Raw genomic sequence first — 54,924 nt, 5'->3', positions numbered from 1 at the left:
CGTGGGACGCCGCGATGAGCGAGGTCGGCGAGAAGCTCAACACCTACCGCGAGGAGTCGGGCCCGGACAGCGTGATGTGGCTCGGTAGCGCCCACCACAGCAACGAGGAGGCCTACGCCTTCCGGAAGCTGGCCGCGTTCTTCGGGACGACCAACGTCGACCACCAGGCCCGGATCTGCCACTCCACGACGGTCGCTGGGCTGGCGAACACGTGGGGGTACGGCGCGATGACCAACACCATCAACGACTACCGGAACTTCGACCTGGACATCATCATCGGGCAGAACCCCGCGGAGGCCCACCCGATAGCGATGCAGCACATCCTCGAGGGCCAGAAACGGGGGGGCAAGATCGTGGTCATCGAACCCCGGTTCACCAAGACCGCGGCCCACGCCGACCACTTCTACCGGCTCCGGCCCGGCACCGACACCGCGCTGATGATGGGGCTGCTGCGGTACCTCCGCGACCAGGGCGAACTCGACCGGCAGATGCTGAACGAGCGGGTCAACGGCTGGCCCGACGTGGAGGCGAAGCTCGACCGGTACGACCTCGAGACCGTCGCGGACATCACGTGGATCGACCCGGCCGACATCCGCGAGATCGGCGACCTGGTCATCGAGAACAAGCCCAGCGTCCAGATCGAGTGGGCGATGGGCGGCACCCAGCACAACAACGGCACCCAGCACATCCGGTCGTACGCGATGCTGAGCCTCGCCTCCGGGTCGGCGGCCCGGTCGGGCGGCGGCCTCCAGGTGATGCGGGGCCACTCGAACGTGCAGGGCGCGACCGACCTCGGGCCGAACAGCCACATCCTGCCGGGCTACTACTCGGTGAGCTCGCCCGCCTCCTGGGGGTACTGGTCGCAGGTCTGGGACAAGAGCCCGTGGACCAGCGGGAGCACCTCGTTCAAGGACCTGTACAACCGGTACGACACGATGTCCCGGCAGAAGTGGACCGAGCAGGCGGGCGAGGCCACCTCGACGTTCCAGTTCCAGGGCAGCGAGGTCGACAGCCGGTCGATGATGTTCCAGAAGGGGCTGACCGTCGCCCGGTGGTTCGAGGCCGCGCTCCCCCAGGAGGAGCGGCTGGGCGAGTCGGAGCTCTACCAGCCCAACCGGCTCCGGGCCGCGGTGTTCGACGGCCACTCCGCCAACTCCATCAGCGAGATGGGCAAGCAGAAGCGGGCGATGGAGAACCTCGACCTGCTTGTCATCGTCGACATGTTCCCGTCGCTGGCGTCGGTGATGGCCGAGCGCGACGACGGCGTCATCATCCTGCCGGCGTCCAGCCAGTACGAGCACCACGGCACCGTGACCAACTCCCACCGGTCGGTCCAGTGGCGCAACCCGGTCCGGCCGCCGAGCCACAACTCCAAGCCGGACATGCAGATCATCCAGGAGCTGGCGGCCGAGCTCGGTCACGGCGAGCACTTCGACTGGGGCGGCGGTCCGGAGCTGTTCAGCGGCAAGGCCACCTACGAGCAGTGCATGAAGGAGATCAACCTCGGGGTCCGGACCATCGGCTACCAGCAGGACCCCCAGCGGCTCCAGCGCCAGTACGAGTACGACTACGCGTTCAGCACCGAGGACCTCGAGGCCAAGTCCGGCCCGGTCGAGGGGGAGTACTGGCAGCTGCCGTGGCCGTGCTGGGGCCGGGGCCATCCGGGGACGCCCATCATCTGGCGCGACGACCTCGACCCGCGGGAGGGCGGGCAGGACTTCCGCGCTCGGTGGGGCACGACGGCGCCGACCCAGCAGGAGTGGAACGAGATGGTGAACGCGGGCGACGTGCCCGACGACAAGGAGTACCCGTTCCAGAACACGGTCCAGCAGCAGGGCCAGGAGGGGCTGAACATGCTCCGGGCGCCGTACAACCCCGACTGGTGGGACGGCCAGAACCCCATCCGGGGCGTCCCGCAGTACCCCGGGTTCTCGACGGTGTGGCCCCAGGACATCCAGAATCCGGACAAGCTCTCGGTGCCGTACGAGTTCGCGCTCCGGGAGGACAAGTCGGTTCTCGACACCGCGAGGCGGCTCCAGCAGATGCGCCAGAACGGCACCGTCATGCCGCCGGGCGCGGCGTCCGGCATCGATCCGGCGGACTACCAGCAGTACGACTTCAAGCAGCCCGACGCCCCGACGGGACGCGGCCGGGCCCGGGCGGTGGCGTGGAACTTCCTCGACACCGTGCCGGTCCACCGCGAACCCATCGAGAGCCCGCGGCCGGACCTGGTCGAGCAGTGGCCCGCGAACGGCGCCCAGACCAACTTCTTCCGGCTCGACCAGGACAACGCCGCGCTCCAGCAGACCGCGACGACCGCGGCCAACGAGCAGGGGATGGACACCATCATGACGACCGGCCGGCAGGTCGAGCACCAGGGCGGGGGCTCGGAGTCGCGCTCGAACGTCTTCCTCGCCGACCTCCAGCCCCACATGTACGCCGAGATCCACCCGAAGAAGGCCCGGACCATCGGCCAGGACCAGCAGGGGGTATCGGCGGGCGTCGAGGGCGGTGACATGGTCATCGTCCAGACCACCGACAGGGGGTCGGTGCTCGTGAAGGCGCGTGTGACCCACCGGCCGAACCCGCGGGAGATCTTCCTGCCGTTCCACTGGGGCGGCGTCTTCCACGGCAAGAGCCTGGAGGACGAGTACCCCGACGGGATGGCCCCGTTCGCCATCGGCGACAGCGCGAACATCGTCACCTCGCGGGGGTACGACGTCGAGACCCAGATGCAGGAGACCAAGCCGGCGATGGTGCTGGTCAAGAAGGCGACCGAACAGGAGCTCAGGAACCTCAACATGTGGGAGGACGGCCAGATGGTCGGCTTCGACGCCGAGTTCCCGCAGGACCGCGAGGGCGTCGGCACGCAGAAGAACTTCGACGTGCGCGACGGGGAGACCACGCTGTGAGGTGACCAAGGATGTCCAAACAACAATCTCAGAACCAGCAGGGGTCGAGCAGAGAGGTCATGCGGACCGGCGTGAAGGGGACCGGCGAGGGGACGCGCATCTTCCCGGACGTCGAGGCCTGCATCGACTGCGGCGGCTGCGTCGTCGCGTGCAAGCGCACGTGGGACGTGCCCCGAGACGAGCAACGTATCAGCATCGCGACCATGATGGAGGGCCAGGAGGCCGCCGAGGGGCTCAACGCCAACAGCGGCCAGGCGCTCCAGCAGGGCCAGAAGCCCGGCGAGACGTCGATCCCGATGCAGTGCTACCACTGCGAGAACGCGCCGTGCGTGTCGGTCTGTCCCACCGACTCGCTGATCAAGACGGACGACGGCTTCGTCGACGTGCGCGACAGCCTCTGCGTCGGCTGCCAGTACTGCCTGTCGGCCTGTCCGTTCGGCGCGCCCCAGTTCCCAGAGGCCGACGACGGGAGCGCCCGGTTCGTCGGCAACGGCGACGTGATGGACAAGTGCACGATGTGTGAGGAGCGCCAGTCCGAGACCGGCAAGGGCCCGGCCTGCGCCGAGGAGTGCTCGACCGACGCCATCCTGGTGGGGAGCGCCGACCAGATCGCCGACGAACTGGAGCGGCGCGGGTCGGCCCCGTTCTTCAACGACGTGGCGATGGAGATCATCTTCGGCGACGACGCCGAGGTGTTCGGCGGATGAGCGACCGCGACGCCGGGCGGTCGGCCAGCCGGGGCGAGACCGCCGACGAGTCGGCGCGCGACGTGCCCGACGACGGCGACACGGCTCGGTCCGACCCCGAGACCGCCCGGTCCGACGCCGCGATCGGCCGGACCGCGCCGGACGACCCGCCGGGCCGCGACCCGGATGAGGGCGGCGACGGCGACGACGGCGCGGGCCTCACGGGCGCCGCCGCGGTCGTCGTCGCGGCGGTAATCGGCCTGGGCGTCACCGCGCTGACGTACCTCTGGGTCGACGGCTTCTTCGGCGGGGAGGTCTTCTACGAGCGACTGTTCCGGGTCGCGCCCACGGTCTCTGGCGGGGGCGTCGGCAGCGACTGGGTGTTCGGCAACACCGTGCCGGTGCTCGACGCGGCCATCGCCATCGTCCACGCCGCCGACGTCATCATGGGGGTGTTCATCCTCGGGATGGTGTTCGTCCACTGGGCGATATTCCGGCGGCTCGCCCAGCGCATGCGCCCGCCGACGGGCCGGGAGGCCGGCGACGCCGTCGCGACCGACGGCGGGCGCGGCGCCTCCGGGACGGACGCCGGAGACCCACCGGGTGACGGCGGCGAGAGAAACGCAGTCTCTCGGACGTCGGAAGCCGAGCGAAACGAGTCGTCCGGACGCGAGCGGGGAGGTGACGGTCGATGACCAACCTCGACCACGGCAAGTTCACCCGGACGACCACGGTGTTCCACTCGCTGCTGGCGCTCGACGTGTTCGCGCTGTTCTTCACGGGCTACTCGGTGATGTTCAACGACGAGCTCTGGTGGCTGGTCACGCTGATGGGCGGCAACGTGGGCGTGCTCGCGGTCCACCGGCTCGCCGGCCTGGGGCTCGTGGCGCTCGTGGCGTTCTGGATCGTGCTGACTATCATCACGCCCGGCGGACGCCGGGGCGTTCGCGCGGCCATGCCCTCGAAGGCGGACGTCGACGCCGCCGTCCAGGACGTGCAGTTCGCGCTGGGACGGGCAGACGAGCGCCACCCCAACGCCCGCCAGTTCGCGGGCTACTCCGCCGACGAGGTACCCCTGCTGAGCTACGTGGGGAAGGGCGTCGTCTGGATCTTCGCGATAGAGCTGGTCCTGCTCATGGTCTCGGGGCTGCTCGTCTGGAACAAGGTCGGCCTGATGGAGTACCTCGCGACCAGGACCGCCGCGATAGCGTTCGTCACGTTCCACGGCCTGCTCGGGGTCATCATGCTGATGGGCGTGATGTTCCACATCTTCGAGCACGGCTTCCACCCGGCGTTCTACCCGGTCGAGCTCAAGGCGTTCGTCCCGACCGACCTCGCGCCCGGCGACCACGGCGAGCGCGAGAGCGGGGATCACGAAGGAACGGGCATCGAGCTGCTGACTCTCTCCGAGAGCTGGAACTGGGCCGCGAACGTGATGGGCGCGTTCGTCGTCGTCGGCATCGCAAGCGTCCTGCTCGGCAGCATCTTCGACGAGGGGTACCCGGTACCACGCGAGATCGCCATCGGCGGCGGGCCGACCGACGCGCTGCTGACGGTCGGCATCAACGTCGGCGTCCTGGTGCTGTTCGTCGGCCTCGTCCTCTCGATGTACGGCAACGTCCTCCGGAAGCGCTACGAGGCGCAGGTCCGCGAGGAGCGCCGCGAGCGCCCGGTAGCCGACGGGAGCGGGAAGACCGGCGACGACTAGCGCGGCTCAGGCGTCGTCCTTCCCGTCGAACGCGGGGACGCACTTCCCGTATCCCTCCTCGTACGCCCGGTCCTCGAGCGACCGTATCTTCTCGTTCTCGGCGTCGGTGTACGCGGCAACGTCGTCGGGATGGTCGGACGCGGTTTCGCGCTTTGCCCGCTCGTACTCGGCCCGCGCGTCGGGGTTGTCCCGGAGCAACTCCCGGAACACCAGGTGGTCGCGCCAGGTTTCGGCCGCCCGCGGGCGGAGGTGGATGACGACCGGTTCGACCTCGGTGCGCGAGAGGACCGGCCAGTCGGGGTCGTCGCGCCGACGGTCGTACCCCCACTCGACCAGCGCGTCGGCGGCGTCGCGGGCCGCGCCGTAGTCCTGGTAGACCGCGAGGACGTCCACCACGGGCTCGGCCGCGAGGTCCTCGACCGCGGTGCTGCCGACGTGGAAGACGCCCAGCAGCCCCTCGCCGGAGGCGGTTCGGATGCGGTCGCGCTCGGTCGCGAATCGCTCGCGCCACGCGGGGTCGTGGTCGACGAGGCGGACTCGGACACACTCCGCGTAGTTGCGACGGACGTGAGTGTCTTGCCCCCGACCGCGCAGCGCCCGCTCCGTGGCGCGATTCCCACCGGCCGCCGAACGCCCAGAGCATCCGGAACGACCTCACCCGACCAGCTCGGCGCTCTCGGCCGAGAGCTCGACCGTCACGTCCTGCCGGGTCTGCTGGCTGATCTGGTCGAGGTTGCGGGTCAGCACCTCCAGGATGTCGGCGGGCTCGGGGTAGACCAGCATGTTCTGCTGGTCGTCCTCCATCACGAGCTGTGTGTCCGTGAGGGTGATGCGGTCGTTCTCGATGCCGGCGACGACCGCGGGCAGGACCTCCTCGCCGCCGGGGTCGCCCTCCGCGACGCGGGTGACGTACAGCGAGTCGAGCCCGATGAGGTCCTTGTACTCCCGGATCTGCTCGGCCAGCGCGACCATGTCCTCCGTGATGGCCGTCTTCTCGGGATTGCCGTGGGTCCCCTCGTAGCAGTGCTTGCACACCCGCAACTCCATGCGCATACGTCACATGCGGCGCCGTCGCTAATGACGGTTGCGCCTGTAGGGGCTGCGTGGCACCCCGAAGGGTCGCGTTACTGACGGCATCCGGCCAAAACGGGCGAAATCCTTACTATCGCGGCGGTCGAAATCCATGTGATATGTCAGCACTGCTCGACACCGTCTACAGCGCGGTGATTCTGCTGGTCGCCGTCGGCGGCATCGGGTTCGTCTTCTACGCGACGGGCGGCTACGGTTCGGGGGACGGCGACGGGAGCGCGGGGTGGACGCGGTGGGCACTCGGTCTCGTCGTCGCGGCGTTCCTCGCCGTGATGGTCGGCGGACTGGTCACGTAGCGACGCCGCGCGGTTCGACCGGCCGCGGAACCATCATTCGTCGAACAACGCCGTAAACCCGAGCGACAGCCTTCGAAACGCCTGTTCTCGCGCTCCGATATCGACTCGCTCGGTCGTCTCGCTCGCCCCAATTGTATATAGCTAAATGGGATTTACACGGCGGAGATTCGACGTCGAACAACCCAACCCAAACAGATATGTCTCGAAGCTGTCGTCAGAATCCTCCGAAAATCGCGGTCCTGCTGACGGGCCGACTCGGCGCCCGCCACTTTCACCCCGAACCGGACGGCGAATCGAGAGCGATTCGCCAGCGGGCGGCCACCCCGCCGCCGAGACGGCGCCACTTTCACTTTCACCGCGAGTATGGCCGAGCGTTAAACCCGTCTCCAATTTATCTGGAACCGGAGAGGTACGATGACGGCAGGACCCCACACGCCACGGCTTCAGACGGGACTGACGGTGCTCGACCGACCGGCGCGGCGCTCGCCAGCGCTCCACCGGCTCGCGCTCGCCGAACTCGCCGAGCGCGACGGCGCGGTCTACTGGCTCGACGCCCGCAACGAGGCCTCGACCTACGCGCTCTACGACCTCGCGCCGAGTCGCGCTCGCTTGAGCGACGTCCGGGTCGCCCGCGCGTTCACCGCCTACCAGCACCACGAGCTGGTCCGGGAGGTGGCCCGCACCGCCGGGGACGCCGGTCTGGTTGTCGCGCCGTGCGTCGCCTCGCTGTACCGCGACGACGACGTGCCCGAGTGGGAGGCCGCCGACCTGCTCGAGTCGTCGCTCGCGGTCCTGTCCGGCCTCGCCGAGAGCTTCGACGCGCCGGTGCTGACGACCGCGGACCGCGACGCAAGCGGGCCGTACGCCGACCTGCTGGCCGACCGCGCCGACGCCGAGATCGAGTGCACCCGGACCGACGCGGGGCTGAAGTACGTCGCCGACGACTTCGAGACGACCGTCTACTTCGACGAGGGCTTCTGGCAGACTACCATCCCGTACTGGGTCGAACTGCTCGGTGCGGTCGTCGAGGACGACCCCGCGGTCGCGGCCGAAGCCGTGAGACTCGCCGACCGCGTCGGGGTGTGAAGATGGGTCGGACCAACCCCACCTTCCGGGACTTCCTCGACCGCTACGAGGACGACTGGACGGCGTACCGCCGGGGGCTGCGACGCCGGCACAAGCCCCACTTCGACCGCCTGTTCGAGCGCGCCCGCCGGCACGCCGACGCCGCGTCGTACATGAACGCGACCGACCCCGAGATCGCGTTCCTCGTGTCGGTGGTGCTCGCCCAGGAGGTCGAACTCCGCGAACTGCGCGATAGAGTCGACGAGTAGCATGGCGTTCAAGATCGACGTGACCGACGAGGCGGTCGTCGAGTGGTCGCGCACTCCCGACGGGGGCCTCCGGACCCGGCGGACGACCGACTACCGGCCGACGATGTACGTCTCGGGTCCCGACGGGCCGCTCGCCGACCTGCGGGCGGCGCTCGACGACGACCCGAAGGTCGCCCGCACCGAGTCGGAGGACTGGTACACGCGGCTCGACGCCGCCAGGCGAGACGCGGCGAACGGCCGGACGAAGTCCGACGATTCGGACGAACGCGAGACCGTCGTCCGCGTCGACCTCGGCCGTCCGAGCGAGGTTTCGACGCTGGCGCGGGAAATTCGGGGCGTTCACGAGCGGGGCGCCTACCCGCCGGGCACGTTCCGGCTGTTCAACGTCGACCTCTCGCCGCAGTTCCGGTACTGCGTCGAGACCGGGACCGACCCCGCGACCCCTGAGTCGGTCGACCTGTCGACGCTGTCGCTGCGCATCGACCGCAAACGGCTCGCCGACGGCGACCTCTCGAAGCTCGAGATCGACGGCGAGCCGCTCCGGGCGACCCCGGACGTGTTGCTCGAGATACTCGACGGGCGACTGGCCGAGACCGACCCCGACGTCCTGATCGTCAACCGCGGCGAACTGGTACCGCTACTCTACGAGGCCGCCGCGGAGTGCGGCCGCGAGAACTTCGAACTCGGCCGGACCCGCGAGGGCCGGTCGGGCCACCGGAAGCTCGCGGGCGAGAGCACCTACGAGAGCTACGGGCGGGTGGGCCACTCGCCCGCCCGGTACGATCTGCCGGGCCGGGCGCTCGTCGACACCTCGAACAGCTTCCTCTGGGGCCACGGCGGGCTCGACGGCCTGCGGTACCTGACCCGCCGGTCGGGCAAGCCCCTCCAGGAGGTAGGATGGGCCAGCATCGGCAACGTGCTGACCGCCGTCCAGATCCGGGAGGCGCTCGACCGCGGCGTGCTGATCCCCTGGAACAAGTGGCGGCCCGAGTCGTTCAAGGACGTGAGCACCCTCCACGCCGCCGACCGCGGCGGGTTCACCTTCGCGCCCGAGGTCGGGTTCCACGAGGGCGTCCGGGAGGTCGACTTCGCGTCGCTGTACCCCCGCATCATCTGCGAGTACAACGTCTCACCCGACACGGTGCTCTGTGACTGCCACGCCGACCGCGCGGACGTGCCCGAACTCGGCTACAACGTCTGCGACGAGACGGGGTTCCTCGTCGACGTGCTCGAACCACTGCTCGACGACCGGGCCGCGATGAAGGAGACGATCCGGGCGAGCGAGCGAGCAGGCGGCGACGCCGACGACGATCCGACGCCGGACGAGGCGGCGCGAGCGCGCCGGGTCTCCAGCGTCATCAAGTGGATCCTGGTGTCGTGCTTCGGCTACCAAGGGTACCGCAACGCCAAGTTCGGCCGCATCGAGTGCCACGAGGCCATCAACGCCGTGGCCCGCGACGTCCTCCTGCGAGCCAAGGAGACCTTCGAGGCCGGGGGCTGGGAGGTCGTCCACGGCATCGTCGACAGCCTCTGGGTCGTCCCCGCCGACGACCGGGAGTCCGCGGACCTCTCGACGCTGACCGGCCGGGTCAGCGACGAGGTCGACATCCCGCTCGAACACGAGGCGACGTACGACTGGCTCTGCTTCGTCCCGCGGCGCGACTCCCGGGCCGGCGCGCTCAACCGCTACTTCGGGAAGGTCGCGCCCGAGGCCGACTGCGGCGACGGTGCCGGCGAGGGCGACGGGAAGGCCGGTGACGGCGCGAACGGCGACGGCGATGCCGACCCCGAGTACAAGCTCCGGGGCATCGAGGCCCGCCAGCGCAGCACCCCCGCGTTCGTCGAGCGGGTCCAGCGCGACCTGCTCGACGCTCTCGACCGCCACCGCGAACCGGCGCCGGTCTGCGACGTGCTGAAGCGCCGGCTCCGCGACCTCCGCGCCGGCGAGGTCGCGCCCGACGACCTCCTGATAACCCGGCGAGCGTCCAAGCGCCGGGAGTCGTACGACCGCCGGACCCGGACCGTCGCCGCGCTGACCCGGGCCGAGGACGCCGGTCTCGACCCCCAGCCCGGCCAGTCGCTGGACTTCCTGGTGGTCGACGACGACGCCTCGCGCGAGCGCGAGCGCGTGCGACTCGACTTCGAGGTGGACGGGACCGAGGAGTACGACGCCGAGTTCTACGCCGACCGGCTGCTCCGGGCGGCCGAGAGCGTGCTCGCACCGCTCGGGTGGGACGAGACCCGCATCCGCCGCTACCTCCGGGACGTCGAGGAGATCCGGCTGTCGGCGTTCGGCGGATAGCCCGATAATTTCCGGGGCGGGATACGTTTATTGCGCTCGCGTCACAGCTAGAATTGAATGAGGATGAGGCTAGGCGAACGTTCAATCAGTCCGGTGGTCGGGGTCGGGCTGCTGGTCGTCATCGTCGTGGCACTCGCTGTGGTCTTCATGGCGGCCGTCAGCGGCGTCCGGCTCTCTCCGGCCGCGCCGCAGGCCGCGACGGCCATCCGTTTCGAGGCGACGCTCGACGACGCGACGGGGCAGACGACCCAGCACATGCTCCTCCGCCACGAGGGCGGGGACGCCATCGACCCCGGGGACCTGAAGGTCGTCGTCCGCGCCGGCGACCGGCGGGTCGTCGACCCCGACGTCCTCGGCGGGGGCACGCTGTCGGGCGGCGCCGCGGTCACGTACAACCTCACCGACGCGGACCTCTGTTCGGGCACGGCCGACGAGGCGACCGTCGACGTCTACCACGAACCGAGCGGCAAACCCCTGGCCGAGCAGACCATCCGCATCGAGCGCAACGCCTCGTTCGACGTGGTGGACAACGCGGTGAAGTCGAACACGCCGTACGAGGCGACCGTGACGATTCCCGGCAGCGGGTACGCGACGCTGGAGGGGTCCTACTACCTCTACTGGCCCATCGAGTCGCGAATCGTCGTCTCCGGTCCGAGCACGTCGCGCTCGCTGACGCCGTTCCCCGACGGCGACCCCGACGACGCGCTCACCGACACGACGGTCGACGACATCAACAACCCCGTCCACTCGTTCCCGATGACCTACGAAACGGACCGCATCCCGTCGGACGCGAGCGTGACGGTCGAGATGAAGTCCTACGTCTTCGGCGGCGACCACTCGAAGATACAGGGAGAGGGCACCTATCGGTCGTACGACGGGAGCCAGTACGAAGAGGCCCACGTCCCGCTCGACAACCCCAAGCGCGTCATCGACAGCAGCGATCCTGACGAGGACAACGTCGAGATACTCCGGGACGGCGACGCGGTCCCCTCGTGGGGAACCTCGAGCCCGCACCAGGACTCGCTGAAGGACCTCCTCCAGAGTAGGATCGACGACGGCGGGAACCTCGTGCTCGAGGACGACGAGTTCGTGGCCGTCTTCGAACTCAACGAACCCGCAGACAGCGGCGACTTCAACGACGTGGTGGCCGTCATCGAACTCGACCCGAGTCCGACGTACAAGCAGACCGACCGGGGCCAGAAACTCGTCTGCGGGAACTGACGCCGGGCCGAGCCGACGCGAGAACGGCTGACTCGCTGATTCTCTGGATTATTCCTCTCGGAAATCCGGACGCTTCGGACTGGCCGTTAGATATAGCAGGATGAGATTTACGAGGCCGAAATCTGACGCGAGTGTTCGGAACTGGCGAGTCGAAATAGTCGAGAGAGACGCGGACGTGCCGCGGAGAACCCGGCTACAGCACCGAGTAGACGTGCTCCTCGTAGACCTCCCTGACCCGGTCGCCCCAGTTGTGGGTGTAGGTGTCGATGATGTCCTCGGCCACGTCGCCGCGCAGGTACTTCACGATGCCCCTGTCGCCGGTCCTGTCCCGGAGGTGGGTGGTGAAGAAGTGCCGGAAGTAGTGTGGTGTCACGTTCTCCTCGGCGCCGCCGCCCCGGCGGTACCAGCCTGCTTCTCGGGCGTGGGTCTCGACGGCGTTGCGGACCATCTGGGGCGTGAGCCGCCGGCCCCACTCCCGGCTGGTGCTGACGAACAGCGGCTCTGCGTCCGAGATCGCGTCGGGCCGGACCGCGAGCCACCGGGTCAGGACGGTCGCGAGCTCCTCGTCGACCGGGACGACGGTCGCCCGCTTGCGCTTGTTCGCGGCCGAGCGCACCTCGCCGTTGACCGAGTCGCCCCGGCCCACGTCGCTGGCGACGAACAGCGAGTCGCCGCGACCGTCGAGTTGCGGTCGCGTGCCGAGCCGGTACGCCTCCGCGGGATCGCCCGAGAGCCGGAGGTCCCGCAGATCCAGGTTGCAGAGTTCGCCCACGCGCATCCCGGTCTTGAGCAGGGTGACGACCGCGGCCCGTTCCAGCGGGTGAGTGATACCGGCCACGAACTCCCGCATCTGCGGGATCGATATCTCCCGGCGGGTGGGGTCCTTGTCGACGGTCTCGTTCATCTCCTCGACGACCAGCGCCATCGGGTTGGCGTCGAACGCGCCGACCTGGGTCATGTACTCGTAGAACCGGTGGAGGTAGGAGGCGTAGGTGGCGACGGTGCTCTCGGCGAGGTCGCCCCGGAGGCTGTGGACCCACGCCATGCACTCGCGCTGGGTGGCCTCGCCGACCGCGAGCGACGCGCCGCCGGGGTTCCGGTCGGGGTCGCCGACGAACGACTCGAACTCCCGGAGGACCCGTTCGTAGTACTCCCGGGTGCGCTCGCTCTTGCCGTGGAACCGGAGATCCTCGAGGAAGTAGCCAACGGGGTCGTCGGGGTCGGCGTCGCCCGCGGTCCGGCTACTCGCCATCGCCCACCACCGTGTAGCCGCCCCGGCGGCCGCTGTACTGGACCCGGTTGTCGTTCTGGAGCCGCTGGAGGGTCTCCTCGAGTCGGTCCTCGAAGTCGCCGGCCAGCTCCTCGACCAGTTGGTCCCACGACAGATATTCGCCGGAATCCAGAAGGTCGAGGAGGCGGGTTTCGAGACCGTCACCCCCAGGGGAGGACCCCTCAGATTCCCCCTCCGCGCGATTCTCCGACGACACCGTTTCCGATTCGAGCCCGAACCCGCGTCTCCCGGCCTGTACCATTGTTCTGACGAACTCGCTCTGGCTCATGTCCAGTTCGTCAGCGTGTCGCTTCCACTCGTCTTTTTGATAAGTCGGCACGAACGTCTTCACGACCGCCCGGTCGGTGTCGGCGTCGTCGCTCATCGGTCGTTGTTCCCGTCTCACCCCCGGTACATCAAGTTGTCCCATCGGGGCAAATAAGAGACCTTATCTCCTGTAGTAGTGCCATAATGCCGCCGAAAGTCAGTACTATCCAGCGAGATATTCCGGTTCAACGGCCCGTTAAGAGAGATGAATAACTATCGAGGGAAGGTACCACACAGAGAGATTACGTATCTGCCGCACGTGGAGGTGCGTCAGTCGAACAGTCGGAACTCGGTCAGCGCGAACGGCCTTCTCTCGGGATACCGGCGCCGTCAGGTGGCGGTGGGATGCCAATCCGTTCCAGTTGCTTCTGATTCAACACCGCCGGCGCGTATTCGAGACGCGTCTGGGCTATCGCATCTTTCGGTCGGAGCCTGTTGTCGTGGGCGGCCCGGTGAGAAGATAGACGGGAGAGGCCGTCAGTCGCCGCAGCACCCGTCGAGCACGTTGAGGGCGGCCCGGAACAGAGACGGAGTACGGAGTCGCTTAGCGCATCTCGTGGCGCCGAGAACCGGCGGGGCTCTCCGTCACGGCCTAGCGATTCCGGTCGTACCGGAGACAGTTTCCGAGTTCGGCGACGAAGACCGCAACTGCCACGGCAGCCGTGGTCCCAGGAGGACGCGTACCGCGGACCGCTACTCTCCCGGGCCGATGGACGAGGCCGGCGTTTCCGCCGGCCGATAGGCCACCTCGGAAGCTTCAATCGATGTCTAAATGTAGATCTGGTAATGCTATTGGTGGTTCTGTCCGAGAACGCCGTTCGACGCCACCTCCATAAATCATATCCCGATATATCCATGGGCTGGTGCAGCGGTCGTCGGACGGCCCGTGATGGGGCCGATTGCGAAATCCCCCGCCAGCCGGCCGTCTGCTCGCTATTCGTCGAGTTCGACGAAGACGCCGTGATTCCCGTACAGGTCCTCGAAGTGGACGTGAGTGCCCGACTCGTCGGCCTCCGGTTCGCCGGTGAACTCGACGCCGCGCTCGCGGAGCGTCTCGTACGTCCGGCGGACGTCGTCGGTGTAGAACACGAAGCTCAGGTAGCCGCCGGTCTGGTTCCCGACGAGCTCGCGCCGGTCGTCGTCGGCTTCCATGAGCCACAGCGCGACCGACTCCCGGCCCGGCGTGCCGACGTGGAGGGCGCGGAACCCGTTCTCGAGTTCCCTGTCGGCGATGGCCTCGAGACCGAGCGTGTCGGTGTAGTACTCGAGCGCCTCGTCGTAGTCCTCTACGAGCACGGTCATCCGGCCGAGCGTCGGGGTCATAGTCTTCGGGAGGACCGCGGTCGGAATGAACGTTCCGCTGCTGAGGAGTGACCGCCGGGGACGATAACACCGCGCTCGCACGAAGCGGACAGTTGGCGGTAGATGCGCCGACGCCCGGTCCTCGAAGCAGTCGAACCGGTACGACCCCGGTCAGTAGATCGCCATCTCGGTCTCGGCCCGCGCGAACAGGTCCTTCACCCGCTCGGCCGCCGCGCCGCTCTCCTCGTAGTTCTCCATCAGCACCGTCTCGCTCGGGAACAGTTCCTCGCCGACGACGAGACCGTGGTCCCGGGCGGTCGACCCGGTCACCGTGAGGTAGACGCCCGCGCCGGTTTCGGCGATGGCGGCCTCCTCCTCCTCGTCCTCGTCGGGGTACGTGAACGCCAGGGTCTCGGCGTTGCGCGTGCCGAGCACCGCCTCGACGAGGCGCTCGTACCGGGGCGAGATGCAGAGCTCGCCCTCGTAGTTCCGCAGGAACTCCCGGGAGGGACTTGCCTCCTGAGGGAGCGTCTGGGGCGTCGCCATCAGCGTGTGGTACACCGTGTCGCCCATCCCGGCGACGACCCGGACGTCGGTGTCGTGAGGGTCGATGCGGGCGTTCACGTCGGCGATGCGGGTCAGCGGGTCGGGCCGCAGCTCGACGACCTCCTCCAGCACCAGGTCGGCGCTGTCGAACCCGAGCGCGAAGTCGTGCTTCCGGAGCGCGCGGAACGGCTCCTCGCGACCGACCAGCCGGAGATCGGCTCCGCCCGCCGAGACGGTGACGCTGTCGAAGACGATCCGCCGGGGCTTGCCGGCCCGGTCGTCCCGCAGGAGCGTGAAGTCGGGCCGCGCCGGGTCGCTCAGGTCGCTGTAGTCGGCGAGGCGTTCGTAGACGTCGCGGTCGGGGGTCTGATCGCCCTTGGTGACGGCCTTCTCGTAGCGCAGCGTCGAGACGATCTCGTCGGCGACGCCCTCGGCGTCGGCCTCCGCGGCGACGCGCTGGAGAACCACCTCGAGCGGCCGACCCTTCCGGGGCACCGCGATCGGAATCGTGTCGGTCATTGCTCGTCCAAAGGTGAACCGAGAGTAAACGCGTTACGTTCGCGGTATTCGGTCGTGCGGGACGATATCGTACCCTTCCCCGCGACCCCCGACCGGCGATTCACTCGCCGTCGACGCCGGCGAACTCGAAGCGAGCGCCGCCCTCGGCGCTTTCCGTGACGCGGATCTCCCAGTCGTGGGCCTCGGCGATGCGCCGGACGATGGGGAGGCCGAACCCGGTCCCGTCGGGTCGGGTCGAGTAGCCGCCCTCGAAGACGCGCTCGCGGTCCTCCGGCGGGATGCCCGGCCCGTCGTCTGCGACGAAGAAGCCGGCGTCGAACGCGCCCACGACGACGGTTCCGCCGCCGTATTCGGCGGCGTCCTGGCGAGCTTGCGAACGAGGGCTCGTCGAGCCGTGCTCGACGGCGTCATCGACCGACGACTGATTGCCAGTGAAACCGTGCTCCACCGCGTCCTCGTGAGCCTGCGAACGAGGGCTCGTCGAGCCGTGCTCGACGGCGTCATCGGCCGACGGCCGATTGTCCGTGGAACCGTGTTCCACGGAGTTGCGGAACAGGTTCTCGAACAGCGCGCGGAGGCGTCGGCCGTCCGAGACGACGCTGCGGTCGGTCTCGATTCTCAGGTCCATCGCCGGCGTCTCGACGGTGGCCCACGCCTCCTCGGCGACCGAGCCGAGGTCGACCGGGGTCGGGTCGTCGACCGTGTCGCCGCGCCGCGAGAGCGCCAGTACCTCGTCGACGAGCCGCTCCATGCGGTCGTGGGCGTCCTCGACCGCCTGGAAGTGGCGCTCCTCGCCCGACTTCCGGGCGAGTTCGAGGTGGCCCTGCGCGACGTTCATCGGGTTCCGGAGGTCGTGGCTGACGATGCTGGCGAACTCGTCGAGCCTGTTGCGCTGCTCGGCGAGCTCGTCGGTGCGCTGCTGGAGCCGGCTGTAGTAGAGCCCGAGCAGGCCGCCCGCGAGCGCGCCGACCGCGACCTTCGTGAGCACGATGGACGCGGGCTGGAGCATCCGGCGACCCTCGACGGTCTGGAGCAGCGACGTCCACCCCGCGAGCAGGCCCATCGCCGCGCCGCCCGCGAGGCTCCAGCAGCAGACCACGCCCACGAGGTCGGCCGGAACCTCCGCCGTCCGGAGCCAGACGCCGAGGGCGACGACGAACAGCGCGAGCCCGATGGGGACGCCGAACCGGACGACCTCCGAGGCGGTCAGCCGGCCGTCGACGGCGACGTAGCTCACCGAGGCGGCCAGCAGTCCGCCGCCGAGACCGACGACCGACCACCGTCCGAGCGGGACCGCGCGACGGGTCGCTACCGATACGTCCGACGGCGAAAACATGATCGTGGGAGGGGATTAGTTCGCGAACACGTCGTTGATGCGCTCGCGCCACTCCTGGATGCCCTCGAGCTCGTCGTGGATCTCGGCCACGTCGCTCTCGACGCTCTCGACCCGGGCGGTCAGGTTCTCCTCGAGCGCGTCGAGGTCGGTCGCCAGCGCCTCGACGTCCTCGGAGACGCCCTCGATGGCCTCGGTCACGTCTTCGACGTCACCGAGTTCGTCCCGGACCGCCTCGAGCTCCTCGCGGACCGCCTCGACGTCGTCGCCGACCGTCTCGACGTCGGAGCGCACCTCCGTCACGTCGCTCGTGTTCGCGCCGACGAGGTCTTCGAGTTCGTTGAGCTGCGTTTCCAGGGCCTCGACGTCCTCGCCGAAGTCGTCGATCTCGTCGAGCTCGGATTCGAGCGCCTCGACGTCGTCGCGGACGGCCGCCAGCGCGTCGACGTCCTCCCGGAGCGACTCCAGTTCCTCGACGTCCTCGCGCAGGGCCTCGATCTTGTCGACCTCGTCGCGCAGCGCATCGACCTCCTCGACCTCGTCCCGGAGGGAGTCGAGGTCCTCGAGCTCGGCCTCGATGTCGCCGAGATCCTCGCGGAAGTCGGTCTTGAACTCGCGCACGTCGTCGCGGAGGTTGCTCTCGACCTCGCGGAGCTCGCCGCGCAGGTCGTCGAACTCGGCGACGTCGGCCTCGATGTCCGCGAGGTCGGCCTCGAGGTCGTCGACGCGCTCGTCGGTCGCGCCGGTCTCGGTCCGGAGCGCCTGGACCTCGTCCTCGAACGCCTCGATGTCGGCTCGCACCGCCGAGATATCGTCCTCGAACTCGCCGAAGACGTCCTCGGCGACTCCGTTCTCGTCGATGAACTCCTCTAACGCCTCGGTGTAGGCCGAGAGGTCCTCGACACGCGACTGGAGGTGGCGGATGCGGACGTTGGTGCTCTCGGGCATCTCGACGTCGAGTTCGCGCTGGATGGCGCGCATGTCGTCGTCGTCGACCTCGCCGGCCCGGATCTCGTCGGCGAGCGCGGCCGCGACGCTCCCGGGCCGCGGCGGGGACGCCTCGGGCTCCGCGGTGGTGGTCTCCTCGGCGGCCTCGGATGGTGGCGTCGCGTCGGGAGCCTCGCCGTCCTCGTCCGCGGACTCCGCCGGGTCGTCGGTCTCGGCGACCTCGTCGACCGCGACGTCGTCATCGTCGGACCTGTCCGCCGCGTCGGTTTCCAACGTCTCCTCGTCCGGCTCGTCGGTCACCTCGGCGCCGTCGGCCGAGTCGTCCACTTCGGCCTCGTCGAGGGACTCCTCCCCGGGTTCGAGGAAGCTGTCGTCGTCGGCCAGCGGCTCGTCCTCGGTCTCGCCGGCCGAGTCGTCCGCGCCGCCGAGCAGGTCGTCGCCCTCCGTGAGCGGGTCGCCGTCCTCGTCGCCGCCGGCCAGTGGGTCCTCGGCGTCGGCGTCGACCGCCAGGGGATCGACTTCGTCGTCGTCCCCGCCCGCGAGCGGCTCGTCCACGTCGTCCGCCGCAAGCGTGTCGGCGTCCTCCTCGCCCAGTCCGAGGCCCTCCTCGCCCGCCACCACGTCCCGGACGAGCTGGCTGTCCTCCTCGGAGACGATGTCGGTGATGGTGTTGCCGTCGGGGCCCGCGACCTGGCCGTCCGTGCCACCGCTTCCCGCGGCGGCATCCGAGTCGTCCCCGGCGTCGGTCGTACCGGAGTCGACGGTGACGGGCGCTACCTCCTCGATGGTGGGCGTCCCGAGGAACGACGACGGGTCGTCGTCCTCGCCGAGTCGCACGCCGTAGACGGTGACGAGCTCCTCGTCGGGGTCGAGGTCGCGCTCGAACTCCACGCGGTGGTCCTTGTATGCCGTCCAGTTGTCGTTCTCGTAGTCGGGGTGGAAGCCGACGTTGTCCATCGGGAACTCCTCCGGGATCTCGTCGGCGAGTCGGAGGGTCGCGCGCTCCTCCCGCTCGCACCGGATCACGAACTTGATGGCGGGGACCGCGAACTCCTCGCCCTCGAACGATTTCTCCACGACGACGCCGCTGTCGGTCGTCGTCACCACCTCGGTCATGCTATCACTCATACGGTTCACATCCCAGAACGGCCATATAAATCACACGCCCGCACGCGGCGAAACAGCCTCGGTTCCGGCCGGCGTCCGCCGGGACCCACCTATTTGGACGTCCCGGGCGTACCCCCGACCATGCTGCTCGCAGGAACGTACGACGGCGTGTACCGCGCCGAGGGGTCGGAGTTCGACTCGGCTGAGCGGGTGCTCGACGCCGGTCGCGTGATGCGCGTGCGCCGGTTCGACGGCTGGGAGGGCGCGTTCGCCACGACGAAGACGGGTCTCTACCGCTCGACCGACGGCGGCAGCTCCTGGACGGACCTGGGCGTCCCGCGCGAGGAGGTTTACTCGGTCCTCGGCGGTCCCGAAGGTGAACGCCTCTACGCCGGCACGCACCCGGCGCACCTGTACGTCTCCGAGGACGAGGGAGAGAGCTGGCAGGAGCTGACCGGCCTCCAGGACCTCCCGTCGCGCGACCAGTGGCACACGCCGCGCCACCGCGACGAGGCCCACGTCCGGAGCCTCGGCGCCCATCCCGACGCGCCCGAGCGCGTGGTAGCTGGCATCGAGGTCGGGGGCGTCCACGTCAGCGACGACCGCGGCGAGACGTGGATTGAGCGCCGAGACGGCGTCCGCGCGAGCGAAGAGAGTGCGGGCTCGTCACGAGCGGTGCGAAGTGACGGCGTCCACGACGACGTCCACCACGTCCTCGTGCGCGGCCCCGACCATTACGTCGCCTCCTGCGGCGGCGGGCTCTACCGAACCGACGACGCGGGCGAGTCGTGGACCCGCCTCGACGAGGACGTCGACCACACGTACTTCCGCGAGGCCTTCGCGCACGAGGGCACCCTCTACGCCGCGGCGGCCCGGTCGTCACCCGGGACGTGGCGGGGCGAGCGCGGCGCGGACGCGGCGCTGTTCGAGTCGACGGACGACGGGGAGACCCTCGAAGCGGCCACCTATCCGGGCGAGCCCGAGGAGGTCGTGCTGGCGTGGACCGCCGACGCCGACGGCCGGGTGGTCGCGGGCACGAACGACGGCGGCGTGGTCCTCCGAACCGCTGACGGATGGGTCGAGGGCGGCCGGATGCCCGAGGGCGTGGCCGCGCTCTGCTGGGTGTAGCGACTGTTCGGTGGCCCTCTCGCTGGCTCAGCTCTTTCGAGGTAGTCGGACTGGCGGTCTCGGACGTCGATGTCCATCGGAGTGGGCTCCAACGGTGGCCGGGACTCGGTTTCGACGCCGGACGACCGCGCGAGGCGTCCGGTCGGGATTCGTCCCGGTCTCGTATTTGAATCTTCGCGCGACGGAACCGAGAATCGAAGGGAAACCGGGCTCAGACGTCCACGCGGTCGCCGATCTCGACGACGTCGAGTCGCTCGGGGTAGTCGTAGCTCCGGGCGTGGTCGTGGAGCACCGTCGGGTCGACGGTCATTCCCTTCCACATGTCCCAGTGGCTCGGCAGCAGGCGGTCGAGCCGGAGATTGCGGGCCGCCTCGACGATCTGGTTCTCGTCGCTGTACCACCGCGTGGGCTCGGGGACGCCGGTTACCTTGTCGCGGATGTTGCCGACCGCGCCGAACGCCAGCACGCCGAGGTCGATGTCGTACTCCGCGCCGACGCGCTCGAACTCCTCGCTCGGCTTGGTGTCGCCCCCGTGGAAGAAGGTCCGGTCGCCGTACTCGACGACGTAGCTGACCGGATGGTCCGCGTCGGGGTCGTGGGCGGGTTCGACGTGGATCGTGAACGCGCCGACCTCGAACGAGTCGCCCTCGCCGACTTCGGCGAACTGGTCGTCGTCGACGTCCCACTCGTCGGTCCAGTTCGCCTCGCGGGCGACCGAGAGGCTGGCGTCCGGCGCGTGGAAGGTCGCGCCGGTGTTCGCCAGGATGGGAGCCTGGCTCGGGCCGTGGACGTGGTCGACGTGCTCGTGGGTCGCCAGGACCGCGTCGGCGGCCTCCACGTCCGCCGGGTCGAAGGGGACGGGTATCATCCGGACCGTGCGGGGCGGGTCGCCGGTCCCGAGGTACGGGTCGATGAGGACCGTCGTCTCCTCGGCCTTCAGGACGAAGCCGTTGCAGCCGAGGTACCAGACCGCGATGCCGTCGGGGTCGGCGTCCGCGACCGCGCGCGGCAGCCAGTCTCCCCAGTCGCTGTGGACGGACATGTGGCCAACTCGGCCGAGAAAGGAGGTAAGTGTTGTTCTTCGGGCCGACTACAGGCTGCGGAGCCTGATGTGGTCGCGCTCGATCTCGGCGATGCGGTCGGGTTCGACCGCGTAGGCGTCGTCGTCGTGGCCCTCCCAGCCGAGCCGGGTTTTCACGCGCTCGGCGATGCCGGGGTTCGGGTCCACGTACATCAGATTGCTGTCCTCGTCGACCTCGGTCACGACGCCGATCTTCTCGTCGTTGTCGTCGAGCACGTCCTTGCCGACGTCGTCGTCGTCCAGCGTCAGGGCCTCGTCGTCGACCACCGTCTCGTCGGCGGTCTCGGTCGGCTCGTCGCCCATCGTCGTTCCGGTCTCCACCGCGGTCGTCTCGTCGGTGGTGACGGTCTCGTCGTCGGTCTCGGGCGTCGCCGTGGCCGTCTCGTCGGTGGTCGCGGTGGCGGTATCGTCCCTCTCGGCCGCCTCCTCCTCCGTGACCGTATCGTCCCTCGCGGTCGCCTCCTCGAGGGTCCCCGTCGTCGTCTCGGTTTCCGCGCCGGTCGTGACCCCGCCGACGTCGGTCTCGTCGCGGTCTATCCGGACTCCCTCGACGTCCGTGCGCTCGCCCTCCACGATCTCGGTGGTGGCGTCGGAGCCGACGAGCATCGTCTCGATCAGCGACGACGAGACGGTCTCGCTGCTGACGAGTTCCTCGTCGACGAACTCGAAGGTGAGTCGCTTGCGATCCACAACCTCGTCGCGCACCAGTCGGCGCTCGTAGAGCTCCGACACGATGGTCTCGTCCTCGGTGAACTCGCTCTCGATGTGCTGACCCTCGATGACCTCCCCGGTCTCGACGTCGCCGCCGAGGATGTCGCTCTCGAGGATGGTCCGCTGGACGCCTTCGATGTCGACGCTGCTCTCCAGCGTGTCGGACTCGACGGTCTCGGTCCCCTCGACGTCGTGGTCGACCAGTCGCGTCTCCACCGTCTTGCGCTCGATGATCTCGCGGGTGGCCTCCCTGGTCTCGTCCACGTCGACCGTGACGACCTCGCGCTCGGTCACGTCAATCTCCTCGACGTCCTCGTCCCACGCGGTCGTCTCGCTGTCCTCGACGATGGCGACCGACTCCCTCTGCTCGGCCTCGCCGAGGTGCATGCCGACGACCTCCCGTCGGATGACTTCGGTGTCGATGACCTCGTCGCGGACGATCTCGCTGTCCACGACCTCGCTCTCGAAGGTCTCGGTCTCCCTGACCGTCCGCTCGACGACCCGGGTCTCGGTGATCTCGGTCTCGACCGTCTCGCCCTCCATCAGCGCCTGCTCGACCTCCTCGTCGTCGAGGGCCGCCCGCTCGATGGCCTCGGTCCGGTCGAGTATCTCGAACTCGCTCTCCCGGTCGCCCGCGTCGGGGTGGCGAACGAGCACCATCTCGTTCTCGCTCAGGTGCTCGTGGAACTCGTCCCACGTCGTCTCCTCGTAGTCCTCGGTGGTCTCGTCGCCGTGGTGGACGTACAGTTCCCGTTCGCCGGACTCGCCCGTCCGGTAGGCGGGCGAGGCGTCGGTGTCCTCCACCCACGATTGGATCGTCTCTCGGTCAGTCGTGATGTTCGTCTCCCCGCTTCGGTCGACGTCTGTGTCTCTAGTTGTATCGTCTGCCATATCTCCCACCGTGAACAGAATCAACTCGTAGGGACTTAGGCGTCGTTGCCAGATTTCGTAGGGAAGTCGCCTAACGGTCCGTTCCCATTCGATAACCCAGGCTTACGACGACGTGAGAAACGAGAAAAGGGATGGCGGCGTCAGTCCTCGCAGCAGCCACTCGCCTGGTCGCCGAAGTCGACGGCCAGCGGGTCGGAGATGGCCTTGTTGATGGTCTCCATCTTGGTCTCGAGGGCCTCCTGGGCCTGGAGGTACTCCTCCATGACCGGCATCGAGTGGAGCTCCTGCTGGGCCTGCCGGACCTTCTGGACGTCCTCCTGGGTGGCCTCGCCGGTCTGTCGCGCGAGCATGAACTCCTGGCGGAGCTGCTCGAACTCCTTGACCTTCTCCTGGGCCTCGTCGTCCTGCTCGACGGCCGCCTTGGTCTCCTCGAACCGCCGGTACTCCGGCGTCTCGGCGATGGCCTCGCCGAGTTCGCCCGCGAGCTCTTCGACGTGGGAGAGTTCGGTCGCCTCGCCGTCGACGTCGGTTTCGACGCTCATGCGCCGACGTTTGGGACTGGGACGGTTTAGACCTGCCGGATGGTCGCGCGATTGCAGAGAAGTTGTGAACCGTGGCAGCAGAAACGAACGGGGCACCGAGTCCTCGAAAGCCCTCGCGCGCTCCGTTCGCGCGTTACGGAAGACGTTCCCGCTCGTCGTCGTCCGAGAGAGCATCGCTCTCTCGGGATCACGAAAATATTCGATTTTCGAACGACTTCGCTCCTGCGCGGGCTGCGACTTCCGGCGTATCGTTCGCTTCGCTCACTCGCTCCAGTGCTTGCGTCGCCGTGCTTCCCGGAGTGCGCTCGCCCTTTCCGTCCGCCAGGTGGTGACTGATTGGTCTGTTTCAGCGCGTCGGCTGTTCCGCTTTCCAGCGAACATCCGCACGACCCACCCCAGAACACCGCCCTTAAACGTCCTCACCGACAAAGCCACTCCAATGAGCCAGGACACCGAGTACAGCGAGGGAGACCTCCGAAACACCGGGATGGCGCTGAAGCACGACCGGGAGTGGGACTACGAGCTCGACCGCATCGTCGAGGCGGTCGAGGAGCGCGACGCCACCAAGGTCGGGCTCCAGTTCCCCGAGGGGCTGAAGCGCCGCGGGCCGAAGGTCGCCGACGACATCCGGGAACTGGTCCCCGACGACGTGACCGTGATGCTGTCGGGCCAGCCCTGCTACGGCGCCTGCGACCTCGACACCTTCCTGATGAAGCGCACCGACGTGTTCGTCCACTTCGGCCACTCGCCGATGAAGAACACGGATAAGGTCATCTACGTCCCCCTCTTCTCGAACGTCGACGTCTTTCCCATCATGGAGGAGTCCCTGGCGGAGCTCGACGACCCCGCCGAGAACCCCGACGTCGGCCTCGTCACGACCGCCCAGCACATGAACCGCTTCGAGGAGATGAAGGCGTGGCTCGGCGAGCGCGGCTACGAGGTCCACACCCGCCGGGGCGACGACCGACTCACCCACGAGGGCCAGGTGCTCGGCTGCAACTACGCCAGCGCCGACATCGACGCCGACCAGGTGCTGTACGTCGGCGGCGGGAAGTTCCACCCGCTCGGGTTGGCGATGGAGCACCCCGACAAGAACGTCGTCATCGCCGACCCCGTCAACAACGTCGTCACCGTCGCCGACACCGAGAAGTTCCTCAAGCAGCGCTACGCCTCGGTCCACAAGGCGATGGACGCCGAGAAGTGGGGCGTCATCTTCTGCACGAAGATCGGTCAGGGCCGCTGGGAGCAGGCCCAGGACATCCTCGACGACAACGACGACGCCTACCTCATCACGATGGACGAGGTGACCCCCGACCGCCTCCGGAACTTCGACATGGACGCGTTCGTCAACACCGGCTGCCCGCGCATCACGACCGACGACGGGCCGCAGTTCCACAAGCCGATGCTCACGCCCGGCGAGTACGAGATCGCCGTGGGCAACAAGCCGCTGGACGAGCTCTCGTTCGACACCTTCCACGGGACCTGGTAGTCGATCGGCCCCGGCGGTCACTCCGGCGGGTCGCCCACCCACGCCGTCTCGATTCTGAAATTCTCGCCGTCGTAGCTGACGTACCGCGGTTCTCTGACGCCGAACGGTGGGTACGTCGTCGTCTCGGCCCGGTACACCACCCGCCGGACCCCCGACTCGAAGTGCGCCAGCGCGTTCCGGAGCGGCGTGTCGCGGACGACCTGCTCGGCGATCATCCGGCGGGGCTCGGTCGACGGGTCGTCGACGCGCGTGACGGTGTAGGTCGCGAGGTAGGACTCGTCGTCCGGTTCGTCGCGGACGACCACCTCGTCCCCGTCGCGCTCGACCGAGTCGATTCCCGTCGGCGTCAGCTCCAGCGGGTCGCCCGACAGGTCGACCCGGGCGGAGAGCCCCACCGCGTCCTGATAGCCGTCCTCCTCGAACCACCCGTCGGTACCGAACGCGTAGGTTCCGGCCCCGAGTCCGACCACGGTGACCTCCTCCGTCCCCTCCGCGCGGGGTATCGGTCGGTCGAGGTCGGCGTTGTCCGCGGTGAGCCGCCACGTGTGGGCGTCGCCCGGTCCGAGCATCATCAGCGGCTCCGGCCACATCCGCGGGGCGACGTGGAACCACTCGCCGTCCACGCGCTTCCAGAGCCTCCACGCGTAGAAGTTGACGCTGAAAGTCGCGTCGGTGCCGTTGGTCAGCGTGAACGAGAACTCCGCGCGGGGGAGGGACCCGGACTGCTCGGCGGGCGCGATGGCGAGCGGGGGGTCGTCGGCCGCCGGCGCGTAGACGTAACGTCGCACGTCCGCGTCGAACGGCGGACCGCCCTGGGGGTCGGTCGCCCCGACGTCCGGGGGTTCGGTCCCGGTCGCGGTTCCGTCCGCGGCGCTCGTCGCCCGCTGTTCCGTCGTGGTGGTCCGGGTCGTGGTCCCGGTCGTCCGGTCGCCCGCGTCGGCGCCCAGACACCCTCCGAGACCGGCGCTCCCGAGGAGGGCGAGCAGTCGGCGGCGGTCCATACCCGCCGATTGCGCCGTCTCCGGCAAGTATCTTCAGGTGGGTGAAACGGGCGTTTCACCGATTATATTACTACTGAGCATTCACAAACCTTTTTGTATGAGTAACGGGTATGTGGTGGTAACGATGAGCGCCACCCGTTCCGCCGACGTCCGCACCGCCATCGAACGCTGTCGCGTCGAGGACCTCACGCCGGTCAGCCTCGACGCCGACGCCATCCCCTCCACCGCGCCCGACGATCTCCGGGAACTCAAGCGCGAACTCGACGCCGACGACCTGGTCCCCGCCACCGTCGTCGTCGACGCCTGCTTCGGCGAGAACTGCTCGTTCGCCACCCAGGAGGAGGCCGACCGGGTCCGGGAGTACGTCCGGGCCGCGGCGTTCCTCGGCGCCGGCAAGGTGACCGTCGAGTTCGACAGCGTCGGCGACGAGTCGAAGGTCCGGCCCGCCCTGGCCGCGGTCGCCGAGCGCGCCCGCCGCGAGGGGGTCGCGCTGGACGTCGCCGGTCCCATCACGCTCGAGAACTGACGACGCCCTCCCTCTGACTCGAATCCAAACGCTCTCGTTCTCCGACCGCCTCTCCTCTCGCATGGACAAGGCCGCGCTGGAGCGCCGCCTCTCTCGGGTCACGGGCTTCGGGGACCCGCGGGTCGAACTCGAACAGTACCCGACGCCCGCGGACCTCGCGGCCCACCTCGTCCACCTCGCCGACGTGCAGGGCGACCTCGCCGGGAAGACGGTCGCGGACCTCGGCACGGGCACCGGAATGCTCGCGCTCGGCGCGGCCTGCCGGAGTCCCGCGCGCGTCGTCGCGCTCGACCGCGACGCCGCGGCCCTCGCGCGGGCCCGAGAGAACGAGCGGACGGTTCTGCCCGAGGCCGCGACGCCGGTCGAGTGGATACTGGCCGACGCGACGCGAGCGCCGCTCTGTCTCTCCTCGGAGCAGTCTGCGGCTGTCGGCAGGCAGACGGCGCGCGCCGACGCGACCGTCCTGATGAACCCGCCGTTCGGCGCCCAGACCGGCAACGAGCACGCCGACCGCGCGTTCCTGGCGACGGCGCGCGCGGTGTCGTCGGTCTCCTACTCGGTTCACAATGCGGGGAGCCGGGAGTTCGTGGAGGCGTTCGCCGCCGACGAGGGCGGCGAGGTGACCCACGCGTTCCGGGCCGAACTCGAACTCCCCCGGCAGTTCGCCCACCAGACCAGCGAGCGCGAGGTCGTCGACGCCGAGGTGTTCCGCATCCGGTGGGCGTAGGTGCGCAAGGCTTTCGTCGTCGCGTTCGTGTCGGCGAGCATGGACGGGGAGACGCGGATACGCTTCGTCGGGGTCGGCCTCCAGGTGACGCTGCTCGGCGGGTTCGCGGCAGGTCAGTTCGGCGACGCCGGACTGTTGCTCGTGATGCTCGGGACGATAATCACGGGGTGGGGCGTGACCTGACCATTCTCGGGAGTACCGCAATGCTGTGGCAAGTCAGGACCCGAATCAGGGATGATATCGCTCGAGTAGACCGGGAGATGTGATGCGGCGACGCGCCACGACTCCCGGCTAGTTGTACGTCTCGCGACTCGCCACCTGGATTCTGGTCCCGTCGTACGTCGCGAACAGCCGCGGCCCGTTCCGCACGAACCGGATGCCGTCGAGGGTCACCGACTCGCCCTTCGGAGGAATCGGCGCGGAGGCGACCGTCGAGTTGTTCCGGGCGACGTGGAGCGCGAACGCGCCCTCGTTCGGGACCATGGCGACCGTGCGGTTGGCGAGCGTCGGCGCGGCGACCGCCGTCTCCGAGGCGAACGCGTGTGTCCACGACTCGGCGTCCGGGCCCCGGAGCCAGACCTGATAGGCCGTACCGCCGCCGTCGACCGACCAGCCCGCCCGCCGGACCCGGACGACCTCCGACCAGCCGACGCCGCCGACCTTGACCCCGGTCCGACCGGCGAACGCCAGCCGGCCCTTCGGAACCGCCTGGGTCCAGATTTCGCGGTCGTCGTTGACCACGATGACGCCGCTCGTGGTCACGTCGGTGGTCTCGCCGAACATCTCGACGTCGATGGCCGAGACCTTCTGGTTCCGGACGTGCTCGGCGTAGGTGACGTTGTACCCCCGGACCTCGACGCTCGGACCGTGCCCGGGCGCGCTCCCGTCGTCGACCGCGGTGAGGTTGACCGGGATGGCCACGCCGACCATCACCGCGAGCGGGAGCAGCAGCGCGAGCAGGCCGACCTGCTGGCGGGAGACGTCGCCGAACAGCGGCCGGCGGTCGGCGGTCGCCGCGACGGTGGTCACGGCCGCCAGCGCAACGACGAAGAGAACGCCGAGACCCCGGTAGAGGACGTAGGCGCTCTCGCCGCGGTACCACCAGAGCGCCCAGAGGGTCATCGAGAACCCGAGGACGACCGTGCCGGTCCAGAGCCGGAGCGCCCCGACCCGCCGCCGACGGCGGTAGAGCACCGCGACCCCGAGCAGCACGCCGAGCAGCAGGCCCAGCACGTGGCCCTGGACCGCGATGCCGGACCACCACGGCGGCCCGAAACTCCGGGAGGCCTCGCCCACGACCACGGGGTCGCGCAGCGCGCGGTAGGCGGTCCGGATACCGCCCTGGGCCGCGACCGCGACCACGGTCAGCAGCGGGTACCGCACCAGCGCGAAGCCGACGAACGCGAACGCGACGCCCGAGAAGCCGATGATGGGGCCCCACGCGAACACGCTGGTCCCCAGCCCGACCAGCGCCACGCCCGCCGGGAAGATGACGAACGCGCGGATCCACGGGTTCGACGTCTTCGAGAAGAACGGGTTCTCGCCGCGTCGCGTCGGGAAGTGTCCGAAGAAGTACTCCGCGAGCGGAGCCACCGCGATGGTCGTGGTCAGGTTGCCGACGAGGTGGCCCGGCCCGGTGTGGGAGAACGGCGCGAGCAGCCACCCGACCGGGTAGAGGTACGACCACGACGAGAACGGGACGGTCAGCGGCCCGCGCCAGTGGTTCCAGCCCTGTTGAACGAACAGGTACACCGCCAGGACGCCCAGAACCGAGACGAGCGTGCCCCACGGAACCCCGAGCAGGAACCGCGACCGAAGCCGGCGGCCCCACCGGGCGTCGGGGCCGTCGAGCCGCCGGGCCAGCGCGAGCGACGCGACCACGGCGAGCGGGATGGCGACCTGCACTGGGTCGGGCAACCACGCGGGCGACTGGACCATACTCGTGTCTTTGGCCAGCGCGTTATAAATGGGTGGCAGAACTCGCTCCGCCGCAATCGGCGGTCCCCGCCGGAATCAGGGGCTCCCGGCGTCGTGTGTCTCGTCCAGAACTATCCGTTCGTAGGCCTCCGGGCTGTCGAGTAACCAGTCGAGCGCGGCCCGGAAGTTGCAGGCGTCGAGCCGCGCGACGACCTCCTGCGGGTCCGAGAGGTCGGTCCCCATCTGACGCAGCGTCGCGAGCTCGCTGTACACCTGCCGCGGCATCTCGGCCTCCTCGGCGTCCCCCATGTTCCCAGAAACGTCCGTCACGCACTTCGGGTCTTCGGGGTCACTTCGGACGGGTCTACATGTGAGTCTACATACAACCCGAACGACGGCGCCGGCGATTCGCCGCGCGCGCCCGGCCTGCCGGCCGAATCCCCGTTCCGTAATGTTGAAACGCACGAAACCAGAACTGAGAGGTATGGAACTACGGGTCATCGAGAAGTCCGAGGACGAACTCTCCATCGAGATCGCCGGCGAGGACCACACCTTCATGAACGTGCTGAAGGGCACCCTGCTCGAGCAGGAGACCGTCGCGGCCGCGACGTACGACGTGAACCCCGAGCAGTCCGGCGGCCAGACCGAACCGGTGCTCACGATCAAGACCGAGGGCGGCGCCGACCCCCTCGACACCCTGGAGGACGCCGCCGGCGACATCCGGGACAAGACCGCCTCGTTCCGCGACGCCTACGAGACCGCGGTCTGACCCCGTCGCGTCCGGACTCGGCCGGTCGCGAGACGTGCAACTCCGTCGACCGCCGACGGAATCTGTTCTCTACTTGCTGGCGCCCGGCATCCTCGCGTCCCGCCTTCTCGCGTCCATTTTCGTCGGTGTGGCGACGGGCCCCGCCCGCTCGCAGCAGTGAGACGACCGCTCGCAACCTCAGTTCAGTCCCTTCAACTCCGTTCATCACCCGCCAGGGAGGGGCCTGTCGGAAAGGAGTCGGAGCGCACCTGCTGGACGGGAATAATCGCGGCCTAATCGTCGTAATCGGGCACGGAATCTCGGAACGGTCGCGTCCGTTTATTGGTCCAGTCGGGCAACTCTCGGCCGTCATGAGAACGCGCGCAGTAGTCGTAGCCACGCTCGTACTGCTCGGCGGCGCCTCCTCGGCGCTCGCCGCGGCGCCGAACGGACACGCCAGTGCCGACGCCGCGACCGCCGCGGCCGACGTCGCCGTCCAGGAGGACACCCAACTGACCTACGATAACCTGACCATCCAGCAGTTGCAGCTGACCAACGCCACCGTCGGGCAGGTCGTGCTCAACGAGACGTCGCTGAGCGCCGGCGACCTGACCGGCGCGGAGACGACCGCGGCCGGGACGACCCAGGGCGACTCGCTGGGCACCGCCACGGCGTCGAACCTGACGGTCGTCAACGCCACGCTGCAGAACGTGACGCTCCGCGACGTCACCATCCGGAACCAGACCGTCGCCGAACAGCTGTTCGGCGGCGAGACGCCGCCCGAGACCGCGAACGCCTCGGTCCAGAACGCCACGCTCTCGGAGATCGACATCGACTCGCTCGTCGTGAACGCGGCCAGCGTCGGTGACGTCGAGGTCAACAGCGTGCGGACGTCGCTGTCGCCCGGCGGCGCGGCCGACCCGCAGGTCGAGGGCCAGCCGACGGTCGAGGTCGGTAACATGTCGGTCGGCAGCGCCGTCCTCGACAGCGTCGAGGCAGACGGCGTCAGCGTCGAGAACGCCTCCATCGGCATCGGCGTCCTCGGCGGCGGCCTCGGCGGCCAGGAGACCACGACCGCGGCCGGCAACGAGTCGAGCGCGCTCCGCGCGCCCGACCTGTAAGGGAACCGTCGACCGCGAGAAAATCGTCGACCGGGGGCGCGACTCCGCGCTCCCGTCGGACCCCGAACCGGCTCGTTTTTCGACCGTACTCGCCGACAGCGAAGCACCGCCAGGTGGAGAGCCGAGCGAAGCGAACTATCGCTCAGAGACGGACCGGCACGTCGCGGTCGTCGAGGTACTCCTTGATGTCGCGGATGGAGTACTCGCCGAAGTGGAAGATCGAGGCCGCCAGACCGGCGTCCGCGCCCGCCTCGGTGAACACCTCGTACATGTCCTCCGGGCCGCCGCACCCCGAGGAGGCGATGACCGGGGTGTCGACCGCGTCGCAGACCGCCTTCGTCAGCGGGATGTCGTAGCCGTCCTTCGTGCCGTCCTTGTCGATGGAGTTGACGAACAGTTCGCCGGCGCCGCGGGCCTCGGCCTCCGCAGCCCACTCGACGACGTCGAGGCCGGTCCCCTCGCGGCCGCCCTTGACGGTGCACTCGAACCAGCAGGACTCGCCGTCGACGTCGACGTAGTGCTCGCCGCGCTCGTCGAACCGGCGCCTGGCGTCGACCGAGATGACGATGCACTGGCTGCCGAAGGCGTCGGCGCCACGCGTGATGAGGTCGGGGTTCGCGATGGCGCCGGAGTTGATCGAGACCTTGTCGGCGCCCGCCCGGAGCGTCTCCTTGATGTCGTCGGTCGTCCGGATGCCGCCGCCCACCGTGAGCGGGATGAATATCTCGTCGGCCACGTCCTCGACCACGCCGAGCATGGTCTCGCGGCCGTCGGCGCTCGCGGTGATGTCGAGGAAGACGAACTCGTCGGCGCCCGACTCGTTGTACGCCCGGGCCATCTCGACCGGGTCGCCGGTGTACTCGAGGTCTTCGAAGTTGACGCCGGTGTACACCGCGGGGTTCCCGTCCTCGTCCAAGTCCACGTCGATGCACGGGATGATGCGCTTAGTGAGAGTCATCTAGATACGCGAAGCTCAGGGCGTGAACCGTTAAAAGGGGTCCGGACTCCCGGGACGTCGCGGAACGGCGACCGGTGACGGGGACGACGAACGGAAGGCGGTCGCCGGCGGTCGGCTACGCGCGGGGACGCTCGGCGCGGCGGTCTCCGGTTCCGTCGCTCTCGTCGACGTCGATACCGTTCTCGCCGGCTTCGCATCCCTCACCCTCGCCGAATTCGACGCCCTCGCCGTCCGCCTCGTAGACCGCGACCCGCCCGTCGCTGTCGACCTCGACCCGGTAGTCTTCCACGTCGAAGGTCACGTCGAGGGTCGCGTCGCGGGCCTCCGCGTGGGCGAACAGGCTCTCGAGCGAGTCGGTTTCGACCGACAGGTACAGCGGGCGCACCGCGGTCCGCGGAGCGTTCTCGGTCGCAGCGAGCGCCTCGACGATGGCGAGCTGAAGAGAGCGTCCGTCGGAGAAGTCGTGCGTCGTCCGGTAAAGCGGTTCGGGCCGAGACTGCGCAGTCGGGTCGGTCATCGCCGGAAGTAGTCCGGGCAGACGGTTGAAGGTGGACGCGGCATTCTGGAGGTTTTAAGACGGCGCCGTTCAGCGCAGCAGCGTCGACTCGACCAGATTTCGGATCCCGCGTCGGAGCCGCCCGCTCACGGCCGACGGCGAGACGCCGAGCAGGTCGCCCAGGTCGCCGACCGACGCGTCTCGGGGATTCTCGAAGTAGCCGTGCTCGTAGGCGGCGACCAGCGTGTCGCGCTGGACCGGCGTCAGGCCGAACTCCGAGCCGTCGTCGTCGTCGGCGCGGTAGAGCCGGACGACCGCGAAGTCGACGCCCCGGTCGGCGCAGTGGTCGCGGAACCGCTGGAGCGCCGCCAGTTCGGGGACCTCCAGCGTGGCGAGCCAGCCGCCGTCGGGGTCCGAGTCTCTAGCGCGGAGTATCCGCATGCCGAGGTTGGCCGCCTCGGGCAACACCAGGTGGTCGGCGGAGGCCAGCAGCATCCGGTAGATGCGGAAGTCATCGCCCTCAACGGTCACGACGCTCTCGCCGACCGTCGGGTCCTCGGCGACGGCGGCGTCGAACGCGTCGAAGTCGCCGCCGGACACCTTGAAGAACAGGTAGTACGACTCCGGGCCGGCGATCGTCTGGTACTCCAGTTCGGTGGTCATCTCCGGGACCGCCCGGATGGTCCGGGTCAGCACGAGCTCGGGGTGAGTGAGCCGAATCTCGGCGATGACCCTGCCGTCGGTCATTGGTCGTACTCCGGCGCGAGCGTACAAGGACGCTTTGATTCATGGGATATCTAACACTTATCGCGCCATCCAAACTTTGACTACTGCGCGCGCCGAACTCCCGGAACCGCATGACCTGCAAGATGGTGATCCTGGCGTCCCGGGCCGACGGCACGACCCACGAGGAGTGCATCGAGTACATGCGCGAGGAGCACGCGCCGCTGGTGAACGACCTGCCGAATCTGCGGCGGTACACCTCCTCGGTCCCGACCGACCCGGAGAAGGCCGGCTACGACTACGTGGCGCAGCTTTGGTTCGACGACCCCGGCGCGATGAACGAGTCGTTCGAGTCCGAGCCGGGCGCCGAGGTCCAGGAGGACGCCGCGTCGTTCCTCGACATGGACGCGACGAAGATGATTCCGGCGGTGGACGAGACGGTCCACTACGAGGACGAGTAGTTCTTCGAAGGGGAGTTGGTTTTACTTCGAAAAACTGTGGTGGCGCGACTACGAGAGCGAACAGCCGAGTCGGTGGGATAACGTTTCAGAAAGCCCCCGCGGGCTCGCGAGCCCGCGGCCCCTTTCATCCACCCAGACCGCGATTCGCGGAGGCGAGCGCGTCTTAGTCTGCTGTATCACCGAGCGAGAGCCTCGAACCTCCCTAGCTCCTCGTTCGCTTCGCTCACTCGTCCCTCGCAGGACGATGGCGCGACACCAGGTCGCGCCAGCGTGCGCGGGCCTCAGAAACCCACCGTCACAGAACTATTCTTCGGGCCGATTAGGACACGTCCGACCCTCACTCCAGTTCGTACACTCGGGCCTCCCAGGGTCGCAGTTCGAACGACCGGGGCGCCTCGGCGTCGACCGCATAGTTGTGGAGGACGCAGTCGGCGTCGTCGTACGAGACGCTCTCCGGTAGCGTGAACGTCGGCGTCCCCTCCGAGAGATTCAGGACCGTCAGCAGGCGGTCGTCGGCGAGCGTCCGGAGGTAGGCGAAGACGTCCGGGTCGTCGGGCAGGAGGAGCTCGAAGTCGCCGTAGACGGCGACCGGCGTCGACTGCCGGAACTCGATGAGTTCCCGGTAGTAGTGCCAGATCGAGTCCTCCCGCGCCGTCGCTTCGGCGACGTTCACTGCGTCGTAGTTCGGGTTGACCGGCATCCAGGGCTCGCCCTCGGTGAAGCCCGCGTGCTCGCCGTCGGACCACTGCATCGGCGTCCGGGCGTTGTCCCGGCCGCGGTGGCTCACGACCTCGAGGATGTCGTCCATCTCCCACCCCTGTTCGCGCTTCCGCTCGACGAAGTTCCGGGCGCTGACGTCCCGGACCTGCGACTCCCGCTCGAACGGGAAGTTCGTCATGCCGATCTCGTCGCCCTGGTAGACGTACGGCGTCCCCCGGAGGGTGAAGAGTAGCGTGGCCAGCAGCTTGGCCGACTCGATGCGGTAGAGGCCGTCGTCGCCGAACCGCGAGACCATCCGGGGCCAGTCGTGGTTGCCGAGGTAGACGCTGTTCCAGCCCTCGCCGTACAGGCCGGTCTGCCACTTCGCGACGACCTGCTTGAACTCCGCGAGGTCCAGGTCGCCGACGCTCCACCGGTCGCCGCTCTCGCCGTGGTCGAGGCTGACGTGCTCGAAGTGGAAGATCATGTCCAGCCCGTCGCCGTCCGGGACGAGGTACTGCCGGGCCTCCTCGACGGTCGCGCCGGGCATCTCGCCGACCGTCATCACGTCCCTGCCTTCCAGCACCTCCTCGTACATCTCGGCGACGAACTCGTGGGCGCGGGGTCCGGTCATGAAGTGCTCGGCGCCGGTCCACCCCGAGTCGGGGTCGCCGTCGGGCAGCCCCTCGGCCTTCGAGATGAGGTCGATGACGTCCATCCGGAAGCCGTCGATGCCCCTGTCGAGCCACCACTCCATCATGTCGTAGACCCGGGCGCGGACCTCGGGGTTGTCCCAGTTGAGGTCGGGCTGCTTCTCGTCGAAGAGGTGGAGGTAGTACGCCTCCGTCCGCTCGTCGTAGGTCCAGGCCGATCCGCCGAACGCCGACTCCCAGTTGTTGGGCGGCTCCCCCTTGCCGCCTGGGCCGTCGCCCCGGCCCTCGCGCCAGATGTAGAAGTCGCGGTAGTCGCCGTCGGTCGACTCGCGCGACCGCCGGAACCACTCGTGTTCGTCGGAGGTGTGGTTGACCACCAGGTCCATGATGAGCCGGATGTCCCGGTCGTGGAAACCCTCCAGCAGCCGGTCGTAGTCGTCCATCGTGCCGAACTCGTCCATGATGGCCCGGTAGTCCCGGATGTCGTAGCCGTTGTCCGCGTTCGGCGAGTCGTAGACCGGGTTGAGCCACACCACGTCCACGCCGAGAGCGACGAGGTAGTCCAGTTTCTCCTCGACGCCCCGCAAGTCGCCGACGCCGTCGCCGTCGGCGTCGAAGAAGCTCCGCGGGTAGATCTGGTAGACGACCGACTCCTTCCACCACTCGCGGTCGGCGTCGACGGCGCTCCAGTCGACCCCGTCGGTGTTCCGGCCGTCGTCTTCGGGGTCTCGACCCCCGTCTCCGAGGACACGGCTCGCGTCCGCCGCATCGCTACTCTCGTCTGCTGACGTGCTGACTTCCTCCCCCATCGGGTCCGTGGTTCGGGTCCCGGCGGTTTAGGTTTGGTTGCGCTTAAGTGGGAGGCCCCGGAACCACCTAGTATGACCGAGCACGACGAAGACGACCGCGTTGACGCCGACGACAGCGAGAACCTCGAGGTCGACCACGACGACTACGCCGAGATGGACGACCACACCGACGACATCCACGGCCACGAGGCCGAGGAGATGGACCGCGTGACCTCGCCGATGCAGGAGTTCAGCTCCTCGCAAGTCGGCGTCGGCTTCGCGGTCCTCGCGATCGGACTGGCGATCGCGTTCGCGGTCCCGCTCGTGCTGTCCTGACCGACGCGGAATCCGTTCCGAGCACTGCAGACCGAGCGAAGAGTATAATTTTCCGCAGGCGCCTCTGAACTGCCGCTTCAGTCGAGCTCGCGCGCCAGCACGTCCCGCAGCGTCGCGATCTCCGCGGCGTCGTAGCGCATCGACTCCCCACCCGCGGTCAGGTCGAGCGCGCCCGACTCGTCCGCAGTACCGAGTTCCGACACCGGCGCGACGCCGTCGAAGGTCGCCCGGACCGCGTCGGGGTCGGTCGTCTCGACGACCGCACGGCCGGGCGTCTCGGCGAACAGCGCCTCGCCGCTCTCGACCGTCACGTCGGCCCCAGCCTCCTCGGTGATTACCTCGGCGAGCGCGACCGCGAGACCGCCGTGGCTCACGTCGTGGACCGCGAGGGTCGCCTCCTCGTCCGCGACGCCGGCGAGCGCCTCCACGACCTCGCGGGGGTTCTCGGGCAGCGCGGGGAAGCGGTCGGTCCCGCCGGCCTGCGCCAGAAACTCCGAGCCGCCGAGTCGATTCCCGCCGTCGTGGCCGACGACGAGCAGGGTTCCCTCGCCCGCGAGCGCGGCGGGCGGTGCGTCGTACCCCTCCTTGGTCCCGGTCATCGCCAGCGTGGGCGTCGGCGGAATCGGCCCCGAGGGGGAGTCGTTGTACAGCGAGACGTTGCCGCCGACTACCGGCGCGCCGAGTTCTCGGCACATGTCGGCCAGCCCGTCGACGATGCCTTCGAAGCCCCCGTACACGTCCGGCTTCTCGGGGTTGCCGCCGTTCAGGCAGTCGACCGCCGCCAGCGGCGTCGCGCCCTTCGCGGCGAGATTGGTCGCGTTCTCCAGCGCGACCGCCCGGGCGCCGTCGTACGGGGCGGCCGTCGTCCAGTTGGGTTCCGCGCCCGAGGAGATGGCGAGGCCGGTGTTCGCTTCGCGGAGCGCCAGCACCGCGGCGTCGTCGCCCGGCCCCGTGGCGGTCCGTACCTGGACCTCGTGGTCGTACTGCCGGTAAATCCAGCGCTTGCTCGCGGTGTTCGGGTGCCCGACGACCGACTCGAAGGCGTCGGGGAGGTCGACGTCCGGCAGGTCCCGTCCCGGCTGAGACGGTTCCTCGGCGGCCAGGTCGTTCATCGGCGCGCCGTCGCCGAGGAACTCGGCGTCGACGTCGACGACGGTCTCGCCCTCGAAGGTGCAGACGTAGTTGCCCTCCGTGACCTCGCCGATGACCGAGCAGCCCAGATCGTACTTCTCGGCCACCTGCCGGACGGCGTCGACGTTCTCGGCCCGGACCTCGTAGCACATCCGCTCCTGGGACTCGGCGAGCAGGATCTCCAGGGCGTTCATGTTCGGCTCGCGCTGGTGGACGTCCTCCAGCCGGATGTCGGCCCCGAGACCGCCCTTCGCGACCATCTCGCTGGACGCGCCGCCGAGGCCGGCCGCGCCGAGGTCCCGCGCGGCCTCGACCAAATCGCGGTCGAGCAGCGCCTCGCTGGCCTCGACGAGCAGCTTCTCGGTGTAGGGGTCGCCGACCTGCACCGCGGGTCGGTCCTCGGTCTCGGCGTCCTCCGAGAGGTCCTCGCTGGCGAAGCTCGCGCCGCCCAGCCCGTCGCGGCCGGTCGCGTTCCCGACCAGCACCAGCTTGTCGCCCGGCTCCTTCGCGTCCGCGGTCACCAGGCGCTCCTCGTCCAGCAGGCCGACGCAGGCCACGTTGACCAGCGGGTTGCCCTCGTAGTCGGGGTGGAACGCCGCACTCCCCGCGACCGTCGGCACGCCGATGGAGTTGCCGTAGTCAGAGATGCCCTCCACGACGCCCTCCAGCAGGTACCGCGAGTGCTCGCGGTCGAAGTCGCCGAAGTACAGCGAGTCCGCGAGCGCGATGGGGTAGGCGCCCATCGAGAGGGTGTCGCGAACGATGCCGCCGACGCCGGTGGCCGCGCCGTCGTAGGGGTCGACGAACGACGGGTGGTTGTGGCTCTCGATTCCCATCGTGATATGCGTGCCGTCGGCGACTTCCACGACCGCGGCGTCGTCGCCGGGTCCCACGACGACCCGCTCGCCCTCCGAATCGAAGGCCGAGAGCAGCGGTCGCGACGACCGGTACGCGCAGTGTTCGCTCCAGAGGTTCTCGAACAGCGCCGCCTCCGCCGGGGTCGGCTCGCGACCGAGTTCGGCGACGACGAGTTCGCGGTCTGACTCGGAGAGACTCATTCACTCATCTGTACAGACAGAGCGGATTAATGCCTTTCCATGTGCACGTCTGTGGGCATCAGCCGGTATCGAGGAAACGGTCGTCGAGCCGACTGGCGATGCCGCGTTATGCGAACGTTTCGGCGTGTTCCGCCGAATTGACTGCACTAATATGTATACTTTATTCCATCATTGCCGGCCCGCCACCGACAGATAAACCAAATAACGATATACGAAATATCGCCTTCTGCGCGGAAATCGCGGCTTTCAGCAACGGTCGCGAGGAGGCCCGAAGCTACCGGTTGTCGGGGAAACGGAGTTCTGGAACCGGGTCGGATATCGACTCGGGACGCGTTCCCGGCCAAACAGAAACGGCGGGATTCAGGGCGGCGTGACGATCTTGCCGTTGTGCTCGAGCATCGCCTCGGCTGCCAGCGCGCCGTTGAAGGCGACGATGTCCGCGTAATGGTCCGCCGAGTCGTACTCGATGCCGGATCTGCTATCTCGTTCGGCCCACTCCGGATACACCTCGCGACCGATGTCCGTCCCGCCCGCGACGACCGTTTCGACGGTCAACCGGTGGTCGACATAGGTGGACGGGGAGTCGCCGACGGCCTCTCGGAGTTCCGCGCGCCGGGCCGTCGTATCGAGTACCTGCCGGCCCCGGTTCTCGGCGGCCTCGATGAAGTGGTGGGGCGGCGCCGGGTAGTCGAGGAAGGTCCGCTCGCGCCGGCTCAGGTGCTCCTCGACGAACTGTTCCGGATCATTCACCGTCGTCTCCCGCGCCCGAGCCATCGTCGCGTCAAAGTCCGCCAGCGGTTCGAACACCGGGCGGCGCAGGTCCGAGACCGCCGACGCGAACTCCTGGTTCCCTGCATCGGTCGCAGCGTCGACGACGAACCGGGCCTCGGTCAGCGACGGTATCAGGCCGGGGTCCGGGTCCGGGAATCCGCTCGCATCGATGCGCGATTCGAGGGTCGTGAGGTACGCGTTCGAGTCGACGCGGTCAGAAGGAGCGGCGAGTTCGGGCATGGTCGTGGTAGCTGTGCCGCCGTCGGCGGAATCGGCCTCGCTCTTCCGACCGGAACCGAGACAGCCCGCGACCCCGGCGAGCCCGGTCGTCATTCCGACGAGGAGGTGGCGGCGGCGCATACCGACTTCTCGGTGCCGACGGCAAAAAGTATTGGCATCCTTACATCACTCGGTTTCTCGGATAAGGCCGGGGGGCTGCCGGCGCGTTCGCGTCGGTCTCTTGGGGCGCCGCGGCCTCGCCGGTGCGAGGCGTACCGAGGCGTTTTTGCCACCTCCCTGCCAATCACCATCCGTGCTATCGGTCGAGCTACACGCCCACTCGGCGCTCTCGTACGACGGCCGCGACTCGGTCGACCTGCTGCTCGAGCAGGCCGCCGCCGTCGGACTCGACGCGCTCGCGATTACCGACCACGACGAGATCGAGGCCAGTCTCGAAGCCGCCGAGAAGGCCGGCGACTACGGGCTGGTGGGCATCACGGGCATGGAGATCAGCTCCGCGGCGGGCCACGTCCTCGGGCTGGGCATCACCGAGCGCGTGCCCGCCGGCCTGTCGTTCGGGGAGACGCTCGACCGCATCCACGACCTCGGTGGGGTGGCCGTCGTGCCCCACCCGTACCAGAAGTCCCGGAGCGGCGTGATGGCCAACATCACCGAGTCGGAGCTCGTGGAGGCCGACGCCATCGAGGTGTACAACTCCCGGCTGCTGACCGGCCGTGGCAACCGGCGGGCCAGGGAGTTCGCCGAGCGCCGCGGGCTGCCCCAGACCGCCGGCAGCGACGCCCACATCGGCGAGATGGTCGGCCAGGCCGTCACCCGCATCGACGCCGACGACCGGAGCGCGACGGCGATACTCGACGCCATCCTCGACGGCCGGACCAGCGTCGAGGGCAAGCGCACCCCCTGGCACGTGAGCTTCCGCCAGGCCGCGGGCGGCGCCAAGCGCCGGGTGAAGAACCGGATCGGCGAGATCCTCTGATGGCGACGGACGACGCCGAACTACGCGGCGCGCAGACCGAGGCGGTCGCGCGCGCCGTCGAAGCCGGTGAGGCGCTCTCGGGCACCGCGGGGTTCGCGGGCCGGCTCCCCGACGGCCGCCTCGTCCGCGACGTACTGGGTCGGCAGCCTCTCTTCGTCGAGTCCGCCGAGCGCTCGACCGGGCGAGGCGACCGCGCCTGGGGGTTCTCGCCAGACGACCTCGTCGACCCCGAACCCCTTCAGGCGGGTCACGCCCTCTCGCCCGGCGGGGAGAGCCCTCGGCGCGTTCTCTCACTGCCCGACCCGGCGCCGACAACCGACGACCGACGCGCCGTCGCGGACCTCCGGGACGCCCTGCGCCAGACGCTCGATTCTGTCGAGTCGGCGGGGACCGCGGTCGCGTTCTCGGGCGGCGTCGACTCGGCCGTGGTAGCGAGTGCGCTAGACGCGCCCCTCTACGTCGTCGGCTTTCCCGACAGCCACGATGTCGAAGCGGCGCGGCGGGCCGCCCGACTGATGGACCGGGAGGCCGACCTGCGCGTGGTCGAACTCTCCCCCGCCGACCTCGAGCGGGCGGTGCCGGAGGTGGCGGGAGCGACCGGCCGGACCAACGCCATGGACGTCCAGATCGCGCTCCCGCTCTATCTGGCGGCCGAGCGCGCGTCGGCCGACGGTTTCGACCGGCTCGCTGTCGGACAGGGCGCCGACGAGCTGTTCGGCGGGTACGCGAAGGTCGCGCGCGCCCCGGAGGACCCCCGCGTCGAGGCCGAGACGATCCGCGGCGCGGGCCGAGAGATGCTCTACACGCTGCCCGAGCAACTGGAACGCGACGTGCTGGCGCTCCGGCGCGCCGGGGTCGAGCCGGTCGCGCCGCTGCTCGACGACCGGGTGGTCCGGTCGGCGCTCCGACTGCCGGGCGGGCTGCTGGTCGATTCTCGCGGCGAGCGCAAGAAGGCGCTCCGGCTCGCCGCCCGGGAGTTCGTGCCCGACGGGGTGGCGTTCCGCGAGAAGAAGGCGGTCCAGTACGGGAGCCTGGTCGCGCGCGAACTCGACCGGCTCGCCCGACAGGCCGGGTTCAAGCGCCGGATGGACGACCACGTCTCGCGGTACGTCGCGTCGCTGGTCGAGGAGTAGTTCCGACTCGGACGTCGGTTTCACCCGACCGTAGTCGTCTCGTCGCTGGGAACCGTCGTCTTTGCCAGCACCGCCGAACGGTCGCCTTCGGGCGCGGTCCAGACCGCCCTGACGGACGTCCCTGCCTCGACGCCCGAGAGGTCGACCGAGACCGAGTCGCCGGCCGTGACCTCCTCGGGGAACGCCGCGCCGGTCGGTTCGTCGCCGATCCTGACGGCGAGATTACCGCCCGCTATCGAGTCCCCGCCGTGGTGGGTGACGGTGACCGAACCGTCGCCGAACTCGAACCGGAAGACGGCCTTCGGTGACGGCTCCCGCACTTCCCGCGTGTGCTGGAGGACGACACCGCTCGCGGTGCTGCCGTTCCCCGAGCGCAGCGATTCGAGCGACGCGTCGACCAGTGCAACAGAGAGCGGTGCGCCCGCCTCCGCCCCCTCGACGTCGGCCGCGGAGATGGTGGTCCGGCCCACGTTCCCGGTGATCGACTCGAACCCGGCGGGCCGCGAGACGGCGTCGTCACCGACGAGTGACCGGCCGGGAGCGGCGAGGAGGTGCAGAGTGCCCATCTCGCGGAACGCGGTGTTGGCGTAGGCCCGGAACTCGAACCCCTCGTCGTTCCGGTAGACGGGAGCGACGAACGCCCGCGGTTCGTCGGCGGGCGTCAGCGTCCGCGACGCCGCGAGGCGGCCCTCGCCGACGACTACGTTGCCGTCTGCGACCGCCGTGAGTTCGAAGTCGGCATCGGCGGCATCCGAGAATGTGACGCCCGTGACGCCCTCCGATGCGGAGACGGAGACCTCGCCGTCGGACGTCCCCGGGAAGTCGACGACCGTCCGACCGTTCCGGCGGACCAGATCCTCTGGGAGCGCGGTCGTGGTCGCGGGGTCGGTCGTCGTTCCGTCGAAGTCCGTCGCGGCGGTGTCGGACCCGCCGGGACCGGCGGTTCGACCAAGACAGCCCGCGAATGCGACGCTCGGGAGGACGGCGAGGAGTCGGCGGCGTGTCGGCATGCTCGGCCGGTGTCGGCCGGCGTACAAAGTAGTTTTGCTACACTTACTAGCGCGGAATTATTCCCGGTTCCGGCCGACTGCTTCGCCCGGTCTCGCTCAGAACCGGGAGGCGAGTTCGGCCAGTCGCTCGCCCACGTCCTCGTCGACCGAGAACGAGAGGCGCTGGCGCTCGTTGTCGATGATGAGGGTGACGGTCGCGCGCTCGGGCGCGTCGCCGACCGCGCTCCCGGCGACCAGCAGCATGACCGACAGCAGGACGAGCCCGACGCCGTTCGCGAGGTCGTCGGTGGCCACCAGGAGGCCGACGAGCAGGCAGAGGCCGCCGCACCCGACGAACGCCATCGACAGGTCGAGCCCGTCGCCCGCTGCGTCGACCTTGACCGCCCGGACGTGCCGGTAGCCGATGGAGTTCGTGCCCGACTCGGCGTCGAAGAGGATGCGCCGGTCGGTCGCGGCGAACGCAGTCGGGGTCTCGGGGTCGATACCCCACTGGTTCGCCCACCGCACCCCCGAGGCCTCCCACGAGAGGCGGACCTCCTCGGTCGACTCGAGCTCGGCGTCGAACCGGGCGGAGCCGCCGTCGTCGCCGTCGGGAGCGCTGACCTCACCGACACTCATGTAAGCGAGATATTGCTATCGGGGGTTAATTAACCTTCTCAAGTAATAAAATGACGTCTAGATTTGAAGTTGCTCGAACGGCGATTTCGGCGGAAAGCCGTCGGTTGTCCGAACGAGACGATGTCCTCGTAGCAGAAACCCTCGGCGAATTACGCCCCCACGCCGCTACGCCGTCCGGGATTCGACCGCCGCGATGGCCTCCAGGCCGATCTGGACAACCTCGGTCGTCAGGCGGTCGGTCGTCCGGAGCGCCTCGGCGGTGAACCACTCCCACTCCTCGGCGTCGGCCTCGTCGTCGCCCTCCGGGGCTATCTCGCGGCTCTCGGCCGCAGCGAAGTAGACGTGGTCGATGTGCTGGTGGCCCACCCCGCCGTCGGGGTAGACGTCGATGTCGAAGAGCATGACGTGCTCGGCGGGCGCGAGTTCCCGACCGGCCTCGACCGCGACGTCGGTCTCGGGTTCGAGCAGGGTCACGTCGAGCCCGGTCTCCTCGCGGACCTCCCGGCGGGCGGCCTCGCGCGGGAGTTCGTCGCGGTCGAGGTGGCCGCCGGGCGCCAGCCACATGTCGAGCCGGTCGTGGTGGTGCAGCGCGACCGCGCCATCGTGGACGACGTAGGCGGTCGCGGTGAAGTGACGGGTCGTCTCCATGCCGAAGACCGAGTCGGACCGGCGACTTCCGGTTTACGGAACAGCTACGAGTGTGGCCGCGTTTCGGGAAAAGAGGGCCGTCAGGGCGCGATGCCGTCTTCCTTCGCCTCGAGCAGCTCGTGGTAGCGGTTTCTGATCGTGACCTCGCTGATGTCCGAGACGTCGCTGACCTCGCTCTGGGTCACCTTCTCGTTGCTGAGCAGCGCGGCGGCGTACACCGCGGCGGCCGCGAGGCCGACCGGCGACTTGCCGCTGTGGATGCCCTTCTCGGTCGCGGTGTCGAGCAGGTCGCGGGCCCGGCGCTCGACCTCCTCGCTCACGCCGAGGTCCGAGACGAACCGCGGGACGTAGCTCTTGGGGTCGGCGGGCTGAATCTGGAGGTTGAGCTCGCGGACCACGTACCGGTACGTCCGGGCGATCTCGTCCTTGTCGACCCGCGAGACGTTGGTAATCTCGTCGAGGCTTCGGGGCGTGCCCGCCTTCCGGGCCGCGGCGTACAGCGCGCTGGTGGCGACGCCCTCGATGGAGCGGCCGGGCAGGAGGTCCTCGTCGAGCGCCCGCCGGTAGATCACGCTCGCGGTCTCCCGGACGTTGTCCGGCAGGCCGAGCGCGGAGGCCATGCGGTCGATCTCGCCGAGGGCCTGCTTGAGATTTCGCTCCTTGGAGTCGCGGGTGCGGAACCGCTCGTTCCACTTGCGCAGCCGCTGCATCTTCTCCCGCTGGCGCGACCCCAGCGAGTTGCCGTAGGCGTCCTTGTCCTGCCAGCCGATGTTGGTCGACAGCCCCTTGTCGTGCATCGTGTTCGTGGTCGGGGCGCCCACCCGGGACTTCTGGTCTTTCTCCTTGGAGTCGAACGCGCGCCACTCCGGCCCGGGGTCGATCTGGTCCTCGTCGACGACGAGTCCGCACTCCGCGCAGACGGTCTCCCCGCGCTCGTCGTCGGTGACGAGGTTGCCGCCGCACTCCGGGCAGCGATGCTGCTCGGACTCGCGCTCGGATTCGTCGTTCGTTCGCTCGTCGGTGTGGGTTCGGGTTCGTGTTTCGGTCATGGTGGAAGTTGAGTGAGACAGCCAGGGGTAGATGAGCCGACACTCCGCCAGAGGGACGGTGGATAACCGGGTTCAGAAGACGTCTCCTAGTAATGCCCGTTGTTACTTAAAGACTGTGGCAACGACCGGTTCGACCGATTTCTCCGTTCGGCGCGTCTCGGCCGTTTCCGGCGCGTCTGTCCGCGTTCAACGCTCATCCGCCGACCCCACGATTCACCAACCTTTAATACTCGTTTCGAGGGGTCGGTATCGAAACCCTTACCGCCGCCCCGCGGGTTGTGACGCACATGAGCGACACGTCCGACGGGTCCGACGACGCCGCGCCCGGTCCCGAGGAGGTCCGCCACGTCGCCGACCTCGCGCGGGTCGGCCTCGACGACGAGGAGGTCGAGCGGTTCGCCGACCAGTTCGGCGACATCCTCGACTACTTCGAGACGCTCGAGGAGGTCCCGGAGGTCGAGCGCGAGACCGACCTCGTGAACGTGATGCGGGCCGACGAGGCCCGCGACTGCCTCTCCCAGGAGGAGGCGCTGGCGAACGCCCCCGAGACCGAGGACGGCTACTTAAAGGGGCCGAACGTCTCGTAACCGGCGTCTCCCGCGACGCACCGCCACCGCCATCCGCACCAGCACACCGACAACCACGAACTGCATCCGAGGAACGACCACCGATCCTCGCCAGAGCAACCACGACCACCACACAATGAGCGCAGACCACAACGTATTCATCACCGAGGAGACCGTCGAGGGCGCGGCCAACGGCCCCCTCGCCGACAGGACCGTCGCGGTCAAGGACAACATCAGCACCGAGGGCGTCCGGACCACCTGCGGGTCCGAGATGCTCGAAGACTACGTGCCGCCGTACGACGCGACCGTCGTCGAGAAGCTGAAGGACGCGGGCGCGACCATCGTCGGCAAGGCCAACATGGACGAGTTCGGCATGGGGTCGACCACCGAGACCTCGGCGTTCGGTCCCGCGGAGAACCCGGTCGCCCCCGGCCGCGTCCCCGGCGGCTCGTCGGGCGGGAGTGCGGCCGCCGTCGCCGCGGGCGAGGCCGACCTCGCGCTCGGCAGCGACACCGGCGGCTCCATCCGGAACCCGGCGGCGTTCTGCGGCGTCGTCGGCATCAAGCCCACCTACGGCCTCGTCTCGCGCTACGGCCTCGTCGCCTACGCCAACAGCCTCGAACAGATCGGCCCGCTCGCGCCCACGGTCGAGGAGGCCGCCGCGCTCCTCGACGTCATCAGCGGCCCGGACCCCCGCGACGCGACCACCCGCGAGGAGGGCGCCGATTCGGACTACGCGAGCGCCGCCACCGGCGACGTCGAGGACACCACCGTCGGCGTCCCGACCGAACTCGTCGAGGGCGCCGACGAGGGCGTCCGCGAGCGCTTCGAGGCCACGCTCGACGACCTCGAATCCCGGGGCGCGACCGTCGAGGAGGTGTCGCTGCCCTCGGTCGAGCACGCGGTCGAGGCCTACTACGTCATCGCGATGTCGGAGGCCTCCTCGAACCTCGCGCGCTTCGACGGCGTGCGCTACGGCGAGTCCGGCGGCTTCGAGGGCAACTGGAACGAGGCCTTCTCGAACTCCCGCGAGGCGTTCGGCGAGGAGGTCAAGCGCCGCATCCTGCTCGGGACGTACGCGCTCTCGGCGGGCTACCACGACAAGTACTACAAGCAGGCCCAGGACGCCCGGGCGTGGGTCCGGCAGGACTTCGACGAGGCGTTCGAGTCGGTCGACGTGCTGGCGAGCCCCACGATGCCGACCCCGCCGTTCGCGGTCGGCGACAGCCTCGACGACCCGCTCCAGATGTACCTCGCGGACGCCAACACGGTTCCGGTGAACCTGGCGGACCTCCCGGCCATCTCGGTGCCCGCCGGCGAGGTTGACGGCGGCCTCCCGGTCGGCGTCCAGTTCATCGCCCCGGCGTTCGGCGAGGCCGACATCATCCGCGTCGGTAGCGCCGTCGAGAACTGACGCGGTCGGACCCGGGCCGCGGAATTGATATGCTTCTCGTTCCAACCTCCGTTCACAGCTGACGCCCCGGAGCGGCGGCCGGGGGAACGGGGTGAGCGTGGGATCCATGACCGAGAACGCCGACGGGGCCGTCGACGAGTCGCACCCGAACGACGACGAGCGACGCACGCGTCGGGGGTTCGACCGCCGGGACCTGCTGAAGGGCGTCGCGTCCGGCATTGCGGCGACCGCACTCTTTTCGACCCCGGTCCGGCTCCCGGAGTCGCCGCCGGTCGACCCCGACGTCCGGATTCCGTTCGCCGGCGAGGGGTACGCCAATCGATTCACGTCGGCGGAGCTGACCGACCACAACCGCATCGTCGACGGCCCGGACGGCGCCTCGGAGTCGCTGTCGGTCGCGGTCCCCGAGGGCGACCACTACGGCACCCGGATGCGGTACCGGTTCGCCGAGGCGGGCGAGTCCGAGCCCGAACGGCTCCACAGCCGGTACATGCTGTACGTCCCCTCGGAGTCCGACGTCGGCCACGACGACAGCGGGAAACTGCCCGGGCCGGCCGGCACCTACGGCAGGGCCGGCTGGGGCGGGCGACCCTCGGACGGGACGGACGGCTGGTCGGCCCGGATGAACTTCAGGGATCCCGACGGCGACGACGGCCACGTCATGCTCGCCTCGTACGTCTACCACGCCGAGATGGACGGCGAGTACGGCACGCACTTCGAGTGGGACGTCGGGGGCCACGGACTCCTCGACGCCGACCGGTGGTACCGCATCGACAACTACGTCGAGTTGAACACGCCGGGCGAGGACGACGGCGTGGTGAAGGGGTGGGTCGACGGCGACCTGGCGCTCGACGTCACCGACGTCCGGTTCCGGGACGTCGACCGGCTGAAGGTCCAGGGCTTCTGGTTCTCGGTCTACTACGGCGGCGACTACTCGGCTCCGGACGACGTCGAGATGTACTTCGACGACCTCAGACTGTGGAAGTCGAGACTCCACAGTGTGGACGAGCCGGCGCAGCAATCTGAGTCCGATGATTGAACCCCTCGAACCGCCGGACTCAACTCCGTTCGTCAGATGGCAGTTCGGCGATGGCGGGATGTCCAGCGTCGGGGTTCCGGGCACCCGACTCACCGGCCCTCCGGAACGCACCTCTGAGGCCGAGTCCGATACGGGAACCGATTCGCACATAGACATTTGTAGCTCGCCCGTCACGGGTTTGTATGAGCGACCCTGCCGAGTCCGGGTCTAGCGCACCACCTCCGCCGGAGGAAGCCGAGGGAGAAGGCGTCCACCCCGACGAGGGCGAGACGACCGCGGAGGCCACCGTCCACGAGGGCGGGGTCGAACTGGAGCGGACTATCGGGCTCGGCGGGGGCGTCGCCATCGGCGTCGGGACGATGATCGGCGCGGGCATCTTCGTCTTCCCCGGAATCGCGGCCGGGGAGGCCGGCCCCGCGGCCGCCCTCTCGTTCGCCATCGGGGCGGTCATCGCGCTCCTCGTCGCGCTGCCGACCTCCGAACTGGCGACCGCGATGCCCCGGAGCGGCGGTGGCTACTACTTCGTCTCGCGGGCGATGGGGACCGCCTTCGGCGCCGTGGTGGGCCTGAGCATCTGGCTCGGACTGGTGTTCGCCTCGGCGTTCTACCTCGTCGGCTTCGGCCAGTACGCCGTGGCCGCGCTGGCCGAACTCGGCGTCTCGGTCGGCGGCGTCGGTCCGGTGACGCCGCTGGCGCTGCTGTTCGGCGTCCTGCTGACAGCGGTCAGCCTCACCGGGACCGAGAACGCCGCGAAGCTCCAGAACGCCGTCGTCGGCCTGTTGATCGTGGTCCTGGTCGGATTCCTGACCTACGGCGTCTTCGACGCGCTCGGCGTGTTCGGCCGTGAGACCGCCCCGGAGCGGTTCCTGCCGTACGGGGCGTTCCCGGTGGTGACGACTGCCGCGCTGGTGTTCACCTCCTACCTCGGATTCGCGCAGGTGGCGACGGTGGCGGGCGAGATAAAGGACCCCTCCCGGAACCTCCCGCTGGCGATGGTCGCGTCGGTCCTCGCGGTCGGGACGCTGTACGTCGTCACCATCTTCGTGGCGACGAGCGCGCTGTCGAGCGGCCGGCTCGCGGAACTCGGCGAGACGGCCATCGTGGCGGTGGCCCGCGACCTGCTCGGGCCGACCGGCGCCGTGGCCATCCTCGTCGCGGGCCTGCTGGCCACCCTGTCGAGCGCCAACGCCTCCATCCTGAGCTCCTCGCGCGCGCTGTACGCGCTCAGCCGGGACGCGCTCGTTCCCCGGCGCGTGAGCGAGGTGAACCTCCGGTGGGGGACGCCCCACGTCGCGCTGGTCATGGCCGGCGGGCCGGTGCTCCTGCTGGTCGCCATCGGGCGGGTCGAGGTGCTGGCGGAGGTGGCGTCGTTCCTCCACCTCGTGATGTACGGGCTGACCTGCGTCGCGCTGGTGCGGCTCCGGCGCTCGGACCCCGGGTGGTACGACCCGTCGTTCACGGTGCCGGGCTACCCCGCGGTGCCGGTGCTCGGGGCGGTCGCCAGCTTCGGTCTGGTCGCGTTCATGCAGCCGCTCTCGCAGGTGGTCGGCGTCAGTATCATGGTCGGCGCGGCCGTCTGGTATCGCGTGTACGCGGCCGACGTCCGACTGCGGGGTTCGCTATGAGCGTCCCGGACGAACCGACGGTGCTGGTCCCGCTGGCCGTCCTCGACGGCGAGAGCCTCGCCCCGGCGCTCATCGAGGCGCTGTCGGGGGTCTCAGTCGAACTGGTCGGCTACCACGAGCTCCCGGAGCAGACTCCGCCGGGACAGGCCCGGATGCAGTTCGAGGAGCGCATGCAGGGCGAACTCGACGACCTCGCGGCGGCGTTCGCTGACGCCGGCGGGACGGTCGAGACCCGGATGGTGTTCACCCACGAGCCGACCCAGACGTTCGAGCGCGTCGCGGTCGAGGAGTCCTGCGACGCCGTCCTGCTGAACAACCCCGCCCAGGCCGTCGAGGACGTGCTGGTCCCGCTCCGCGGCGAGGTCAACGTCGAGCGCATCGCGATGCTGGTGGCCGCCGTGCTCGAGGCCACCGACGCGACGGCGACCCTCTACCACGTCGCCGAAACGGACGATGAGCGAGGGGAGGGCCAAGCTCTCGTGGAAGCGGCGGCCGAGCGGCTCGCCGCCGACGGGGTCGCCGCCGACCGGTTCCGCGAGGAGGTCGTCGTCTCCGAGACGCCCCGGAAGACGCTCGTCGCGGCCGCGAGCGACGCGGACCTCGTCGTGATGGGCGAGAGCAGGCCCTCGGTCCGGGAACTGTTCTTCGGCGAGGTGTCCGAGCAGGTCGCGTCCCAGTCGGTGACGCCCGCCCTGGTGGTCCGACGGCTGCCCGCAGTCGACGACGGTGACGGTGCGAACGTCGCGGACCGTCGGGAAGCCGACGCCACAGAACCCGACGGAGAACCAACGCCACCCGACGACCGACCGGACCGATAGCCGGTCGCTCGCCGCAGGTCGGCATCCCCGGCGGGCTCACTCCGTCTTCGTGCCGATTCGCTCCACCGGCTCCCCGACGGCGACGGGCTCGCCCGCCGACGCCGCCGGGACGCGAGTGTTGACCATCAGTCGGAAGGCGTGGTCGAACCGGTCGCTGTCGGTCCATTCGGGCGTGGTCTCCTCGCGGCGCCGGATGAACGTCTCGCGGAAATCGACCGTCTCCGCGCCCGTGTCGGGGTCCCGACCCGGAACGACGCACCGCTGGCAGGGATGGACGCCGAGGAGTTCGGCGTCCCCGATTCGGAAGCGGACGACCTCGCCCGCGTCGGCGAACAGTCTGTCCTCCCAGAACGGCGGGACGCCGCCGATCTCGAGGTTGGCCCGGAACCGCCGCCGGGCCGACTCGAGGTCGAAGTCGAACCACGCCGCGACCTCCCGGAGGGTGGCGGTCGAGACGACGGTCGGCCCGTGGCGCTCCCGGTCGTCGTGCTGGCCGGCGTCGTCGCGGCGAACGCTGACCTCGCGCCCGAAGAACTCCGAGAGCCGGGCGTTCAGGTCGGCGTGGACCGCGGCCTCGTCGTCGCCGGCGTCGGCGAGCGGGAAGCGCCGGGCTCCTGACTCGCCGGCGCCCTGCTCGCGGAGCGTGACCGCCGGTCCGCCCGAATCCCGGGCACTACCGTCGCGGGCGCTATCGTCACCGCCGTCTGCGTCGCGGGGGTGGAACGTCGAGCGGAGCCGGTGGACGGCGTCGGTCTTCTTCCCGTTGACGTAGTCGCCGGACCCGCCGACGTCGGCCGCGGCGGGGTCGTAGGGCTCGTCCGCGGGCCGGTCCAGGATCGCCCACTCCCGGTCGCCGGCGAGCGCCCCGTCGGTGGCGAGCGTCGCCCGGTCGCGGGGCTCGGAGTCGAGCGACTTGACCGGGAAGTACTGGAGGTGCGCGAGGTGCGGGTCGGCGTCGTCGAGCCGGGCGACGGGGTGGTCGCCGTGCCAGTCGGACATGGCCGGAGAATTCGTCGGTGTCCGGCAAAAAGCCACTGAAGGGGGTGAAACGCGTCGTTGCGCCGGACCGAATCGGGCACTCGGGCTCGGTCTAAGACGCGAGGTCGGTCGGGAATGTGGGTCGGTCGCGTCGAGGTGGAACGTCGCTACTCGCTGTAGGCGAGGTTCATGATCCACTGCGAGAAGGCGTCGCTCTCGGCGTCGACCTCCTCCTCGCCGATGAACGGCGAGAGCATGTCGCCGGCCATCAGCAGCGAGAAGTCTAGATCGCGGGCCGCCGGCGTGATGAGGTAGGTGTTGTGACCGTCGTAGACGGTCTCCTCGCGCTGGACCAGCCCCTTCTCGTCGAGCGACTCCACGATGCGGCTGCCCTTCCGGGAGTCGACGCCGAGCTCCTTCCAGAAGTCGCTCTGGTGGATGCCGCCGGACTTCCGGACGAGTTCCAGCCCCGCGCGCTCCTCCTCGGTGAGGTCGGCCTCGGATGCTGCCATGTGGAAACCCTCGGGCCGCGGACGGTTTAAATCTGACCGTCGGCGGCGTCGACCGCCGCGTAGTCGGTCTCGCAGGGGCGCCCGTCGGCGAACCAGTAGCGACCCGCGCCCGAGTCGTCGAGCGCGACGAGCGACGACGACCGGGTGCCGTACCCTCCGCCGGAATCAGCGGATTCCGGCTGATCCGCCGGGTGCGACCCGGCGACGTCGCCGTGGACGCAGACGCCGAGGTCGTGGTCGGCCAGCACGCCCTTCATCCGGTCGAGCCACGCCTCGGTCGCGGTCTCGTCATCGACGGGGTGGACCACCTCGCGGATGCGGGCCGACTTCGGGGCCTCGCCGTCGTACCCCTCGTTGACCACGACGTGGACGCCCGGGTCGAGGGCGGTCGTCCGGAGCACGCCGTCCCACTCCAGCAGGACCGCCCGATCGGCGTCGGCGACGACGAGATTGAACCCGGCGTAGTCGCGCTCGGCGAGCTCTGCTTCGACGTGCGCGACCGCGTCGGAGGCGCTCTCCTTCGCCAGCGCGTCGCGGACCAGCAGCCCGCGCGAGCGTTCGCCCTCGATGTCGGCCCGGCGGTTCGTCACGCCGACGAACAGGCCGGCGTCGTTGTACCCTATCCACGTCCCGCCGGCCCGCTCGTCCCGGGGCGCGATCACGGTCGGGGCGTCGTCGAGTACACCGTCGGAGCGAGTCCCCGAGGAACCCCCGGTCGCTTCGCTTCCGAGGACTCCGGGCGGCCGCGAGGGGCGACCGGTCGCCTCGTCGCGATTGGCCGCGGCGGCGACGGGCGTCCCGTCGAACACCTGCCACGCCAGGATGAGAGTGCACACGACTGCAAGTAGGGACCTGCGGTGCTAAAAGCTCTCGACCACGGCTAGACCCGACGGGGAACCGATTCGACTGACTCCCGACCGCGCCACCGCATCCGGTCGCTCGGATATCGTCACGATAATAATGGCATCGGCTCGTCACGTCGAGCATGTCGACAACGTCCTCTCCGTCGGCGGACCCGGGCTGGTCGCCGTCGTTTCGCCACGGAGTCCGGCCGGCGGTCGCGTTGCTCCTCTTCTTCGCCGTCTGGGCGCTCGCCTCGAACGCCCTGTTCGCGCGTCTGTTCGGCGCCGAGTCCAGCGTCGCCGCCGAACAGCTGTTCGGTATCGCGTCGTCGGCCGTCCAGTTCGGCGTTACCGTGCTCGTCCTACGGTACGAGGGGGTTCGGCTCCGCGACGTCGGGTTCGCCGTCCGACTGCTGTATCCGGCGCTCGTCGCGACGGCCGGTCTCGTTCTGGTGCTCAACGTGCTGTCCGCCGGTCTCGTCGTGCTCCGCGGGAACGAGCTCTCGGTCGGGTTCTTCGCGCACGCCCGTTCCGCGCCGTACGACTACTCGCTGCCCGCCGCGGTCGCTGGCGGCGTCCATTACTACCTCTTCGTCGGGCCGGCCGAGGAACTGGCGTTCCGCGGCTACCTCCAGAACAAGGTGACGTCCCTGGTCGACCGCGGGAGTGACCGGCTTCAGATCGTCGTCGGAATCGTCACGGCAGCGACCGCGTTCTCGCTGATACACGTCCCGACGATCCTCATCCTCGACGACCCCACGCTGGGGAGCGTTCTCGGCCTGCTCCTGCTGCTCGCCCTCAGCGGAGTGGCGTTCGGAGCGATCTACGCGCTGACGCGGAATCTGTATCTCGTGGCGTTCCTCCACGGGATCGGCGACTTCTCCCCGCTGTTCGTCGCTGGGGGGTCGGTCGCGTGGCCAAATTGGGGGTTGATGGCGGTGTGCTACGGCCTACTTGTCGTGCTGTACCGCCGGTGGGTCGTCACCGCGCCGAGGTCGACGCTCGGCGTTACGACGTGACCCGGGTATCGCTCGTCGCCCAACGGTCCGCGGTGGTTCCGTCGGTTCGATCCCAGAATACGCTCCGGCCGGGGCGGAGTTCGATAACCGTTCGCGGAGCACGCCGGTCGAACGGGCCGCCGTACTCGGCTGGCGACGTCAGGTTTCCTCCGCGCCGTCTCCACTCGCACTGCCGAGTCGCTCCCGGACAGCCTCGCGCTCGACCGTCCCGGAAGCGGTCCGCGGGAGTTCGTCGGCGAACGCGACCGTCCGGGGCCGCTTGTAGCCGGCGAGGCGGTCCTGGCAGTGGGCCTCGATCTCCGCCGGCGAGAGGTCGGCATCCGCATCCGATTCCGGCTCTACGAGGGCCGCAACGCGCTCGCCCCACTCCTCGTCGTCGAGGCCCACGACCGCCGCATCGAGGATTGCGGGGTGCTCGCGGAGCGCCTCGACGACCTCGCCGGGGTGGACGTTCTCGCCGCCGGTGACGATGCGGTCCTCTCGGCGGTTCAGGACCCAGAACCGCCCCGCCTCGTCGCGATACCCCACGTCGCCGGTGTGGAGTCCGCGCTCGCCGAACGCCGCCTCGGTCGCCTCGGGGTCGTCGTAGTACCCCCTGGCGACCGTCGGCCCCGAGACCACGAGCTCCCCTGTCTCGCCCGCCGGAACGGGGTCGCCCCCGTCGTCGACCGCGGTCAGGTCGGTCCAGAGCAGCGGTCTGCCCACGGTCCCCCGGTGGGCGAACGCCTCACGGGGTCGCGCGGTCGCGATCTGGGAGGCGGTCTCGGTCATGCCGTAGGTCGGGTGGACCGGCACGCCGCGGGCCTCGCAGCGCGCGAGCAGGTCGTCGCCGGCGGGCGCGCCGCCGAGCAGGACGAAACGGAGCGATCCGGCGAGCGCGTCCCGCTCGTCCAGCATCTGCCGGAGCATCGTCGGCACCAGCGAGACGCCCGTGGCGCCGTACTCCGCGATGGCGTCGGCCGCGGCGCCCGCGTCGAAGCCCTCCTGGAGGACGACGGTCCCGCCGTAGAGCGCCGACCGGAGGGCGACCGACAGCCCGCCCATGTGGTACATCGACAGGCAGAGCAGCCAGCGGTCGTCCGGCGTCGCGCCCAGCCGGAACGCCGACGTGACGGCACTGGCCAGGAAGTTCCCCATCGAGAGGTCCACGGCCTTCGGGTCGCCCGTGGTGCCGGAGGTGAAGAGCAAAGCCTGGCGGTCCGACCGCGACCACTCGGCGGGCGAGAAGTCGACGGGGTCGGTCGCCGAAAGCGCGGTCGCCGACTCGTCTCCCTCCGCAGGGGCAGGCGAGTCGACCGACGCCACCGGCACGTCCGCAATCGCCGCGGCGTCTGCTCGCGGGTCGTCCCTCCCCGCTCGCTGCTCCGAGGCGTAAAGCGCCTCGCTCTCCGTGTCGGCCTCGCAGATCAGCAGGTCAAGGTCGGCCACCTCGGCCTGCCGGGCCAACTCGGGGCGAGTGAGCCGGGCGTTCAGCGGGACCAGCACCGCGCCGAGTCGCATCGCGGCGTGGACCAGTCGGACGAACGCGAGCCGGGTCTCCATCAGCACGCCGAGGTGGTCGCCCTCTCCGAGACCGAGCGC

General features: G+C 69.3%; 54 protein-coding genes (2 of these 54 running past the window's edge). 26 read left to right on the top strand and 28 right to left on the bottom strand.

Translation table 11 applies throughout. From position 1 onward, the window contains the following. The 4 genes in view from DVR07_RS06185 to DVR07_RS06170 are tightly spaced (at most 59 nt apart) and all read left to right on the top strand, a layout consistent with a single transcriptional unit that may run on beyond the window. Window positions 1-2,912 carry the 3' portion of a molybdopterin-dependent oxidoreductase gene (locus tag DVR07_RS06185; protein WP_115795870.1) on the top strand. Its footprint begins 385 nt before the window's first position, so 2,912 of the gene's 3,297 nt are visible here — the last part of the coding sequence; its start codon lies off the left edge, out of view; its stop codon occupies window positions 2,910-2,912. Window positions 2,913-2,971: 59 nt separating this feature from the next. Beyond that, a complete protein-coding gene (locus DVR07_RS06180; protein ID WP_115795869.1) occupies window positions 2,972-3,619 on the top strand; it encodes a 4Fe-4S dicluster domain-containing protein in 648 nt (215 codons plus the stop codon). After that, entirely contained in the window at window positions 3,616-4,293 is a 678-nt protein-coding gene (locus DVR07_RS22345; protein WP_240147443.1) for a hypothetical protein, read from the top strand. Before DVR07_RS06180 ends, DVR07_RS22345 begins: the two co-directional genes overlap by 4 nt. Beyond that, window positions 4,290-5,306 carry a cytochrome b/b6 domain-containing protein gene (locus DVR07_RS06170; RefSeq protein WP_115795868.1) on the top strand — a complete coding sequence of 339 codons (1,017 nt, stop codon included), beginning with the start codon at window positions 4,290-4,292 and terminating at the stop codon, window positions 5,304-5,306. The genes DVR07_RS22345 and DVR07_RS06170 overlap by 4 nt, the downstream gene beginning before the upstream one ends. Window positions 5,307-5,312: 6 nt before the next feature. Here the strand turns inward: DVR07_RS06170 and DVR07_RS06165 are convergent, their stop codons facing one another. Together DVR07_RS06165 and DVR07_RS06160 are read right to left on the bottom strand one after the other, a co-directional pair. Beyond that, on the bottom strand, window positions 5,313-5,900 hold the full coding sequence (locus DVR07_RS06165) for a GrpB family protein (RefSeq protein ID WP_115795867.1): 588 nt from the start codon (window positions 5,898-5,900) through the stop codon (window positions 5,313-5,315). 60 nt (window positions 5,901-5,960) lie between these two features. Then, window positions 5,961-6,359, bottom strand: a complete 399-nt coding sequence (locus DVR07_RS06160) for a hypothetical protein (protein WP_115795866.1) — start codon at window positions 6,357-6,359, stop codon at window positions 5,961-5,963. A gap of 137 nt (window positions 6,360-6,496) precedes the next feature. On the opposite strand from DVR07_RS06160, the gene DVR07_RS06155 reads away from it, so the two are divergent. From DVR07_RS06155 to DVR07_RS06135, 5 genes are all read left to right on the top strand, one after another. Continuing rightward, window positions 6,497-6,691: a hypothetical protein gene (locus tag DVR07_RS06155; RefSeq protein WP_115795865.1), complete on the top strand. Its 195-nt coding sequence runs from the start codon at window positions 6,497-6,499 to the stop codon at window positions 6,689-6,691. A 414-nt stretch (window positions 6,692-7,105) separates the two neighbouring features. After that, a complete protein-coding gene (locus DVR07_RS06150) occupies window positions 7,106-7,777 on the top strand; it encodes a hypothetical protein (RefSeq protein ID WP_162829457.1) in 672 nt (223 codons plus the stop codon). Window positions 7,778-7,779: 2 nt separating this feature from the next. After that, window positions 7,780-8,025: a hypothetical protein gene (locus tag DVR07_RS06145; RefSeq protein ID WP_115795863.1), complete on the top strand. Its 246-nt coding sequence runs from the start codon at window positions 7,780-7,782 to the stop codon at window positions 8,023-8,025. A gap of 1 nt (window position 8,026) precedes the next feature. Continuing rightward, a complete protein-coding gene (locus DVR07_RS06140; RefSeq protein WP_115795862.1) occupies window positions 8,027-10,327 on the top strand; it encodes a type B DNA-directed DNA polymerase in 2,301 nt (766 codons plus the stop codon). Between the two features lie 57 nt (window positions 10,328-10,384). Next, window positions 10,385-11,548: a type IV pilin gene (locus DVR07_RS06135; protein ID WP_115795861.1), complete on the top strand. Its 1,164-nt coding sequence runs from the start codon at window positions 10,385-10,387 to the stop codon at window positions 11,546-11,548. 193 nt (window positions 11,549-11,741) lie between these two features. On the opposite strand, the gene DVR07_RS06130 is transcribed toward DVR07_RS06135, so the two are convergent. The 6 genes from DVR07_RS06130 to DVR07_RS06105 all read right to left on the bottom strand — a co-directional run bounded on the left by DVR07_RS06130 (window position 11,742) and on the right by DVR07_RS06105 (window position 18,921). Further along, window positions 11,742-12,800, bottom strand: coding sequence for a tyrosine-type recombinase/integrase (locus DVR07_RS06130; RefSeq protein ID WP_115795860.1), 1,059 nt, complete (start codon window positions 12,798-12,800; stop codon window positions 11,742-11,744). Next, complete coding sequence (locus DVR07_RS06125) at window positions 12,790-13,203, bottom strand: DUF5805 domain-containing protein (protein WP_115795859.1); 414 nt, start codon at window positions 13,201-13,203, stop codon at window positions 12,790-12,792. Before DVR07_RS06125 ends, DVR07_RS06130 begins: the two co-directional genes overlap by 11 nt. An 875-nt stretch (window positions 13,204-14,078) precedes the next feature. Continuing rightward, on the bottom strand, window positions 14,079-14,468 hold the full coding sequence (locus DVR07_RS06120) for a VOC family protein (protein WP_115795858.1): 390 nt from the start codon (window positions 14,466-14,468) through the stop codon (window positions 14,079-14,081). A gap of 150 nt (window positions 14,469-14,618) precedes the next feature. Beyond that, window positions 14,619-15,512, bottom strand: a complete 894-nt coding sequence (locus DVR07_RS06115; RefSeq protein WP_115795857.1) for a hypothetical protein — start codon at window positions 15,510-15,512, stop codon at window positions 14,619-14,621. A gap of 100 nt (window positions 15,513-15,612) precedes the next feature. Then, a complete protein-coding gene (locus DVR07_RS06110; RefSeq protein WP_115795856.1) occupies window positions 15,613-16,848 on the bottom strand; it encodes a sensor histidine kinase in 1,236 nt (411 codons plus the stop codon). Window positions 16,849-16,863: 15 nt separating this feature from the next. Next, on the bottom strand, window positions 16,864-18,921 hold the full coding sequence (locus tag DVR07_RS06105) for an AAA family ATPase (protein WP_193570018.1): 2,058 nt from the start codon (window positions 18,919-18,921) through the stop codon (window positions 16,864-16,866). A 120-nt stretch (window positions 18,922-19,041) separates the two neighbouring features. Between DVR07_RS06105 and DVR07_RS06100 the strand changes: the two genes are divergently transcribed. Further along, window positions 19,042-20,028 carry a WD40/YVTN/BNR-like repeat-containing protein gene (locus DVR07_RS06100; RefSeq protein WP_115795855.1) on the top strand — a complete coding sequence of 329 codons (987 nt, stop codon included), beginning with the start codon at window positions 19,042-19,044 and terminating at the stop codon, window positions 20,026-20,028. A 211-nt stretch (window positions 20,029-20,239) separates the two neighbouring features. On the opposite strand, the gene DVR07_RS06095 is transcribed toward DVR07_RS06100, so the two are convergent. The 3 genes from DVR07_RS06095 to DVR07_RS06085 all read right to left on the bottom strand — a co-directional run bounded on the left by DVR07_RS06095 (window position 20,240) and on the right by DVR07_RS06085 (window position 23,253). Next, a complete protein-coding gene (locus tag DVR07_RS06095) occupies window positions 20,240-21,070 on the bottom strand; it encodes an MBL fold metallo-hydrolase (protein WP_115795854.1) in 831 nt (276 codons plus the stop codon). A 48-nt stretch (window positions 21,071-21,118) separates the two neighbouring features. Next, entirely contained in the window at window positions 21,119-22,711 is a 1,593-nt protein-coding gene (locus DVR07_RS22340) for a hypothetical protein (RefSeq protein WP_162829456.1), read from the bottom strand. A 140-nt stretch (window positions 22,712-22,851) separates the two neighbouring features. Next, window positions 22,852-23,253: a YlbF family regulator gene (locus tag DVR07_RS06085; RefSeq protein ID WP_115795852.1), complete on the bottom strand. Its 402-nt coding sequence runs from the start codon at window positions 23,251-23,253 to the stop codon at window positions 22,852-22,854. 439 nt (window positions 23,254-23,692) lie between these two features. Between DVR07_RS06085 and dph2 the strand changes: the two genes are divergently transcribed. Beyond that, window positions 23,693-24,742 carry a diphthamide biosynthesis enzyme Dph2 gene (dph2, locus tag DVR07_RS06080; RefSeq protein ID WP_115795851.1) on the top strand — a complete coding sequence of 350 codons (1,050 nt, stop codon included), beginning with the start codon at window positions 23,693-23,695 and terminating at the stop codon, window positions 24,740-24,742. A gap of 17 nt (window positions 24,743-24,759) precedes the next feature. Here dph2 and DVR07_RS06075 read toward each other — a convergent pair whose 3' ends face one another. Then, complete coding sequence (locus DVR07_RS06075; protein ID WP_115795850.1) at window positions 24,760-25,743, bottom strand: hypothetical protein; 984 nt, start codon at window positions 25,741-25,743, stop codon at window positions 24,760-24,762. A 124-nt stretch (window positions 25,744-25,867) separates the two neighbouring features. Here DVR07_RS06075 and DVR07_RS06070 point away from each other — a divergent pair, with 124 nt between their 5' ends. The 3 genes from DVR07_RS06070 (at window position 25,868) to DVR07_RS06060 (ending at window position 27,179) form a co-directional block, all read left to right on the top strand. Beyond that, complete coding sequence (locus tag DVR07_RS06070) at window positions 25,868-26,269, top strand: hypothetical protein (RefSeq protein WP_115795849.1); 402 nt, start codon at window positions 25,868-25,870, stop codon at window positions 26,267-26,269. Between the two features lie 61 nt (window positions 26,270-26,330). After that, window positions 26,331-26,996 carry an METTL5 family protein gene (locus DVR07_RS06065; protein WP_115795848.1) on the top strand — a complete coding sequence of 222 codons (666 nt, stop codon included), beginning with the start codon at window positions 26,331-26,333 and terminating at the stop codon, window positions 26,994-26,996. 39 nt (window positions 26,997-27,035) lie between these two features. Then, window positions 27,036-27,179 carry a hypothetical protein gene (locus tag DVR07_RS06060; RefSeq protein ID WP_162829455.1) on the top strand — a complete coding sequence of 48 codons (144 nt, stop codon included), beginning with the start codon at window positions 27,036-27,038 and terminating at the stop codon, window positions 27,177-27,179. A gap of 108 nt (window positions 27,180-27,287) precedes the next feature. Here the strand turns inward: DVR07_RS06060 and DVR07_RS06055 are convergent, their stop codons facing one another. Beyond that, a complete protein-coding gene (locus DVR07_RS06055; protein ID WP_115795846.1) occupies window positions 27,288-28,934 on the bottom strand; it encodes a rhomboid-like intramembrane serine protease in 1,647 nt (548 codons plus the stop codon). A gap of 75 nt (window positions 28,935-29,009) precedes the next feature. After that, on the bottom strand, window positions 29,010-29,222 hold the full coding sequence (locus DVR07_RS06050; protein ID WP_115795845.1) for a hypothetical protein: 213 nt from the start codon (window positions 29,220-29,222) through the stop codon (window positions 29,010-29,012). Between the two features lie 175 nt (window positions 29,223-29,397). On the opposite strand from DVR07_RS06050, the gene DVR07_RS06045 reads away from it, so the two are divergent. Then, complete coding sequence (locus DVR07_RS06045) at window positions 29,398-29,682, top strand: DNA-directed RNA polymerase subunit L (protein ID WP_115795844.1); 285 nt, start codon at window positions 29,398-29,400, stop codon at window positions 29,680-29,682. 350 nt (window positions 29,683-30,032) lie between these two features. Next, window positions 30,033-30,782 carry a hypothetical protein gene (locus DVR07_RS06040; RefSeq protein WP_115795843.1) on the top strand — a complete coding sequence of 250 codons (750 nt, stop codon included), beginning with the start codon at window positions 30,033-30,035 and terminating at the stop codon, window positions 30,780-30,782. Between the two features lie 142 nt (window positions 30,783-30,924). On the opposite strand, the gene hisF is transcribed toward DVR07_RS06040, so the two are convergent. From hisF to DVR07_RS06025, 3 genes are all read right to left on the bottom strand, one after another. Next, entirely contained in the window at window positions 30,925-31,740 is an 816-nt protein-coding gene (hisF, locus tag DVR07_RS06035; protein WP_115795842.1) for an imidazole glycerol phosphate synthase subunit HisF, read from the bottom strand. Between the two features lie 115 nt (window positions 31,741-31,855). Beyond that, window positions 31,856-32,257, bottom strand: a complete 402-nt coding sequence (locus tag DVR07_RS06030; RefSeq protein WP_115795841.1) for a HalOD1 output domain-containing protein — start codon at window positions 32,255-32,257, stop codon at window positions 31,856-31,858. Window positions 32,258-32,326: 69 nt separating this feature from the next. Next, window positions 32,327-32,983, bottom strand: coding sequence for a helix-turn-helix domain-containing protein (locus DVR07_RS06025; protein WP_115795840.1), 657 nt, complete (start codon window positions 32,981-32,983; stop codon window positions 32,327-32,329). Between the two features lie 110 nt (window positions 32,984-33,093). Here DVR07_RS06025 and DVR07_RS06020 point away from each other — a divergent pair, with 110 nt between their 5' ends. Further along, window positions 33,094-33,420 carry an EthD family reductase gene (locus DVR07_RS06020; protein WP_115795839.1) on the top strand — a complete coding sequence of 109 codons (327 nt, stop codon included), beginning with the start codon at window positions 33,094-33,096 and terminating at the stop codon, window positions 33,418-33,420. A gap of 337 nt (window positions 33,421-33,757) precedes the next feature. Here the strand turns inward: DVR07_RS06020 and DVR07_RS06015 are convergent, their stop codons facing one another. Further along, window positions 33,758-35,581, bottom strand: a complete 1,824-nt coding sequence (locus tag DVR07_RS06015; protein WP_115795838.1) for a glycoside hydrolase family 13 protein — start codon at window positions 35,579-35,581, stop codon at window positions 33,758-33,760. Between the two features lie 72 nt (window positions 35,582-35,653). On the opposite strand from DVR07_RS06015, the gene DVR07_RS06010 reads away from it, so the two are divergent. Further along, entirely contained in the window at window positions 35,654-35,896 is a 243-nt protein-coding gene (locus DVR07_RS06010) for a DUF7550 family protein (protein WP_115795837.1), read from the top strand. A gap of 77 nt (window positions 35,897-35,973) precedes the next feature. Here the strand turns inward: DVR07_RS06010 and purL are convergent, their stop codons facing one another. Together purL and DVR07_RS06000 are read right to left on the bottom strand one after the other, a co-directional pair. Beyond that, window positions 35,974-38,085 carry a phosphoribosylformylglycinamidine synthase subunit PurL gene (gene purL / locus DVR07_RS06005; RefSeq protein WP_115795836.1) on the bottom strand — a complete coding sequence of 704 codons (2,112 nt, stop codon included), beginning with the start codon at window positions 38,083-38,085 and terminating at the stop codon, window positions 35,974-35,976. A 360-nt stretch (window positions 38,086-38,445) separates the two neighbouring features. Next, entirely contained in the window at window positions 38,446-39,216 is a 771-nt protein-coding gene (locus DVR07_RS06000) for a hypothetical protein (protein WP_115795835.1), read from the bottom strand. A 172-nt stretch (window positions 39,217-39,388) separates the two neighbouring features. Between DVR07_RS06000 and DVR07_RS05995 the strand changes: the two genes are divergently transcribed. Both DVR07_RS05995 and DVR07_RS05990 read left to right on the top strand, forming a co-directional pair. Next, window positions 39,389-40,072 (top strand): CehA/McbA family metallohydrolase, encoded by a 684-nt coding sequence (locus tag DVR07_RS05995; protein WP_115795834.1) that lies wholly within the window; start codon window positions 39,389-39,391, stop codon window positions 40,070-40,072. Next, window positions 40,072-41,205, top strand: a complete 1,134-nt coding sequence (locus tag DVR07_RS05990; RefSeq protein ID WP_115795833.1) for an asparagine synthase C-terminal domain-containing protein — start codon at window positions 40,072-40,074, stop codon at window positions 41,203-41,205. The genes DVR07_RS05995 and DVR07_RS05990 overlap by 1 nt, the downstream gene beginning before the upstream one ends. A 20-nt stretch (window positions 41,206-41,225) precedes the next feature. Here the strand turns inward: DVR07_RS05990 and DVR07_RS05985 are convergent, their stop codons facing one another. From DVR07_RS05985 to DVR07_RS05970, 4 genes are all read right to left on the bottom strand, one after another. Further along, window positions 41,226-42,215, bottom strand: a complete 990-nt coding sequence (locus DVR07_RS05985; protein ID WP_115795832.1) for a hypothetical protein — start codon at window positions 42,213-42,215, stop codon at window positions 41,226-41,228. Between the two features lie 96 nt (window positions 42,216-42,311). After that, the gene (locus DVR07_RS05980) at window positions 42,312-42,833 is read right to left on the bottom strand and encodes a hypothetical protein (RefSeq protein ID WP_115795831.1); all 522 of its coding nucleotides are present in this window, start codon (window positions 42,831-42,833) and stop codon (window positions 42,312-42,314) included. Between the two features lie 165 nt (window positions 42,834-42,998). Beyond that, window positions 42,999-43,481: an NUDIX hydrolase gene (locus DVR07_RS05975; RefSeq protein ID WP_115795830.1), complete on the bottom strand. Its 483-nt coding sequence runs from the start codon at window positions 43,479-43,481 to the stop codon at window positions 42,999-43,001. Between the two features lie 80 nt (window positions 43,482-43,561). Beyond that, entirely contained in the window at window positions 43,562-44,530 is a 969-nt protein-coding gene (locus DVR07_RS05970; protein WP_115795829.1) for a transcription initiation factor IIB, read from the bottom strand. Between the two features lie 287 nt (window positions 44,531-44,817). On the opposite strand from DVR07_RS05970, the gene gatC reads away from it, so the two are divergent. The 5 genes from gatC to DVR07_RS05945 all read left to right on the top strand — a co-directional run bounded on the left by gatC (window position 44,818) and on the right by DVR07_RS05945 (window position 49,992). Then, complete coding sequence (gatC, locus tag DVR07_RS05965) at window positions 44,818-45,117, top strand: Asp-tRNA(Asn)/Glu-tRNA(Gln) amidotransferase subunit GatC (protein ID WP_115795828.1); 300 nt, start codon at window positions 44,818-44,820, stop codon at window positions 45,115-45,117. A gap of 115 nt (window positions 45,118-45,232) precedes the next feature. Then, window positions 45,233-46,510, top strand: a complete 1,278-nt coding sequence (gene gatA, locus DVR07_RS05960; RefSeq protein WP_115795827.1) for an Asp-tRNA(Asn)/Glu-tRNA(Gln) amidotransferase subunit GatA — start codon at window positions 45,233-45,235, stop codon at window positions 46,508-46,510. 106 nt (window positions 46,511-46,616) lie between these two features. Further along, window positions 46,617-47,549: a polysaccharide lyase gene (locus DVR07_RS05955; protein WP_115795826.1), complete on the top strand. Its 933-nt coding sequence runs from the start codon at window positions 46,617-46,619 to the stop codon at window positions 47,547-47,549. 182 nt (window positions 47,550-47,731) lie between these two features. Next, complete coding sequence (locus DVR07_RS05950) at window positions 47,732-49,174, top strand: APC family permease (RefSeq protein WP_115795825.1); 1,443 nt, start codon at window positions 47,732-47,734, stop codon at window positions 49,172-49,174. Continuing rightward, the gene (locus DVR07_RS05945) at window positions 49,171-49,992 is read left to right on the top strand and encodes a universal stress protein (protein WP_115795824.1); all 822 of its coding nucleotides are present in this window, start codon (window positions 49,171-49,173) and stop codon (window positions 49,990-49,992) included. The genes DVR07_RS05950 and DVR07_RS05945 overlap by 4 nt, the downstream gene beginning before the upstream one ends. Window positions 49,993-50,028: 36 nt before the next feature. Here DVR07_RS05945 and DVR07_RS05940 read toward each other — a convergent pair whose 3' ends face one another. The 3 genes from DVR07_RS05940 to DVR07_RS05930 form a co-directional block, all read right to left on the bottom strand. After that, complete coding sequence (locus DVR07_RS05940) at window positions 50,029-50,991, bottom strand: MOSC domain-containing protein (RefSeq protein ID WP_115795823.1); 963 nt, start codon at window positions 50,989-50,991, stop codon at window positions 50,029-50,031. 146 nt (window positions 50,992-51,137) lie between these two features. After that, window positions 51,138-51,482 carry a helix-turn-helix transcriptional regulator gene (locus tag DVR07_RS05935; RefSeq protein ID WP_115795822.1) on the bottom strand — a complete coding sequence of 115 codons (345 nt, stop codon included), beginning with the start codon at window positions 51,480-51,482 and terminating at the stop codon, window positions 51,138-51,140. A 26-nt stretch (window positions 51,483-51,508) separates the two neighbouring features. Beyond that, entirely contained in the window at window positions 51,509-52,318 is an 810-nt protein-coding gene (locus tag DVR07_RS05930) for an NRDE family protein (protein ID WP_115795821.1), read from the bottom strand. Window positions 52,319-52,467: 149 nt separating this feature from the next. On the opposite strand from DVR07_RS05930, the gene DVR07_RS05925 reads away from it, so the two are divergent. Beyond that, a complete protein-coding gene (locus tag DVR07_RS05925; protein WP_115795820.1) occupies window positions 52,468-53,343 on the top strand; it encodes a CPBP family intramembrane glutamic endopeptidase in 876 nt (291 codons plus the stop codon). A 138-nt stretch (window positions 53,344-53,481) separates the two neighbouring features. Here DVR07_RS05925 and menE read toward each other — a convergent pair whose 3' ends face one another. After that, window positions 53,482-54,924, bottom strand: the 3' portion of a protein-coding gene (gene menE, locus DVR07_RS05920; protein ID WP_115795819.1) for an o-succinylbenzoate--CoA ligase. It continues 201 nt past the right edge of the window; the window shows 1,443 of its 1,644 coding nt (coding positions 202-1,644); the start codon falls outside the window, past its right edge; it ends in the stop codon at window positions 53,482-53,484.

Source organism: Halorussus rarus, from assembly GCF_003369835.1.
Classification (GTDB): domain Archaea; phylum Halobacteriota; class Halobacteria; order Halobacteriales; family Haladaptataceae; genus Halorussus; species Halorussus rarus.
This window is presented reverse-complemented; position numbering and strand designations above follow the sequence as displayed.

Bases quoted from the DNA above. Each gene is read 5' to 3' on its own strand.
- DVR07_RS05925 (WP_115795820.1), top strand. From the start codon at position 52,468: ATGTCGACAACGTCCTCTCCGTCGGCGGACCCGGGCTGGTCGCCGTCG.
- DVR07_RS06130 (WP_115795860.1), bottom strand. From the start codon at position 12,800: ATGGCGAGTAGCCGGACCGCGGGCGACGCCGACCCCGACGACCCCGTT.
- DVR07_RS06085 (WP_115795852.1), bottom strand. From the start codon at position 23,253: ATGAGCGTCGAAACCGACGTCGACGGCGAGGCGACCGAACTCTCCCAC.
- DVR07_RS06050 (WP_115795845.1), bottom strand. From the start codon at position 29,222: ATGGGGGACGCCGAGGAGGCCGAGATGCCGCGGCAGGTGTACAGCGAG.
- DVR07_RS06150 (WP_162829457.1), top strand. From the start codon at position 7,106: ATGACGGCAGGACCCCACACGCCACGGCTTCAGACGGGACTGACGGTG.
- DVR07_RS05980 (WP_115795831.1), bottom strand. From the start codon at position 42,833: ATGAGTGTCGGTGAGGTCAGCGCTCCCGACGGCGACGACGGCGGCTCC.
- DVR07_RS06060 (WP_162829455.1), top strand. From the start codon at position 27,036: ATGGACGGGGAGACGCGGATACGCTTCGTCGGGGTCGGCCTCCAGGTG.
- DVR07_RS05955 (WP_115795826.1), top strand. From the start codon at position 46,617: ATGACCGAGAACGCCGACGGGGCCGTCGACGAGTCGCACCCGAACGAC.
- DVR07_RS05985 (WP_115795832.1), bottom strand. From the start codon at position 42,215: ATGCCGACACGCCGCCGACTCCTCGCCGTCCTCCCGAGCGTCGCATTC.
- DVR07_RS06025 (WP_115795840.1), bottom strand. From the start codon at position 32,983: ATGACCGACGGCAGGGTCATCGCCGAGATTCGGCTCACTCACCCCGAG.
- DVR07_RS06135 (WP_115795861.1), top strand. From the start codon at position 10,385: ATGAGGATGAGGCTAGGCGAACGTTCAATCAGTCCGGTGGTCGGGGTC.
- DVR07_RS06115 (WP_115795857.1), bottom strand. From the start codon at position 15,512: ATGACCGACACGATTCCGATCGCGGTGCCCCGGAAGGGTCGGCCGCTC.
- DVR07_RS06015 (WP_115795838.1), bottom strand. From the start codon at position 35,581: ATGGGGGAGGAAGTCAGCACGTCAGCAGACGAGAGTAGCGATGCGGCG.
- purL (WP_115795836.1), bottom strand. From the start codon at position 38,085: ATGAGTCTCTCCGAGTCAGACCGCGAACTCGTCGTCGCCGAACTCGGT.
- DVR07_RS05950 (WP_115795825.1), top strand. From the start codon at position 47,732: ATGAGCGACCCTGCCGAGTCCGGGTCTAGCGCACCACCTCCGCCGGAG.
- DVR07_RS05975 (WP_115795830.1), bottom strand. From the start codon at position 43,481: ATGGAGACGACCCGTCACTTCACCGCGACCGCCTACGTCGTCCACGAT.
- DVR07_RS06045 (WP_115795844.1), top strand. From the start codon at position 29,398: ATGGAACTACGGGTCATCGAGAAGTCCGAGGACGAACTCTCCATCGAG.
- DVR07_RS06125 (WP_115795859.1), bottom strand. From the start codon at position 13,203: ATGAGCGACGACGCCGACACCGACCGGGCGGTCGTGAAGACGTTCGTG.
- hisF (WP_115795842.1), bottom strand. From the start codon at position 31,740: ATGACTCTCACTAAGCGCATCATCCCGTGCATCGACGTGGACTTGGAC.
- DVR07_RS06010 (WP_115795837.1), top strand. From the start codon at position 35,654: ATGACCGAGCACGACGAAGACGACCGCGTTGACGCCGACGACAGCGAG.
- DVR07_RS05940 (WP_115795823.1), bottom strand. From the start codon at position 50,991: ATGTCCGACTGGCACGGCGACCACCCCGTCGCCCGGCTCGACGACGCC.
- DVR07_RS06040 (WP_115795843.1), top strand. From the start codon at position 30,033: ATGAGAACGCGCGCAGTAGTCGTAGCCACGCTCGTACTGCTCGGCGGC.
- DVR07_RS06100 (WP_115795855.1), top strand. From the start codon at position 19,042: ATGCTGCTCGCAGGAACGTACGACGGCGTGTACCGCGCCGAGGGGTCG.
- DVR07_RS06055 (WP_115795846.1), bottom strand. From the start codon at position 28,934: ATGGTCCAGTCGCCCGCGTGGTTGCCCGACCCAGTGCAGGTCGCCATC.
- DVR07_RS06110 (WP_115795856.1), bottom strand. From the start codon at position 16,848: ATGTTTTCGCCGTCGGACGTATCGGTAGCGACCCGTCGCGCGGTCCCG.
- DVR07_RS06030 (WP_115795841.1), bottom strand. From the start codon at position 32,257: ATGACCGACCCGACTGCGCAGTCTCGGCCCGAACCGCTTTACCGGACG.
- gatA (WP_115795827.1), top strand. From the start codon at position 45,233: ATGAGCGCAGACCACAACGTATTCATCACCGAGGAGACCGTCGAGGGC.
- DVR07_RS05970 (WP_115795829.1), bottom strand. From the start codon at position 44,530: ATGACCGAAACACGAACCCGAACCCACACCGACGAGCGAACGAACGAC.
- DVR07_RS06075 (WP_115795850.1), bottom strand. From the start codon at position 25,743: ATGGACCGCCGCCGACTGCTCGCCCTCCTCGGGAGCGCCGGTCTCGGA.
- DVR07_RS05935 (WP_115795822.1), bottom strand. From the start codon at position 51,482: ATGGCAGCATCCGAGGCCGACCTCACCGAGGAGGAGCGCGCGGGGCTG.
- DVR07_RS06105 (WP_193570018.1), bottom strand. From the start codon at position 18,921: ATGAGTGATAGCATGACCGAGGTGGTGACGACGACCGACAGCGGCGTC.
- DVR07_RS06160 (WP_115795866.1), bottom strand. From the start codon at position 6,359: ATGCGCATGGAGTTGCGGGTGTGCAAGCACTGCTACGAGGGGACCCAC.
- DVR07_RS06145 (WP_115795863.1), top strand. From the start codon at position 7,780: ATGGGTCGGACCAACCCCACCTTCCGGGACTTCCTCGACCGCTACGAG.
- DVR07_RS06070 (WP_115795849.1), top strand. From the start codon at position 25,868: ATGAGCGCCACCCGTTCCGCCGACGTCCGCACCGCCATCGAACGCTGT.
- DVR07_RS06170 (WP_115795868.1), top strand. From the start codon at position 4,290: ATGACCAACCTCGACCACGGCAAGTTCACCCGGACGACCACGGTGTTC.
- DVR07_RS06065 (WP_115795848.1), top strand. From the start codon at position 26,331: ATGGACAAGGCCGCGCTGGAGCGCCGCCTCTCTCGGGTCACGGGCTTC.
- DVR07_RS06180 (WP_115795869.1), top strand. From the start codon at position 2,972: ATGCGGACCGGCGTGAAGGGGACCGGCGAGGGGACGCGCATCTTCCCG.
- DVR07_RS06000 (WP_115795835.1), bottom strand. From the start codon at position 39,216: ATGCGCCGCCGCCACCTCCTCGTCGGAATGACGACCGGGCTCGCCGGG.
- DVR07_RS06155 (WP_115795865.1), top strand. From the start codon at position 6,497: ATGTCAGCACTGCTCGACACCGTCTACAGCGCGGTGATTCTGCTGGTC.
- DVR07_RS06095 (WP_115795854.1), bottom strand. From the start codon at position 21,070: ATGTCCGTCCACAGCGACTGGGGAGACTGGCTGCCGCGCGCGGTCGCG.
- DVR07_RS06020 (WP_115795839.1), top strand. From the start codon at position 33,094: ATGACCTGCAAGATGGTGATCCTGGCGTCCCGGGCCGACGGCACGACC.
- gatC (WP_115795828.1), top strand. From the start codon at position 44,818: ATGAGCGACACGTCCGACGGGTCCGACGACGCCGCGCCCGGTCCCGAG.
- DVR07_RS05945 (WP_115795824.1), top strand. From the start codon at position 49,171: ATGAGCGTCCCGGACGAACCGACGGTGCTGGTCCCGCTGGCCGTCCTC.
- dph2 (WP_115795851.1), top strand. From the start codon at position 23,693: ATGAGCCAGGACACCGAGTACAGCGAGGGAGACCTCCGAAACACCGGG.
- DVR07_RS06120 (WP_115795858.1), bottom strand. From the start codon at position 14,468: ATGACCCCGACGCTCGGCCGGATGACCGTGCTCGTAGAGGACTACGAC.
- DVR07_RS06140 (WP_115795862.1), top strand. From the start codon at position 8,027: ATGGCGTTCAAGATCGACGTGACCGACGAGGCGGTCGTCGAGTGGTCG.
- DVR07_RS22340 (WP_162829456.1), bottom strand. From the start codon at position 22,711: ATGGCAGACGATACAACTAGAGACACAGACGTCGACCGAAGCGGGGAG.
- DVR07_RS05990 (WP_115795833.1), top strand. From the start codon at position 40,072: ATGGCGACGGACGACGCCGAACTACGCGGCGCGCAGACCGAGGCGGTC.
- DVR07_RS22345 (WP_240147443.1), top strand. From the start codon at position 3,616: ATGAGCGACCGCGACGCCGGGCGGTCGGCCAGCCGGGGCGAGACCGCC.